Source organism: Streptomyces sp. NPDC042336, assembly GCF_055581985.1.
The window spans coordinates 173,015-216,216 of sequence record NZ_JBVJEA010000014.1 but is presented as its reverse complement, the minus strand read 5'-3'; the positions used below and the strand labels follow the sequence as shown (position 1 = coordinate 216,216).

The window sequence follows — 43,202 nt, the reverse complement described above, 5'->3', positions numbered from 1 at the left end:
ACGGCCGGTCTCGAAGGCATGGAGGTCCCGCTCCGCGTCGCCGTCATGGGCTGCGTGGTCAACGGCCCCGGCGAGGCCCGCGAGGCCGACCTCGGTGTGGCCTCCGGCAACGGAAAGGGGCAGATCTTCGTCAAGGGCGAGGTCATCAAGACCGTTCCCGAGTCGAAGATCGTGGAGACCCTGATCGAGGAGGCGATGAGGATCGCCGAGCAGATGGAGAAGGACGGCGCGTCGGGGGAGCCGGCCGTCACCGTGAGCTGAAACGCGGACCGAAGGGGGCCCGAGCGTGACGATTCTGGAGAACATCCGGGGACCACGCGACCTGAAGGCGCTGTCCGAGGCGGAACTCGGTGAACTGTCAGAAGAGATACGTGACTTCCTGGTGCACGCGGTCGCCCGCACCGGCGGTCACCTCGGACCCAACCTCGGCGTGGTGGAACTCACCGTCGCCCTGCACCGGGTCTTCGAGTCGCCGGACGACCGCATCCTGTGGGACACCGGCCACCAGAGCTACGTACACAAGCTGCTGACCGGCCGTCAGGACTTCTCCAAGCTGCGGAGCAAGGGCGGCCTGTCCGGCTACCCCTCGCGCGAGGAGTCCGAGCACGACGTCATCGAGAACAGCCATGCCTCCACCGTCCTCGGCTGGGCGGACGGCCTCGCCAAGGCCCGCCAGGTGCGCGGGGAGCGGAGCCACGTCGTCGCCGTGATCGGCGACGGCGCGCTCACCGGCGGCATGGCCTGGGAGGCGCTGAACAACATCGCGGCGGCCCGGGACCGGCCGCTGATCATCGTCGTCAACGACAACGAACGCTCGTACGCCCCGACCATCGGCGGCCTCGCCAACCACCTGGCCACCCTGCGCACCACCGACGGCTACGAGCGGGCCCTGGCCTGGGGCAAGGACGTGCTCCAGCGCACCCCCGTGGTCGGCAACACCGTCTACGAGGCCCTGCACGGCGCCAAGAAGGGCTTCAAGGACGCCTTCGCGCCGCAGGGCCTTTTCGAGGACCTCGGGCTGAAGTACCTCGGCCCGATCGACGGGCACGACATCGGCGCCGTGGAGTCGGCACTGCGCCGCGCCAAACGCTTCCACGGCCCGGTACTGGTGCACTGCCTCACCGAGAAGGGCCGCGGCTACGAACCCGCCCTGCGCGACGAGGAGGACCACTTCCACACCGTCGGCGTGATGGACCCGCTCACCTGCGAGCCGCTGAGCCCCTCGGGCGGGCCTTCCTGGACCTCGGTGTTCGGCGAGGAGATCGTGCGGATCGGCGAGGAACGCGAGGACGTGGTGGCGATCACCGCGGCCATGCTGCACCCGGTCGGCCTCGCGCCGTTCGCCGCGCGCTTCCCCGACCGGGTCTGGGACGTCGGCATCGCCGAGCAGCACGCCGCCGTGTCCGCCGCCGGTCTCGCGACCGGCGGACTGCACCCCGTCGTCGCCGTCTACGCCACCTTCCTCAACCGCGCCTTCGACCAGCTCCTGATGGACGTGGCGCTGCACCGCTGCGGCGTCACCTTCGTCCTGGACCGGGCGGGCGTCACCGGTGTCGACGGGGCTTCGCACAACGGCATGTGGGACATGTCCGTCCTCCAGGTCGTCCCCGGGCTGCGCATCGCCGCGCCGCGCGACGCCGGCCAGCTGCGCGCCCAGCTGCGCGAGGCGGTCGCCGTGGACGACGCGCCGACGCTGCTGCGCTTCCCGAAGGAGTCCGTCGGCCCCGCCGTACCCGCCGTGGACCGGATCGGCGGCCTGGACGTCCTGCACGCCGCGGACCGGCCCGAGGTGCTGCTCGTGTCCGTCGGCGTGATGGCGCCCGTCTGCCTCGGGGCCGCCGAGCTGCTGGAGGCCCGCGGCGTCGGCTGCACCGTGGTCGACCCCCGCTGGGTCAAGCCCGTCGACCCGGCCCTCGCGCCCCTCGCGGCCGGGCACCGGCTGGTGGCCGTGGTGGAGGACAACAGCCGTGCCGCGGGGGTCGGTTCCGCGGTGGCGCTGGCGCTCGGCGACGCCGAGGTCGACGTCCCGGTGCGCCGCTTCGGCATCCCCGAGCAGTTCCTCGGGCACGCCAAGCGCGCCGAGGTCCTCGCGGACATCGGCCTCACCCCGGTCGACGTCGCCGGCCGGATCGCCGCGAGCCTGGCCCTCGCCGGACCGGCCGGTGACCAGGCGGCGGACCGGACGGCGAAACCGGTGGTGGAACAGTCCGGCGACGGACGGATCGTCATGCCAGCGCAAGGAGAGAACTGAATGACCAAGGAGTTCGACCTCGCCGCGCTCTTGGCCGAGCGCGGGGCCGAGCGGTACGAGCTGCACGCCAAGCACCTCAACCACCAGCTGCCGCGCATGCTGCACACCATCGGCTTCGACAAGGTCTACGAGCGGGCCGAGGGCGCGCACTTCTGGGACGCGGACGGCAACGACTACCTGGACATGCTCGCCGGGTTCGCGGTCATGGGCCTGGGACGTCACCACCCCGTCGTCCGCAAGGCGCTGCACGACGTCCTCGATGCCTCGCTCGCCGACCTGACCCGCTTCGACTGCCCGCCGCTGCCCGGGCTGCTGGCCGAGAAGCTGCTCTCCTACAGCCCGCACCTGGACCGCGTCTTCTTCGGCAACAGCGGCACCGAGGCCGTCGAGACCGCCCTGAAGTTCGCCCGCTACGCGACCGGCAGACAGCGGATCCTGTACTGCACGCACGCCTTCCACGGACTGACCACCGGCTCGCTGTCCGTCAACGGCGAGGACGGCTTCCGCAAGGGGTTCGCACCCCTGCTGCCCGACACCGCCGTCCCGCTCGGCGACCTGGAGGCCCTGGCCCGCGAGCTGAAGAGGGGCGACGTCGCCGCCCTGATCGTGGAGCCGGTCCAGGGCAAGGGCGTGCACGAGGCCCCGCCCGGCTACCTCCTCGCCGCGCAGGAGCTGCTGCACCGGCACAAGGCGCTGCTGATCGCCGACGAGGTGCAGACGGGCCTCGGCCGGACCGGCAAGTTCTACGCCTACCAGCACGAGGACGGCGTGGAACCCGACCTGGTCTGCGTCGCCAAGGCGCTGTCCGGCGGGTACGTGCCGGTGGGAGCCACCCTGGGCAAGGACTGGATCTTCCAGAAGGTGTACTCCTCGATGGACCGCGTGCAGGTCCACTCGGCGAGCTTCGGGTCCAACGCGCAGGCCATGGCCGCCGGGCTCGCGGTGCTGTCGGTGATGGAGAACGAGGAGATCGTGGCGAACGCCGCCGCGGTGGGGGAGCGGCTGAAGTCCCGGCTGGCGGCGCTGGTGGACCGCTACGAACTGCTCGCCGACGTCCGGGGCCGCGGGCTGATGATCGGCATCGAGTTCGGCCGGCCAAGGTCCCTGAAGCTGCGCAGCCGCTGGACGATGCTGCAGGCCGCGCGCAAGGGGCTGTTCGCGCAGATGGTGGTCGTGCCGCTGCTGCAGCGGCACCGGATCCTGACCCAGGTGTCCGGCGACCACCTGGAGGTGATCAAGCTGATCCCGCCGCTGATCATCGACACCGCCGACGCCGACCGGTTCATCGACGCCTTCACCGAGGTGATGGAGGACGCGCACAACGGCGGCGGCCTGATGTGGGACTTCGGCAAGACCCTGGTCAAGCAGGCGGTGGCCAACCGCTGAGGATCTTTTGCCTCAGAGGCAAGTAATTTGCCTCAAGGGCAAAGCTCGGGCTGAATGGAGGCATGAGCTCCTCCGAGACCGGCCCCGCCGAGGGGCCGGTCGCCACCGTCGCACCCCAGCTGCGCGAGCTGCGGCGGCGGGCCGCCCTCACCCTGGAGGCCGCGGCCCGCGCCGCGGGACTGTCGCCCGCCCACCTGTCCCGCCTGGAGACCGGTCAGCGCCAGCCTTCACTCCCGATGCTGCTCTCCCTCGCCCGTGTCTACGGTACGACCGTCGCCGAGCTGCTGGGCGAGACCGCCGCCGACCGGGACGCCGTCGTGCGCGCCGCCGACATGGAACCCACGAGCGCGGGCGGCTGGACGTACTACCGGGCCGGAGCGCCGGGCCGCGCCATGCACGCCCTGCGCGTCCAGGTGCCGTACGGCTCCCAGGGCGACGTCGTGCGCGTGCACCCGGGCGAGGAGTGGCTCCACGTCCTGCGGGGCCGGTTGCGGCTGCGCCTCGGGGACACCGAGCACCGGCTCACCGCGGGGGACAGTGCCCACTTCGACTCGATGACCCCGCACCGGATCGCCGCGCAGGACCCCGACGGGGTCGAGCTGCTCTTCGTCCACACCCTGCTGCGGAGCCCGACAGCCGCGCTGTGCCTCGGCCCGGCGCCCGGCCCGAACCCTGGAGAGATGCCATGAGCACCATGGAGGACAAGTTCCCGCGCGCCCTGTGGGTGCGACTGCTCGTCTACATCGCCCTGGGGCACGTCTTCGGCGGCTTCCTCTACCTGCTGTTCGAGGTGGGCGCCAAGTAGCGCCGTCCGCGAGCGGGCGCCCCCGGGCTCAGTCCAGCATCCGCTCGCGCAGCCGCTCCCGCGTCCGCGGAGTGAGCCGCAGCCCCTTCTCCAGGTACGCGTCGACGCCGCCCCACGTCTCCTCGATGGTCTCGAAGGCCGCCGCCAGGTACTCGGCGCGCGCGTCGAACAGGGGGCTGAGCAGCTCCATGACCTCGGGGGAGTAGGCCGAGGCCGCGGTGGAGCTGCGGCGCACCTTGTAGCGGCGGTGCGCGGCGTTCGACTTCAGGTAGTCCTCGACGACGGCCTCGCGCTCCACGCCCAGGGCGAGCAGGGTGACGGCGACGGACAGCCCCGCACGGTCCTTTCCGGCCGCGCAGTGCATCAGTGCCGGGACGCTGTCCTCGGCGAGCGCGTGCAGGATCCGGGAGTGCTCCGCCGTGCGCTCCGTGACGATCGAGCGGTAGGAGCCGATCATCCGGTCGGCGCCCTTGCCGTCGGCGAGGATCTCGCGCAGCTGGTCGAGGTCTCCGTCGCGGACCATCTTCCAGAACTCGGCGCCGTCGGCCGGATCGCTCAGCGGCAGGTTCACATTGCGCACGCCCGGCAGCTCGACGTCCGGGCCCTCGAGCTTCTGGTCGGCCGCGTTGCGGAAGTCGAAGATCGTGTGCAGGCCCAGCGAGGCCAGGAACGCGGCGTCCTCCCCGGTGGCGTGCGCCAGGTGGCCGCTGCGGAACAGCACCCCCTGCCGCACCCGCCGCCCGTCCACGGTCGGCAGTCCGCCCACGTCCCGGAAGTTGCGCACACCGGTCAGCTCGGGTTCGGTCGACGGGACCTGCTGCGTCACGGGGGCTCCTCCCACTCCGCCCCGCCGCCGCTGCTCGCCGGCGGGCACCACTCGACGATACGGCATCCCCTGTGCGCGAAATCGTACTCCGAAGAGTATTGCAGGCTGATAAGGGTCTTCTGTCCGAATTGGCGCCTTGATGACAACTGGACCTGAAATGGCGGAGGGTGAATGCGTGGTGCGTGAGCAGCGTCATATCCGTGACCGTGCGTGGCCCGTCATGTTCACGTAATTCGATTGGTTTTCCGGGGTGTTCGGGAAAAGCGCCGGGATGGAAATCGACACAGGGTTACCGGTTATTCCCGTAAAGGATCAATCGGAACACCGGTCGCGGGAACCCCTCGCTTGTCCGTGTGCGTCCCGGTCCCTTACGTTCACCACCGATCCGGACGGACGCCTAATCCTGCCGCCGACCGGAGCCCGCACTCATCGACCACCCGTACACGGCAGGAGCGGGGGACCCACAGGTAGAACTGCCTGTTCCGGTTCCCGGAACGGCTTGGGGTAAAGCCGCGTTCCGACGCGGCCGGGCATCTCCAGCCCGCACCCGACAGCTCACCTCGCAGGCGCCGGAGAGGAATTCGCCATGCCCGCGAAGGGTAAGCACCGCCGTACCAGGGCCATGCGCCTGACCCGCACCATCGCCGTCGCCGGAACCGGTGGCGCCGCGCTCGCGCTCCCGCTGATGGGTGCCGCCGTCGCCAACGCCGCCCCCGCGCACTCCGTTTCCGAGCAGGCCGTGCAGTCCGTTCCCACGTCGGCCAAGAAGGCCGCCGCGAGCGGCGCCGAGAAGAACTCGGATTCCCGGACGTACACCGTGAAGAGCGGTGACTACCTTTCGAAGATCGCCGACGAGCAGCACGTCGACGGTGGCTGGAAGAAGCTCTACGCGGACAACCGCGAGGCCGTCGGTTCCGACCCGTCGCTGATCCACCCCGGTCTGAAGCTCTCGATCGGCGGCCAGGCCGCCAAGTCGTCGGCGCCGTCCTCCGCGCAGTCGCACAAGCCCGCGCAGAAGTCCGCCGAGAAGCCCGCCGCCGAGAAGCCGGCCCAGAAGTCGACGGTCGCCGAGAAGGCCTCCTCCTCGGACTCCTCGAACACCGGCACCCAGTCCGCGGGCACCACCAGCGGCTACACCTCCCCCGTCCAGGGCGGCACCGTCGGTACCCCGTACCACCAGTCCGGCAGCATGTGGTCCAGCGGCTACCACACCGGCACCGACTTCGTCGTCCCGACCGGCACCTCGCTGAAGGCCGTCGGCGCGGGCACCGTCGTCTCCGCCGGCTGGGGCGGCGCGTACGGCAACCAGGTCGTCATCCAGCTCGCCGACGGCCACTACGCCCAGTACGCCCACCTCTCCTCGCTCTCCGTCTCCGCCGGTCAGTCGGTGACGGCGGGCCAGCAGGTCGGCCTCTCGGGTGCCACCGGCAACGTGACCGGCCCGCACCTGCACTTCGAGATCCGCACCACGCCGGACTACGGCTCGGACATCGACCCGATCGCGTTCCTGCGCTCGCACGGCGTCTCCGTCTGACGACCGGTTCCGCGCGGCCGCCGCGCCCCGAAGGCCGGACCCCGATCCCCGGGTCCGGCCTTCGGTGTATCCGGCCCCCGATACTCGGATGTATTCCGGAATTGACGAACACTTTAGGCGTGGCCTTTCTCACCGACCGTCAACCCCTTCCTACGGTCGCGTAGGTCACATTCCAGGGTGAATCATGGGCCGATGTGGCAGACGATTCGAAGAGTGACAGCAGAGCAGTGATCGGGTCGTACGTGGCGGTGGGGGACAGCTTCACCGAGGGCGTGGGTGATCCCGGCCCCGACGGGGCGTTCGTCGGCTGGGCCGACCGACTCGCCGTACTGCTCGCGGACCGGCGCCCCGAGGGCGACTTCACGTACACGAACCTCGCCGTGCGCGGCAGGCTCCTCGACCAGATCGTGGCGGAACAGGTCCCGCGGGTCGTCGCACTCGCGCCGGACCTGGTCTCGTTCGCGGCCGGCGGCAACGACATCATCCGGCCCGGCACCGATCCCGACGAGGTCGCCGAGCGGTTCGAACTGGCGGTGGCCGCGCTGACCGCCGCGGCCGGCACCGTGCTGGTGACCACCGGGTTCGACACCCGCGGGGTGCCCGTCCTCAAGCACCTGCGGGGCAAGATCGCCACGTACAACGGGCACGTCCGCGCCATCGCCGACCGCTACGGCTGCCCGGTGCTCGACCTGTGGTCGCTCCGCAGCGTCCAGGACCGCAGGGCGTGGGACGCCGACCGGCTGCATCTGTCGCCGGAGGGCCACACCCGCGTGGCACTGCGCGCGGGGCAGGCCCTCGGCCTGCGCGTCCCGGCCGACCCGGACCAGCCGTGGCCGCCGCTGCCGCCCCGCGGCACGCTCGACGTCCGGCGCGACGACGTGCACTGGGCGCGCGAGTACCTGGTGCCGTGGATCGGGCGCCGGCTGCGCGGCGAGTCGTCGGGCGACCACGTGACCGCCAAGGGGACCCTGTCGCCGGACGACATCAAGACGCGGATCGCCGCGGTGGCCTGACGGCGTCGCCGGACGGGCGGGACGGAGCGAGGTGCGTGACACGACTCGCCGGGGCGGCGTGCCGGCGGTTCCTAGCGGCGGGCGGGGGTCAAGGCCGCCCGGTCCAGGCCCAGTTCCCGGGCCAGGGCCTCGTCCACCCACTCCTGCGCCCGGGCCCGTGACACGGTGCCCGTGTACGAGGTGAGCTGCACCGCCAGCCCGTCCAGCAGCGCCGTCAGCCGCAGGGCCGCGGCGTCCGGCTCGGGGCAGGAGAACTCACCGGCGGCCACGCCCTCGGCGATGACCCCGGCGATCGCCGCCTTCCACTGGCGGTCCAGCTCGCGGGTGACCTCCCGCAGCGCGGGCTCGCGCGGCGCCGCCGCCCAGCCCTCGATCCACAGCCGCCAGCCCTTGGCCGGACCGGTCGGCGCATACCACCGCACGGCCGCCCGCAGACGGCGCAGCGCCGACGTGCGACGGGCCAGCAGCCCCCGCAGATGGGCGAGATCGTCCTCGGCGGCGCGGGTGAACGCGGCGGCGACCAGCCGCTCCTTCGTGGCGAAGTGGTAGAGCACCAGGGCGTTGCTGACGCCGAGCGCCGCGGCCACGTCGGCGATCCGCAACGCCGCCACGCCCCGCGCCGATATCTGCTCGATGGCGGCGCCCAGCAACTCCTCGCGCCGCTCCGCCACGCTCAACCGGACTCTCCCCACGCACGTCACCCTATACAGGCGCCCGGACGTGCGGTGACGCCCTTCCCGGCCGCCGTGTGCCGGGGGAACACGGATGTGCCGTCCGTCGTTCGAGGTGACGTAGGACGAGAAGACCACAATGAGAGCCTGAACCACTCCACCTGGAGGTACCGTGGCCGCTTTCCGTTCCCCGAGTCCCGGGCTCAGCGTGCCGCGGCCCGCGGCCTTCGGCGTGGACCCGAGCGGTGAGCGCATGGCGCGCATCCGCAGATCGCCGCACTTCCGCGACGGCGTCTTCCAGAACCCCGGGGGCACCGCCCGGACCCGGCCCTCCGGATCGGCCGCCGAATTCGCCAAGATCTACTTCAACAAGGAGGCACGGCTGCGCCGGTCCCCGCAGGGACCGGTCCCGGTGCACGCCACCACCCTGGCCGACCTCGCCCGGCCGCCCGCCACCGGACTCCGGCTGACCTGGATGGGCCACTCCAGCGTGCTCGCCGAGATCGACGGCCAACGCGTGCTCTTCGACCCGGTGTGGGGCGAGCGCTGCTCCCCGTTCCCCTTCGCCGGCCCCAAGCGCCTGCACCCGGCGCCGCTGCCGCTCGCCGCCCTCGGCCCGGTCGACGTCGTGGTCATCTCCCACGACCACTACGACCACCTGGACATGCCGACGATCAAGGCGCTGGCCGGCACGGACACCGTCTTCGCCGTACCGCTCGGGGTCGGCGGCCACCTCGAACACTGGGGAGTCTCCCCCGACCGGCTGCGCGAGCTGGACTGGCACGAGTCGACGCGCGTCGGCGGCCTCACCCTCACCGCCACCCCGGCCCGGCACTTCTGCGGACGCGGGCTGCGCAACACCCAGCACACCCTCTGGGCGTCCTGGGTCGTCGCCGGTGACGAGCACCGCGTGTACCACAGCGGTGACACCGGTTACTTCGACGGTTTCCGCGACATCGGCGCCGCGCACGGCCCGTTCGACGCCACGATGATCCAGCTCGGGGCGTACGCGGAGTTCTGGCCGGACATCCACATGACCCCCGAGGAGGGCGTCCGCGCCCACCTGGACCTCCAGGGCGGCCGGCCGCACGGCGCGCTGCTGCCGATCCACTGGGGCACCTTCAACCTGGCGCCGCACGCGTGGGCGGAGCCGGGGGAGTGGACGCGGGACGCGGCCGAGGAGGCGGGGCAGGCGGTGGCGTTCCCGCGGCCGGGGGAGCCGTTCGAGCCGGCGGGGGAGCTGCCGGTCGAGGCGTGGTGGCGCGGGGTGTCGGCGCCGATCGCCCACCCGTGGCGCCGCCCGCGGGCCGCCGGGGCGGTGGCCGGGACCAGCAAGGGGGATCTCGACCTCGCGGGTGAGCGGTGACACCGCTCACGGACGCGGGGGACGAGGCTGCCTGAGGGGGCGGGCCGGGCGGCACCCGTCTGCCGCCCGGTTGCCCCGGGGCCTCAGTACAGCTTCTTCCCCTCCGCCAGCATGGCGACGAACTTCTCGATGCGGGCCGCCCTCGTCTCCGCCTTCTTGGCGTCCTCGACCCGGTGCAGGATCGCGAACCGGTTGCGGCTGTCCAGGGTGGCGAAGAAGTCGCGCGCCGCTGGCGCCGCGTCCAGGGCGGCCTGGAGGTCGTCGGGCACCGTCGCCTTGCTCTGCGACGCGTACGCCGCCTCCCAGCGGCCGTCCTTCTTGGCCCGGTCCACCTCGCGCTGCCCTGCGGGCCGCATCCGGCCGGCCTTGATCAGCTCGGTGGCCTTCTCCCGGTTCACCTTCGACCACTTGCTGGCGGACCGGCGAGGGGTGAAGCGCTGCAGCCAGTACTGCTCGTCCTGCTTCTTCTTCTGCCCGTCGATCCAGCCGTAGCACAGGGCGGACTCCAGCGCGTGGGCGTAGTCGACGCCGTCGACCCCGGAGCCGTTCTTCGGGATCCGGAACCACACCCCCGTGGTGTCCTCGTGGTGCTCCTCCAGCCACTTCTCCCACTCCTCCTGCGTGGCGAAGGACAGGACCGGATCAGGCGACTTCCGCGCTCCCTCAGACATGGACGCCATGAAATCCCACCCCCGGGGGCGGGTCAACAACCCCACCGGAACACCCGGCCACGGCCGATCCTCCCGCCGGGCCGTGCACAAAGTTGAGCAGCCGACCCGGAGCGCCCCGGCGTACCGTCCCCGCTGGTCGAGCGACACACCGAAAGGCGGACGCATGACGACGATGTACGAGCACGTCGGCGGGGAAGCGGCGCTGCGGCGGCTGGCGGAGCACTTCCACCACCTGGTGCTGGAGGACCCGCTGCTGGGCGACCTGTTCCGTGCCGGATCGCCGTACCACGCCGACCATCTCACCGCGTTCCTCGCCGAGATGCTCGGCGGCCCCGCCCGCTACACCGACGAACTCGGCGGCTTCATCGCGCTGTTGCGGGCCCACGCCGGCATGCGGATCACCCCCGAGCAGAGCGACCGGTTCGTCGCCCTGCTGCTCAGGGCCGCCGACGACGTCGGGCTGCCCGACGACGACCGCTTCCGCAAGGCGTTCACCGGCAACCTCGAGAAGGCCGCCGGCTTCACCACCAAGGCCTCGCAGGAGGACGACCACCCCATGCTCCAGCCGCCGTACCCGGTGCTGGGCCGCTGGCAGTGGTGAAGCGGCACCGCTGAGACCGACCGACGAGACGAGGGGGAACGTTGAAGTCCGCGGAGCCCGTCCCCGTGTCATCCGCCGAGGTGACCGCCGGCACCACCTGTGAGCGACTGCTCCGCATCCTGGAGCCCCTGGTCACGCGGACCGGGCCGCTCGACCCCGACACCGACCTGGCCGACGCCGGACTCACCTCGCTCGCCGCGGTCCGCCTGATGCTGGAGATCGAGACCGAGTTCGGCACCGAAGTGCCGCTCTCCCTCCTCCTGGAGTGCCGCACCCCGCGCGACCTCGCCCACCGGATCGACCGCGCCGAGCACGCCGACGCCGAGGACCGCTGGGACGGCGACGGCGCCACCGGTCGCGTGGACGTGGTGGCCGAGCCCGCGTCCCGCCACGAACCCGTCCCGGCGACCCCCATGCAGGAGGCGTACGTCGTCGGCAAGTATCCGGAACTCGACCCGGACGCCTTCGGCTGTCACCACTACCACGAGTTCGCCCTCGACGGGCTGGACACCGACCGGCTGGCCCGGGCCTGGCGGCGGCTCGTGGAACACTTCGACGCCCTCCGGCTCACCGGCGTCGGCCGCAACCAGCACGTCCGGGAGAGCGCCCGGGTGCCCGAACCCGTCGTCCACGAGACGGCGGACGCCGACGCCCTGGAGGCCGAGGCGAGCGCCGTACGCCGCAGGCTGTCCCACCACCGCTACCCGCCGGGCCACTGGCCGCCGTTCCAGGTCGAGATCTGCCGGGAGCCCGCCGGACGCGCCGTGATCCATCTCAGCCTCGACGGCACGGTCACCGACGCGCACGGCACCGACCTGCTGCTGCACCACTGGTGGCACGCCTACACGTCCGAGGAACACCCCCTGCCCGAGGCGCCGTTCAGCCTCCGCGACACCCTGGACGCGCTCGCCCGCCACCGGGGCTCCGCCGCCCACCGCGCCGCCCTGACCCGGGCCGCCGAACGGCACAAGGGCCTGCCCGGCGGTCCGTCCGTACTGCTCGCCGAACCCCCCGAGCCGCCGCCCGGCCTCAACGGCCACCCGCGCACCCCACGCCGCGGGCGACTGACCCCGGCCCAGTGGGCGGGCCTGCGCGCGCGGGCCGCCGGGCTGCGTGTCTCACCCACCTCGCTGGTGCTGACCGCCTTCGCCGAAGCCCTGACACCGGCCGGTTCGGACGAACCGTTCACCCTCGTCCTGACCACCACCGACCGGCCCCGGCTGCCGTCCGCCGCCGAGCAGCTCGTCGGCCCCTACACCTCCGGCTGCCTGCTCGTCGTCGACGGCCGGCCACCCGACCCGGACGAGGCCGCGCGCGCCCTCCACCAACGGGTGTGGGAGGCGCTGTCCCACGCGAACGTCGGCAGCGTCGAGGTGCTGCGCGAACTGCGCGCCCAGGGCACCCGGGCACCGGCACTGCCGGTGGTCTTCACCAGCCTGCTCGACCTGGGCCTCGACGGTGCCCGGCGGGGCAGCATGAGCGACCACGAGCGGTACGCCGTGGGCCAGACCTCCGGCATCGCCCTCGACCACCAGATGCGGGAGCGCGACGACGGCCTGGACTTCCGCTGGGACACCGCCGACGGCCTCTTCCCGCCGGGCGCGCCCGACGCCCTGTTCGGCCGCTTCTGCCGGCTGCTGCAAGGCCTGTGCGAACCGGCGCCCGACACCCCGCTGCCCGCCCGGGAACTCCAGCAGGCGTACCTGGTGGCGCGGCTCGACGGCCACACCGGCCGCGGCTGCCAGTACCACCAGAGCTTCCACGTCGACGACCTGGACCTCGCACGGCTGCGCGGCGCCTGGCAGGAACTCGTCACCGCACACGAGGCACTGCGCCTGCGCACCGGCGCCGACGGCACGCTCGGCGTGCTCTCCACGGCTCCGGCCGACGCGTGGATCCCGGTCCTGGACGTCCCCGAAGGCGCGGACGCCGACGCCGTCGACCGTGCCGTACGCGCCGACATGACCCACCGGCCGTTCGGGCTCGGCCGGGGAGCCCACACCGACCTCAGGGTCGTCCGTGCGCCCGGACGACCCGCCACCGTGCATCTGTCGGCCGACCTGCTCGTCGGGGACGCCCGCAGCATCGTGCTGCTCGCCCGCGACCTGCTGCGCCGGTACGCCGACCCCCTCGGTGCCCCGCCCGTCCCGACCAGGCTGCCCCGCGCGTCCCGGCCGGTGACCGAGGAGGCCCGCGCCCACTGGCGGGACCGGCTCGCCGGCCTGCCGGCCGGGCCGGAGCCGCGGGACACGCGGACCCCCTCGCGCCCCCGGCGACGCGAGCGCCTGCTCACCCACCGCACGGCCCTCGTGGCATGGGCGGACCGGCACTCGGTGAGCCTCGACGCCACGCTGCTGGCCGCCTACTGCACCGCACTCGCGGCCCTCCAGGACAAGCCGTTCGCGCTGCCCGTGGTCTGCTTCACCGGCTCCGACGCGCAGCGCCCCGCCGAGTTCACCGAACTGACCTGGGTCCGCTCCCCGGAGCCCGGCACCGACCCGGCGACCCTCGCCCGCGCCTACTGCCGGCAGCTGGCCCAGGACCTGGAACGGGGCGGCGGCGCCGGTCTCGCCGAGATGCGCTCCCTCGTCGTACGGCGCCGCAGGGACGCGGACTTCGCGCATCCCGTGGTCTTCACGACCGTCCTCGACGTCTCGGACCGCCCCCTGCCGGCCGGCGTGCGCCCCGGTCCCGCGGGCACGGCCACCACCGACGTCGCCCTCGACTGCGTGACGGTCGACGACGGAACGGCGCTGCACCTGGCGTGGGACGCGCTGGACGAGCGGTTCGAGGACGGCGTGCTGGACGAGGCGTTCGAGCGGTACGCCGACCTGCTCACCGCGCTGGCGACGGAGACCGGCGCTACCCCGGCCGACGCCGAGCGCCACCGCCTCCTGTACGGCTTCAACGACACCGCCCGCCCCTACCCGGCCGACGGCCCGGTCCACCTGCTCTTCGAACAGCAGGCCCGCAGCCGCCCCGACGCGGTCGCGCTGCGCTGGCGCGAGGGCACCATGACGTACGGCGAACTGAACCGCCGGGCCAACCTCCTCGCGCACCGGCTGCGGCGAGCGGGCGTCGGGGACGGCACCTCCGTGGGCATCTGTGTGCGGCGCGGCCCGGCGATGGCCGTGTCCGTGTTCGCCGTCCTGAAGGCGGGCGGCGCCTACGTCCCCGTGGACCCCTCACTGCCCCGCGACCGGGCGCACGGCATGCTCCAGGACACCGGCACCCGGCACCTGCTGGTCACGGCGGGCGGCCCCGGCTGGCAGGTGCCGGACGGCACGGACGTCCTCGACCTGGACGCGCCCGGGGCCACCGGGGCGGACCTGCCCGACCCGGGCGACCCCGCGCCCGTCACCGGCCCGGACTCGGTCGCCTACCGGCTGTTCACCTCCGGCAGCACCGGGCGCCCGAAGTGCGTGGTGGTGGCGCACCGCTCCCTGCACAACCTCCTCGACTGGTGCCGGCGCACCTTCGACTTCGGTCCGGGCGACACCGGGCTGTGTGTCACCTCCCTCGGCTTCGACCTGTCCGTCTTCGACATCCTCGGACTCCTCGCGTACGGCGGCGGCCTCTACATTGCCGACGAGGCCGAGCAGCGCGACCCCGAACTGCTCGTCGACGCCCTGCTGCGCGAGCCGGTCACCTTCTGGAACTCCGCGCCCACCACCCTGGCCCGGCTCGCCCCGCACCTGGCCGAACACCGCGGACGCCCCGGCACCGCCGACCTCCGCCTGGTCTTCCTCAGCGGCGACTGGATCCCGCTGTCCCTCCCCGACGACGTGCGCGAGGTGTTCACCGGGGCCCGGGTGATCGGTCTCGGCGGCGCCACCGAGGCCACCGTCTGGTCCAACTGGTACCCCGTCGCGGACGTCGACCCCGAGTGGCGCAGCATCCCGTACGGCAGGCCCATCGACAACGCCCGCTACTACGTACTCGACGGGCACATGGAGCCCTGCCCCGTCGGCGAGGAGGGTGACCTCTACATCGCGGGCGACTGCCTCAGCCTCGGCTACCACGGACAGCCCGAACTGACCCGGGAGCGGTTCGTCCCCGAGCCCTTCGGGAAGGATCCGGACTCCCGCATGTACGCCACCGGGGACCGGGCGGCCTACCGCGACGACGGCGTCCTGGTGTTCCTGGGACGACGCGACCACCAGGTGAAGATCCGCGGCTTCCGGGTCGAACTCGGCGAGATCGAGCACCGGTTGTGCGCCCACCCCGCCGTGCACGACGCGGTGGTGGTGGCCCGGCCCGACGGCAGCGGGGACCGGCGCGTGGTCGCGTACCTGATCGCCGAACCGGGCACCGCCCGGCCCTCCGTGTCCGAGCTGCGCGCTCACGCGGCCCGGACCCTGCCCGACTACATGGTCCCGAACTTCGTGGCGTTCCTGCCGTCCTTCCCCGCGACGGACAACGGCAAGCTGGACCGGGACGCCCTGCCGTGGCCGCTGCCCGACGGGCCGTCCGAGTCCGACGGGCCGTCCGTGTCCGGCGAGCCGGAGCCACCGGCTCCCGCACGGCGCCCCGCCACCGGAACCGGCACCCCGTTCCCGTCCGCCGGTGAACTGGCCGAGGAGATCGGCGCGTTGCTGGCCGACCTGATCGGCGTGCCCGAACTGGACGCCACGCTGGACCTGTGGGACCAGGGCGCCACCTCCTTCACCCTGGCCCAGCTGTCCTCGGCCCTGCGGTCCCGGTACGGCCGCCGTGTGCCCGTATCGGCCCTGCTGGCGGAGCCGACGGTCGCCGGGATGGCCCGCCACCTCGCGGGTGGCGATCCGGCGACGGCGCCCGCGGAGTCCGCGGAGTCCGCGGAGCCCGCGCGGGAGGAGCGGTCCGCGCAGGACCGTCCCCCGGCGCCGGACTCCGTGGAGTTCTTCTCGGCCGAGGACCGCGACCGCTTCAAGTCGGGCGCCTGGCACCTGCGGCAGCGCTCCGACGACGAACCCCTCCTCGTGCTCGACGGCCCGCTCCCGCCCGCCGACCGGTACCGCGAACGCGCCACCCACCGGGACTTCGCCGACGGCCCGCTGGCACACGACGCCTTCCTCCGCTTCCTGGCCGCCCTGCGCTCGCGGCCCGCCGGTGACGGCCCACGCCGCCTGTACGCCTCCGCGGGCGACACCTACGCCGTGCAGACCTATCTGCACGTCAAGCCGGGCGCCGTCGAGGGCGTCCCGGGCGGCGTCTACTACCACCGCCCCGACGACCACGTCCTGCAACGCGTCGGCACCGGCCCCGGCATCGACCGCACCGTCCACTTCGCCTACAACCGGCCCGTCTTCGACCGCGCGGCGTTCGAGGTGTACCTGGTCTCCGAACCGCGCGGCATCGAGCCGCTGTACGGCGAGGAGTCGCAGCTCTACCTGGCCGTCGAGGCCGGGTACATGGGGCAGTTGCTGATGAGCGGGCAGCGGGAGAGCGGCGTCGGCCTGTGCGCCGTCGGAAGCCTCGCCTTCGACCGCGTCCGTGACACCCTGCGGCTCCATCCCGGCCAGCGGCTGCTGCACGCCTTCCTCGCCGGACCGCTGCCCCGCGAGTCCAGTAAGGATGTCCGGCCGGTCCGCGAGCTGCGGGCGGCCGACGCGGGACCGGCCGCGCCGCCGGCCCCGGCGGACATGGCCGTGATCGGCACCGCCGGGCGCTACCCCGGAGCGGACGGCCTGGAGCAGTTCTGGGACAACCTGCGCTCCGGACGCCGCTGCCTCGGCCCGCTGCCCGCCGAACGGCTGGCCGCCTTCGCCGCCGCCACCGGCACCGCGCCGGACCCGGCCGCGACCTGGCCGCACGGCGGCTACCTGCGCGGCGACGACGGATTCGACGGCCGGCTGTTCCGTGTCTCACCCCAGGAGGCCGAGGGGCTGGACCCCCAACTGCGGCTGCTGCTACCCGTGGTGTGGCAGTGCCTGGAGGACGCCGGCCACACACCCGGCAGTCTCAGCCGCGACGGTGAGCGGGTCGGGGTGTTCACGGCGACGATGTGGCACGACCACCGGCAGACGGGCGAGACCCGGTGGCGGGAGGGCGCACCGGCCCGCCAGGCGGCCGCCGCCTCGGACCTCCCGGCGCGGATCGCGCACTGCCTCGGGTTCGAGGGCCCCGCCGTAGCGGTGGACACCGCCTGCTCCTCCTCGCTGACCGCGCTGCACCTGGCCGTGACCAGCCTGCGCCAGGGGGAGTGCGACGCGGCGCTGGTGACGGGCGTCAACGTCGTCGCCCACCCCTACCACCTGGCGCTGCTGCGCGACCTCGGCCTTGCGGCGGCCCGGCCGTCCGCCGGTGCCTTCGGAGCCGAGGACACCGGCTGGTCGCCCGGCGAGGGCGCGGGCGCCCTGCTGCTGCGTCCGCTGCGGGACGCCGTGGAGCGCCGGGACGTCCTGCACGCGGTCGTCGAGGCGACCGGCACCGGTGCGGCCGGACGGCCGGGCCCCTTCGGGATGCCCGCCGCCGAACCGCTCGCCCGCTCCCTCGCCCGCATGCTGCGCCGGCACGGCCTCGACGGCGCCGACATCGGGTACGCCGAGTGCGCCGCCTCCGGCGCCCTGCTGGCCGACGCGGCCGAATTGGATGCCCTGCTCAGCGCGTTGCGCCCGCCCGGCACGGACGGGAACCTGCTCGTCGGCACCGTGAAGCCGTCCATCGGACACCTGGAGGCGGCCTCCGGGCTGTCCCAGCTGACCAAGGTCCTCCTGCAACTGCGTGAGCGCACCCTCGCCCCGACCGTCCCGGCGCCCCGGCGCACCGAACTGCCCGACTGGGCCCGGCTCACCGTCGCCGACACCGCCCGGCCCTGGACGCCGGTCGCGCCGGGCGCGCCGCTGCGCGCGCTCGTCAACGCCGTCTCGGCGACCGGCGCGTACGGCCACGCCGTGCTCAGGTCCGCCGACGGCACCCACCGAGGACCGGGCGCGCCCGCCCCGGACCCGGCCGAACGAAAGGACAGCGGTGACCGGTACCTGGCTGAAGAACGGTAGCGCCGGAACGGACGCGCCGCTGCGCCTGTTCTGCTTCGCCCACGCCGGCGGGGGCGGCGGCTTCTTCCAGCCGTGGCGGGAGAAGCTGCTGCCGGAGATCGAGGTGTGCCCGGTGATCCTGCCCGGCCGCGAGACCCGCGTCGCCGAGCCCGCCTTCCGCAGCATGGAGGATCTCATCGGGCCGCTCTGCACCGGCCTCGCTCCCCACCTGGACCGGCCGTACGCGCTGTTCGGCCACAGCACCGGCGCGGCCATCGCCTACGAGGTCGCCCGCCGCTTCCAGGACGACCCGGTGCGTGCCCCGCGCCGGCTGCTGGTCTCGGGGCGGCGCGCCCCGCACCTGGCGGCACGCCGGCCGCCGTACGCGGGGCTCGCCGACGACGACTTCCTGCGGGTCGTCGCCGAGCTGGGGGGCACTCCGCGGGAGGTGATGCGCCAGCGCGACCTGATGCGGATGTTCCTGCCCGCGCTGCGCGCCGACTTCCACCTCAACGAGAGCTACCGGCCACTGCCCGGTCCCCGGCTGACCTGCCCGCTGTCCGGGTTCACCGGCGACCACGACCCGGAGGTCACGCCGCTGGAACTGCGCCTGTGGGAGACCACCAGCGACGGTCCGTTCCGCCTGCGCGTGTACGAGGGCGACCACTTCTACCTGGCCGGGCTGCCCGAGCCGCTCCACTCCGACCTGCGCCGGGACCTGAGCGAGACCGTGGGGCAGTCGGTGCCCTGACCCTGGTCACGGCGGGCCGAGGTGCCGCACCACCGTCACGTCCGGTCCGTGGCCCCGCCGTACGGCCACCGCGAGCAGATGCCGGTCGCCCCGGGACCACTGGGCGAACTGCCACCGCGGGCCGTCGTCGTCGGCCGCGGTCAGCCGGGGCCCGCCGGGGGCGTCCGGCGTGACGGCGTAGGAGTCCGGGGGCAGCAGGAAGCCCAGGCCGCGCGCCTTGCCGTACGCCTCCTTCAGCGTCCAGTGCCGCAGGAACACGCCGCCGCGCTCGCCGGGCGGGGCCGCGAGGACCCGGGCGGCCTCCCGGGGGTGGAACATCGCGCGGGCCACCCGCACGGGGTCCACCGGGCGGTCGGTGACCTCCACGTCGACGCCGCAGTCCAGCTCGGGACAGACCAGGCAGACCGCGAGTCCGGGGGCGTGGGCGACGCTGAAGCGCAACCGGGGCACGGTGGGTGGCCCGGCGAGCTCGGGACGGCCGTGCGGCCCCGTCGTCAAACGCCATTCGGCGGGCCGCACCTCGGGCACGCACCGGCTGAGCGCGGTCCGCAGCAGAGTGCGGGCCGCGACGTACAGGCGGCGGTCCGCGACCCGGCGGAAGGCCGCCGAACGCCGCCGCTCCTGCGCCGAGAGCAGGGCGCGGTCGCCGTGGGCGTCCGGTGCGACGGCCCAGACATGCGCGAGGGGAGCGCCGGTGACCGGGTGGTGCAGGGCGACGCGGGGCGGCGGCGTCTCCTCGGCCATGGCGCCTCCCCGCTTCCCGTGCACGGCCGTCGGGCCTTCCGCGGCGATTGTCGAGCCTGCGGCGCACGCAACCGGCCCCGCCGTGCAAAAGTGAGCAGATCCGCGAGGCCCGTGCCGGTTACAACCGGGAGAGCCGGGGCCCGGTGGCGGCCCCCGACCGCGGGAGCGACCATGGCCGTCGGCATCGAAGCGATCAACGCCTACGTGGCACGCGCCTGTTTCGATGTGGCGGAACTCTTCCGCGGCCGGGGCCTGGACATGAGCCGGTTCGACAACCTCATGATGCGGCAGAAGTCGGTCAACCTGCCCTGCGAGGACGCGGTCACCAACGCCGTCAACGCGGCGAAGCCCCTCCTGGACCGGCTCACCACCGAGGAACGCGACGCCGTCGAACTCCTCGTCGTCGGCACCGAATCGGGACTCGACCTGGGAAAACCCCTCTCCACGTACATCCACCACCACCTCGGCCTCAGCCCCCGCTGCCGCTCCTTCGAGGTCAAACACGCCTGCTACGGCGGCACGGCGGCCCTCCAGACAGCCGCCGGCATCATCGGCGCCTCACCCGTCGAGACCGCCAAGGCACTGGTGATCGCCGCCGACGCGCCGAGCGCGGCGGCCCGCGGCACCTACTGGGAACCCTCGGAGGGCGCCGGCGCGGTCGCCCTCCTCGTCGGCCGCGATCCGCGGGTCCTGGAACTGGACCCGGGCGCCAGCGGTCTGCACACCTTCGAGGTGATGGACACCCTGAGGCCCCGCCCGGACCTGGACTACGTCGACTCCGACGTGTCCCTGCTGTCGTACCTGACCTGCCTGGAGCGCAGCTTCGCCGCCTACCGAGAGCGGGTGGCCGGCGCCGACGTCGTCGACAGCTTCCAGCACCTGGTGCTGCACACCCCGTTCGCCGGCATGGTCAAGGGTGCTCACCGGAAACTGCTGCGCACCCACAAGGGCCTGGGACCCCGCGAGGCGGCCGAGGACTTCACGCTCCGGGTCGCCCCCACGCTCCACTACGGCTCCCGGGTCGGAAATCTCTTCTCCGCCTCGCTGTACCTCGCCCTGTGCTCCCTCCTGGACCACGGCGACCCGGAAACCCCCTGCCGCATCGGGCTGTTCTCCTACGGTTCCGGGTGCGGCTCGGAGTTCTTCAGCGGCGTCCTCGGGGAGGAGGCCGCGGACGTCGCCGGGCGGATGCGGATCGGCGCCGCGCTCGACGCCCGGCGGGCACTGACCATGGAGGAGTACGACGCCGTCACCGAACTCGGCGGCGACCGCGCGTTCGGCGTGCGGGACCTGGACGTCGACACCAAGCCCTACGCGGACCTGTACGGCGAACTCGCCGACGGAGCCGGGCTGCTGGTGCTCGACCGCATCGAGAACTTCCACCGCCTCTACTCCTGGAGCTGACCGACCGATGAGCCACGGCACCGTCCGGGTCAGGCACCAGGAATCCGCCGTCCTGCGCATCACCCTGAACCGGCCCGAGCGCGGCAACACCGTCGACTCCGCCCTGATCGCCGACCTGCACGAAGCCCTGGACGACGCCGAGAACGCCGACGACTGCCGGCTGGTCGTGCTCGACTCGCCGGGAGGCACGTTCTGCAACGGGATGGACATGGGCGAGGCGGCGGGGGACATCCGCACGGGAGCCGCCCACGGCAGGGACGCGGAACGGGGAGCAGACAGCGGTTCGGCGTTCTTCGGACTGCTGCGGCGGCTCACCGAAGTGCCGCGGATGACCCTCGCCTGCGTGGACGGACGGGTGGCGGGCGGCGGTGTGGGACTCGCCGCGGCCTGCGACCTCGTCCACACCACCGAACGCGGCGTGTTCAGCCTCCCCGAGGCCCTGTGGGGACTGCTGCCGTGCAGCGTGCTCCCGTTCCTGGCCCGCCGCACCGGCGCGCACACCGCGGGCACGATGACCCTCACCACCCTGCCGCTCACCGCCCAGGAAGCGGTGCACCGGGGACTCGCCGACGAACTCTCGCCGGACCCGGGCCCGTTGGTGCGCCGCTTGCTGTCCCGGCTGACCAAGATCGACGCCCGGATGATCGGAGAGGCCAAGGGATACCTGTCCGCGCTGCATCCCGTCACCGCGGAGACCGAGCGGCGGGCGGTCACCGAGTTCGCCCGGCTCGCCGCGGCGCCCGGCGTCCGCGAGGGCATGGCACGGTTCGCCGCCGAAGGGCGCTACCCGTGGGAGCGGTGAGCGCCGGGTCCGGGCCGTTCCGGAACGGAGCACCAGGAAGGCGGCCGACGGGCGTCGTATGGGCCTTTCCGGGCCAGGGCTCCCAGCGCAAGGACATGGGCGCCGGCCTCTTCGACCGCCACCCCGGCACGCTCGCCCGCGCGGACGCCGTACTCGGCCGCTCGGTCCGTGAACTGGCCGCCGATCAGGCCGCGTTGCGCGACACCCGCGTCCTGCAGCCCGTCCTGTACACCATCGGCGCGCTGACCTACCTCGACCGTGCCGCCCGGGAGCCGCAGCCCGACTGCATGATCGGACACAGCCTCGGCGAGTACACCGCCCTCTACGCCTCCGGCGCCCTCGACTTCGAGACCGGACTGCGGCTCGTCGTGGCCCGCGCCGAGATCATGGGGCGGGCGAGCGGGGGCGGCATGCTCGCCGTCGTGGGACTCGACGTCGAGCGGCTGCGGGAGGTCATGCGCCGTGAGGGCGTGGACGACATCGACGTCGCCAACCACAACTCGCCCGTGCAGACGGTCCTCTCCGGCCCCGAGGACTCCGTCCGCGCCCTCGCGCCCGTGCTCCGCCGTGAGGGCGCGGGCAAGTGCGTACTGCTGCACATCAGCGTCGCCGCCCACTCCCGCTACATGGCCGGGGCAGCCGACGAACTCGGCGCCGTCCTCGACACCGTCACCTTTCACGAGCCCCGCGTCCCCGTGGTCTCCAACGTGACGGCCCGCCCCCACCGGAGTGACCGGATCGCCCTCCGGCTGCGCGAGCACATGTGCCGGGAGGTGCGCTGGTGGGACAGCCTGGCCCACCTCGTCGAACAGGGGGTCACCGAGCTGGTCGAGCTGGGCCCCGGAAGCGTGCTGACCAAGCTGTGGGCGACGGCCCGGGCCGAGCTCGCGCCGCCGCGGAACGGGCCGCCCCCGGCAGCGCGGGACGGGCAGGACCGCGAGGCGCGAACAGTGCGGGGGCCGGGGCCGGGGCCGGGGGCAGGAGGTGACGGCGCGGCGGCACCGGGAACGCGCACGCGGCCGGCCGCGCCGGGACGCCGCCGCGCCCCGGTGACCCGGGAACGGCTCGGCTCGACGCGGTTCCGGGAGCGGTACGGGACCGAACTGGCCTGGGTCGTGTCCGGGACCGGCGACGGAGCCGTGGGCGACGAGGTCTGCCGGGCCGCCCGGGCCGCAGGGCTCGCGGCCTGCACCGACCCCGTCCCCGGCGCTCCGCCCCAGGAGTCGCCGGGCCGTGCGGGCCGGCACGGCTGGGGGATCGGACTGTGCCCCGGGGCGGACGCGGACGAACAGGTCACCGCACTGCTGGCGCACGAGGTGCGCTACGTCGAGGCCCGCCACCCGTACGGCCCCGACGCGGCACTCGTCCGCTTCCGCTTCACCGGCGCCCACCGCCGCCCGGGCGGCGGCCCCGTGGCCGTACGGCACGTCGTCGCCCGCGTCACCGGACCCGACCAGGCCGCCGCCTTCCTGCGCCCGCCCGCCCCGGCCCTGCTCGCCGAACTCGTCGGCACCGGAGCCCTGTCGGCTCGCGAGGCGGACGTCGCCCGTGAGCTGCCCGTCGCCTCCGACCTGGCCGTCCAGCACCCGGGGGGCTGGCACGACGGCGGCGCCGACGCCTACCACCTGCTGCCCGCCGTGGCCGCGCTCGCCACCCGGAGCCCCGGGCCCGAACCCGTGCACGTGGGTCTGTGCGGAGTCGTCGGCACACCGGAACAGGCCGCCACCGCCTTCGCCCTGGGCGCCGCCTTCCTCGTCTCCACCTCCCTCACCGCCTGCGCACCCGCGGCCCGGCTGGCCGACCCCCTCAAGGACACCCTGGCGAGGGCCGTCGATGACGACGTCACCTGGGCGCCCACCGAACGGCACGCCACCCTGGGGGTCCTCGCACGGGTCGTCCGCCGGGGCACCCTGTTCCCCGCCCGGGCCGGCCTGCTGTACCGGCTCCTGCGCGAACACCGCTATTTCGCCGACGTCCCCGAACCCCGGCGCCGGCACGTCGAGGAACACCTCCTGGGCGGCCCGGCCGCCGAGCCGCCTGCGGCCACCGGAGCCGACGGACGCCTGCGCACGGCCGACGTGTTCCGCGGATACGTGCGGGAGACCGCCCGCCGTACACCGGCCGGCGCCCCCCTGCGGCCCCTGGACCACCAGCTGCCGTGCGACCCGGACCTCACCCACTTCAACCGTGCGGCGGCAGGCACCCCGCTGGCCGCGTGGACCGCACGCACTCCGGCCGCGGTGGCCGGACACCTCCTGACAAACGCCGCGGAACTGCTCACCGAGCGAGCCCCGAAGCGGGCCGAAACGCGCCCATGAACCAGCGGACACACCAAGCAATCGCTACGGTCTGCGACGGACAGTGGGGCCCCGCCCACGGGACCCCACGGGCATGCGGCATGCCCGGACCAGCCCGGACCGAGCCCAGGCCGACACCCGTGGAGTGAGACGGCATGAACCCTTTGGAGCGCACCGACAGCGACATCCCGCCCGGCGGCGCCGGTACGGCCCCGGTCGACCCGTGCGTCGTGCTCGTCTCGGCCGGCGACCCCGACCGGCTCGCCCGCGCCGCCCGCGACCTGCGTGACCGGCTCGGCACGCTGCTGCGCCAGGACCGGGCGCCCGCCGCCGCCGACGTGGCCTGGACCACCCAGACCGGCAGGGTGCCCATGCGGCACCGGCTCGCCGTAGTACGCCCCGACCTGGACGGGGTCGTCGCCGCGCTCGAAGCCTTCCTCGCCGGCCGCCCGGACCCCGCCGTCCACACAGGACGGGCCGGGCAGGCACCGGCCGGTGCGCCCGGCACCGCCACCGACGCGGCCCGGCTGTGGGCCCAGGGCGCCGACCTGCCCTGGGAGACCTACTGGCACACCCCCCGGGCCCGTGTCGCCCTGCCGGTGTACCCGTTCACCGCCACCGACGCGCCCGCGCCGCCACCGACGGCGGAGCCCGCCGCCGGCGCCGCTCGGGACACGGGGGCGGACACCCGGGCGGCCGAGCTGGAGACGGCCCTCCTGGACCGGTACGCCGAGGTGTCCGGGATACCCCGGGACGAACTCGACGCCCACACGCCCTTCGTGGAGTACGGGCTCACCTCCCTCCAGGTGGGCGAACTCAACCGGCTGCTCGCGGACGACTGGGGGGTCGGCACCCGGACCCTGTTCTTCGAACACGGCGACATGGCCCACGTGGCCGAGGACGCCGTGCGCCGCTGCGGGGCCACCCCGCGCCGTGCGCCGGACGCCGGACGACCGCGGACCACGGCCGGGCCGGCCGCCGCAACGAGAGCCGCCGCGGAGCCCGGCCCGGCCGCGGAGCCCGGCCCCGCCGAGGAGGCCGACGGCGCGATCGCCGTCATCGGTGTCGCGGGCCGCTTCCCGCAGGCCGGGGACCTGGAGGCGTTCTGGGCCAACCTGGAGTCCGGGCACGACTGCGTCACCGGTCTGCCCGCCGACCGGCACCGCCCCGGCTGGCCCGTCGACGAGATGATCGGCGGCTTCCTCGACGGCGTCGACCGCTTCGACCCGCTGCTGTTCGGCATCACCCCCCGCGACGCCGCCCTGATGGACCCGCACGAGCGCCTCTTCCTCGAGACGGCATGGGCCGCCCTGGAGAACGCCGCCCACCCCCGGCAGCGGCTGCGCGAGCGGCACGGGTCACGCGTCGGCGTCTACGCGGGCGCCATGTACGCCGACTACTCCTTCTTCGGCGTGGAGGAGACCCTGCGAGGGCGCCCCGCCTACAGCGGCGGCGCGCTCGGCAACATCGCCAACCGGGTCTCGTACATCCTCGACCTGCACGGCCCCAGCCTCGCCGTGGACACCATGTGCTCCTCGTCGCTGGCCGCCCTCCACCTGGCCGTCCGCGCGCTGCGCGCCGGTGACTGCGAGGTCGCCCTCGCCGGGGCCGTCAACCTCTCCCTGCACCCGAACAAGTTCGTGCAGCAGCGGCTCATGTCCCTGACCTCGACCTCCCGGCGCTGCCGCAGCTTCGGCGCGGACGGAGACGGGTTCGTGCCGGCCGAGGCGGTGGGCGTACTGGTGCTGAAACCACTGGCCCGGGCCCTGGCCGACGGCGACCGGGTGCGCGCGGTGATCCGGGGCACCGCCATGGTGCACGCCGGACGCACCAACGGTTACATCGTGCCGTCCCCCGTCGCGCAGGGCCAGGTCGTCCGGGACGCCCTCGCCGACGCCGGGCTGCGGCCCTCAGACATCGACTACCTGGAGGCGCACGGCGCCGGCACCGCGCTCGGGGACCCCGTCGAGATCGACGGCCTCGCCCGGGTGTTCGGCGGCGACGACCGCCCCGCGGGGTCGCTGCCCATCGGCTCGGTGAAGTCCACCATCGGGCACGCCGAGGCCGCCGCCGGCATGGCCGCGCTCACCAAGTGCCTCCTCCAGATGGAACACGGCACCCTGGCCCCGACCCTGCACGTGGACCGCCTCAACCCGAACATCGACTGGGACGCCGTGCCCTTCCGCCCCCAGGACGGGGCCGCCCCCTGGCCCCGGCCGGCCGGACCGGACGGCGCCCCGCGCCCCCGCCGCGCGGGCATCAGCTCCTTCGGCGCCGGCGGGACCATCGCCCACGTGGTGCTGGAGGAGTTCCCCGCCGCCGCCCGCCAGGACCCGCCCCCCGTCCCGGCGCCCCGGCTGCTCGTGCTCTCCGCCCATGACGAGGCACGCCTCAGGGACACCGCCTCCCGCCTCGCCACCTGGCTGCGCCGCCCGGACGGGGCTCCGCTCGCCGACGTCGCCTGGACCCTGCAGACCGGCCGTGAACCCCTGCGCGAACGCCTCGCCCTGGTCGTCGGCGACGAGGCGGACGCCGCCGCCCGCCTGGCGGAGTTCGCCGCCGGCCGGGACCCGGACGCCGCGAGTGCGGCACGCGGTCGCGCACCCCACGGCGGCCGGCCCCAGGGACGCCTGCTGCCGGAGGGCCCGGACCCCGACCTCACCGCGCTCGCGCGGCACTGGGTGAGCGGCGGGCCCGTCGACTGGACCCGGCTGTACACCGGCTCCGCACCGCGCGTCACCACCCTGCCGTCCTACCCCTTCGCCGCGATGCGCTGCTGGATCCCCGAGCAGGACTCCGCCGGCGGACCCGCCGCCTTCCCGGACCCGCGTCCCGGCCGTGACACCCCGGCCTCGCCACAGGACGCCCGGGACATCGAGTTGCTGCGCCGCGAATGGCTGCCCACCGGAGAGGCGGCCGACGGGAGCGCCCCCGCCGAGGGCGCCGTGGTGTGCCTGTACGGCACCGCGACCCGAGCCGTGGCCGACGCGCTCGCCCGCACGGCACCGCCCGGCGCCCTCGTCCCGGTCCTCGTACACGACGGCCACTCTCCGTCCGGCGCGGCTGAGTTCGGCGACGACGCCCAGGCCGACGCCGTCACCAGTGAACTCCTCGCCCGCCATCCGCTGATCGCCGGCTGGATCGACCTCACCGACCTCGACCGGCCCGACCCCGCCGCCCCCGGCCCCTGGACCGCCCGCCTGCTGCTGATCCGCCGGCTCGTCGGAGCCCGGCCCGGCGCCCGGCTGCGCGGCCTCCAAGCGGTACGAGGACTCCAGGACCTCGACGGACCCGCCCCCTGTCCGTCCGGTGCCCGCATGGCCGGGTTCCTGCGCTGCCTCGGCGCCGAGTACCAGCGGCTGGACACCACCGTCCTCGACACCGACCTGCCCACCACCGACCCGGAACGGCTGGCCGCCGCGCTCTGGGGCGAGTGGCACCGGCCCGGCGGGCGCGCGGAGGTCTGCCACCGGAACGGACTGCGCTACGAACCCGTCCTGCGCCCCACCCTGGCCCGGCACACCCCGCTCGTACCGGACCCGGGCCGGGCCTACGTCGTCACCGGCGGCACCCGGGGCATCGGTGCCCGGGTCGCCGCCCATCTCGTCGAGCGCGGAGCACGGGCCGTCGCGGTGCTCGGCGGCAGGCCACTGCCGCCCCGCGAGCGGTGGGAGACCCCGGGAGCCCTCGGTGCCGCCGAAGCCGAGGCCGTCGCCGGCGTGCGGCGACTGGAACGGCTCGGCGCGCGCGTCCTGGCCCACGGCGGCCCGCTCACCGACCGCGCCGCCGTCGGTGCCTTCCTGGACCGGGTGCGGTCCGAACTGGGACCCCTGGCAGGCGTGGTGCACTGCGCCGGCGGTCCGGGCGGCGGCCGGCCGGCCTTCGTCGGCAAGGACACGGCCACCGTCCGCGCGACCTTCGCGCCCAAGACCGACGGCCTGGAGACGCTCGCCGACCTGTGCGAGGGCGACCGGCTCGACTTCTTCGTGGCGTTCTCCTCGGCCTGCGCCCTCGTCCCGCGCCTCGCCGTCGGCGTCACCGACTACGCGGCGGCCAACGCGGCGGCGGACCTGCTGCTCGGCCACCGGGTCCGTACCGGGGGCGCCCACCTGCGCTCCGTGGCCTGGCCGATGTGGACCGAGAGCGGCGCGGCACGAGGGAAGGACAACGTCTGCGCCCCCGTCGGCCTGGACACCGTCGACGACGCCACGGGGCTGCGCATCCTGGAGCAGGTGATCGCCATGCCCTGGGGCGGCACCGTCCTGCCGGCCCTGGCCCTGGACGCCTCCTTCGACGCGGAGACCCTGCTGGACACCCGGACGGACCGGAGCCCGGCCGCGCCACCGGAACCGGCACCGGCACCGGAGCCCGCGCGCACCGGCAGCGGCCCCGCCTGGCTGGTCCCGCTGGTGTGCGCGGTCCTCGGCACCCCGGAGACCGACCTCGACACCACGGCCGACTTCACCGACCTCGGCGTGGAGTCCGTGATGCTGGGGGAACTGCTGGAACGCGTCGAGGACGCCGTCGGCAAGCGCCTGCCGCCCTCGCTGCTGCTGGAGCACCCCTCGGTGCAGCAGCTCCACGACCACCTGACGTCCCTCGGCCTGGCTCCGCGGCCCGTCCCGGTGGCGGAGGCACCCGTCCCGGTGGCCGAGGCACCCGTCCCGCCCGCTGCCGCTGCCGCTGCCGTGCCGCCGCTCCCTGTCCCGGCGGCGGCCGCCGCGGCCCCCGCCGGCCGCCGTACCGACGGCCATGTGGCCGTCATCGGCATGGCGGGGCGGTTCCCCGGCGCACCGGACGTCGCCACCTTCTGGCGCAACCTGGTCGAGGGCCGCTGCGCCGTCACCGAGGTACCGGCCGACCGCTGGGACACCGCGGCCCACTACCGCCCGGAGTACGAACCGGGACGCAGCACCGGGAAGTGGGGCGGCTTCCTGGACGGTCTCGACCTGTTCGACCCCGGGCCGTTCCAGCTCGGCGACGACGAGGCCACCGTGCTGGACCCGGGGATCAGGCTGTTCCTGGAGGCCACCCGCGACTGCCTGGCCGACGCCGGCTACCGGGGCGAGGAACTGCGCGGCCGGGACGTGGGCGTCTTCGTCGGCGGGCGGATCTCCTCCTACCCGCTGCGCGCGCCGCTGCGCCCCGACGTCCTCCAGTCCGACCAGAACTTCCTGGCCGCCCAGGTGGCCCACCGCTTCGACTTCCGGGGCCCCGGCCTCGTGGTGGACAGCGCCTGTTCGTCCTCCCTGGTGAGTGTGCAGCTGGCGTGCCGCAGCGTGCTGTCCGGGGAGACGGAACTGGCCCTGGCCGGCGGGGTGGAGATCCTGCTGGACGAGCGGCCCTACCTGGAGTTCAGTGCGGCCCGCGTGCTGTCGCCCACCGGCCGCTGCCGTCCCTTCGACGAGCGGGCCGACGGCATCGTGCCGGGGGAGGGCTGCGGTGCCGTCCTGCTGAAACCGCTGGCGGCCGCCCTGCGCGACGGCGACCGCGTGCACGCGGTGATCGAGGCGGTCGCCGTGAACAACGACGGCCACACCATGGGCACGACCACGCCGAACCCGGTCGCGCAGACCGACGTCGTCCGCAGGGCCCTGGCCGCGGCCGGGCGCCGGGCGGAGGAGATAGGACTGGTGGAGGCGCACGGGACCGCCACCCGGATCGGCGACCCGATGGAACTCAAGGCGCTCACCGACGCCTTCGCGGGCGCCGAGGAGCCGTACGGCCGCTGCGGCATCGGCAGTCTGAAGGCCAACGTCGGTCATCTGCTGAACGCGGCCGGCGTGGCGGGTCTGATCAAGGTCGCGCTGAGCCTGGAGCACGGGGTGGTGCCGCCCACGCTGTTCTGCGACACGCCCAACCCGCGCTTCGACTTCGCCCGCTCGCCGTTCCGGCCCGTGACCGAGGCCGAGGCGTGGACGGCGCCGCCCGCGCGCCGGGTGGCGGGGGTCAGTTCCTTCGGTCTGGGCGGTACCAACGCCCACCTCGTCGCCTCAGCCCTCGACCCGGCCGAGCGTCCGGCGGGCGTACCGGTGCGCGAGCCGCTGCCCGCGCCCGCCTACGCCCGACGGCGGCTGTGGCTGGACCGGAAGGCGGACGGCGGCTCCGCCCCGGGCCCCGTGCCGTCGGCGGCCGAACGCCGTACGTCTCCCGTGCCGCGGACGGAACCCCGGCCGGCACCCGCCCGTGCCGCCATCCTCGATCTGCACTTCGTCACCCGCCGGGTGACGGACGGCGTTCCCGAATCAGGTCCGGCGGCGCGGGTGCCGTAGCACCCGGGCCGCCCTTCACCACCACGGAAGGAAGCACCCCCCATGGAGAACTCCGCAGAGGCGGCCCCCGGGCCCGCGGACGCGGCACCGGCCCTGCCCACTCCTCGTCAGGCCGCCCTGGCCATCGCCGGTGTGATGGCGGGGATGCTGCTGTCGGCCCTGGACCAGACCGTCGTCAGTGTCGCCCTGCCCAGCATCGTCAGTGAACTGGGTGGTCTCGAACGGCTGCCCTGGGTGGTCACGGTCTACCTGGTCACCTCCATGGCGGTCACCCCGCTGTGGGGCAAGGTGTCCGACCTCTACGGCCGCCGGACCGTGGTGCAGTGCGCCATCGGCGTCTTCGTCGTGGGGTCCGTGCTGTGCGGCGTGGCCCAGAGCATCGGGCAGCTCATCGTCTTCCGCGGCATCCAGGGCCTCGGCGCGGGCGGTCTGTTCGTGCTGGCGCTCGCCGTGATCGCCGACGTGGTGCCACCGGAGCGCCGAGGCCGCTACCAGGGCCTGTTCGGGGCCGTGTTCGGCCTGTCGAGCGTGGTCGGGCCGCTGGTCGGCGGCTGGTTCACGGACGGTCCGGGCTGGCGCTGGATCTTCCTGGTCAACGTGCCGGTCGGGGTGCTGGCCCTGGTGGCCACCGCCGTCGGCCTGCGCGTCCGCGGTCCCCAGCGCCGGCACACCATCGACTTCACCGGCGCCGCCCTGGTGGCCGGTGCCGTCGTGTGCGCCCTGCTGTACCTGAACTGGGCCGGCGAGGCCCACGGCTGGGCCGCGCCCGGCTCGCTGGCGCTGGCCGCCGGTGCCGTCGTGCTCGGTGCCCTGTTCGTGTGGGCGGAGAACCGGGCGGCCGAACCCGTCATCCCCATGCGCCTGTTCCGCAATCCGGTCTTCGGCGTCGGAGCCCTGTTCGGACTGCTCGCCGGGGCCGCCATGTTCGCCGGCATCGTGTACCTGCCGCTGTACTTCCAGACTGTCATGGGCATGTCGTCGACGCGCTCCGGACTCGCCATGCTGCCCGCGATGTTCGGACTGACCTTCACGTCCATCGCATCCGGTCAGCTGATCAGCAAGACCGGACGGTACAAGGTGTTCCCCGTCTCCGGTTCCGCACTCCTGGTCGTCACCATGCTGCTGCTCTCCCGGGTCGACGCGGGCACCCCCTACTGGCAGATCGGCCTGTACGCCTTCCTGTTCGGCGCCGGAGTCGGCCTGGTGATGCAGCCCGTCATCACCGCCGTACAGAACTCCGTGCCGCCGCAGGACATCGGCGCGGCCACCAGCTCCGCCAACTTCTTCCAGCGCATGGGGTCCGCGGTCGGGGTCGCCGTCCTCGGCACCGTCCTCACCAGCCGGGTCGCCGACCGGCTGGCGGACGTCGGCCAGGACGCGGCACGCGCCGCCGACCAGGGCGTCACGGCTCTGCACCGGCTGCCCGAACCGGCGCGCGGCGACGCCCTGGACGGCTACGCCCACGCCATGGGCGACATGTTCCTGGTGTGCGTCCTGCTGGTCGGACTCGCCCTCGTGGTGTCCCTGTTCCTCAAGGAGATGCCCCGCGAGAACGACCCGGCCGCCGAGGAGCCGGCGCAGGAGACGTCCACGGCAGGCTGACCTGCCCGGGCGGGCGGCACCGTCCCCGGCCTGCTCAAAGTTGTGCAGCCCCTGCGCGGCGGTCCGCCTAGCGTGGCTCGCGCCGGCCCCAGGCCCGGCACGAGCCACGCATCCTGCGCACTGGAAGGACGGCCATTCATGGACCAGCGGACAGCCCGGAGCGCGGCCGGTCCCAGCCCCGCGTCGGCCCAGAGCCCCGTGCCCACCGACAAACTGCTGCACTCGGGCAACTCGGGCTTCACCATCGCCCGCAGCGCCCAGCTGAAGTACGAGCACCGCGACGAGGGCCGCAAGCTCTTCGCCGACGTGATCGCCTACATGAACCAGTCCGACCTCAACGGTGCCTCCTTCTACTTCTACGAGGAGGCGTTCGGCAAGCAGGACCGGGTGCACTGGCTGATCCACTGGAAGACCCCGAACGACTACGCCATCAGCCTGCACATGGTCGATCACGACGAGAAGATGATCGACCTGCTGGAGAGCGACCGGGTGCCCGAGGACGCCGGCGCGGGTGTGTGGGGCCGGGCCGTCGTCGAGGGCTCCGTGCGCGAACGCATCCTCGTCCCGCAGCACGGGCTGGTGCACGAGGAGGAAGATCACGACAGCGGCGAACTCTGGGTGGACCCGGCCAGACTGCAGACCGACCAGTCCGACACCGAGCTGCTGCACTCCGCGAACTCCCTGCTCACCCTGCACCGCACCGGCCAGGCCTCGCACGAGTTCCGCAAGGAGGCCCGGCTGTACGCGTTCGCCTGGCAGAACGAGGTCAACCGCAAGCTGCCCGGTCGCGCCACCTCGTACCTCTACGAGGAGACCTTCGGCGTGATGGACCGGCTGCACTGGCTCATCCACCTCAAGGACTTCGACGCCTACCAGGAACTGCTCGAACTCGAGCGCACGGACGCCGACTTCCGGGCGCTGGGCGAGCGGCAGTTCATCGCCGAACGCAAGGGCGGCGGCACCTGGGGCCGTTCCTTCGTGCCCGGCACCATCGAGGACACCGTGCTGCTGCCGTACCAGCTCCGCCCGGGCGCGTGAGGGCCTGGCTCTTCGCCGGCCAGGGGGCACAGCGCGTCGGAATGGGGCAGGGTCTCTTCGACCGCTTCCCCGAGTACGTGGCGGCCGCCGACCGCGTCCTCGGCGAGTCCGTGCGCGACCTGTGCCTCGACGACCCCGACGGCCGGCTGAACCGGACCCGGTGGACCCAGCCCGCGCTGTACGTGGTCAACGCGCTCGCCTGTGCGCAGGCGCTGGCGGAGGGGCCCGCACCCGACGTCCTGGCGGGACACAGCCTCGGCGAGTACAACGCACTGCTCGCCGCGGGCTGTTTCGACTTCGAGACCGGCCTGCGGATCGTGTGCCGGCGCGGGGAGCTGATGGGTGAGGCGGACGGCGGCGCCATGCTGGCCGTGGTCGGCCTGTCGCCGGACGCCGTCCGAGCCCTGCTCGACCGCAGCGGCGCCACCGACGTCGACCTGGCCAACCTCAACACCGCCACCCAGGTGGTGGTGTCGGGGCCGGCCGAGAGCGTCAAGGCGCTCCGCGCCGCCGTGCGGGCGGCCCCGGGCGCCCGCTGCGTCCCGCTGGCCACCAGCGGTGCCTTCCACTCCCGGCACATGCGCCCCGCCCAGGAGCGCTTCGCCGCGTTCCTCGACTCCGTCGAATTCCGGCCACCGCGTATCCCGGTGATCGCCAACGTCACGGGCCGGCCCTATCCGGCCGACGGCGTGGCGGACCTGCTGGCCCGGCAGATCGCGGCTCCGGTGCGCTGGCACGAGACCCTGCGGGAACTGGTCCGGCTGGGGGTGACCGAGACCGACGAGTTCGCCCCGCGCCCGATGCTGCGGCAGATGTGGGAGTCGGTACGGGCCGAGCCGGACACCGTGCCGCAGCCGCAGCCGCAGCCGCAGCAGCCCGTACCCGTGCCGGTGGGGGTGCGCCGGGAGGCCCCTCTTGTCGCCCCCGGGCCGGAAACCGCCCGGGACCCCGCCGCCGCCCGGCTCGGCAGCGCGGAGTTCCGCCAGGACCACGGCGTGCGCTACGCCTACCTCGCCGGCAGCATGTTCCGCGGGGTGTCCTCGGTGGAACTGGTCGCCCGGCTCGGAAGGGCGGGCCTACGCGGCTACTTCGGCGCCGGCGGACTGGACCTCGGCGCCGTCGACAAGGCCCTCGCCGAACTCGCCCGCACTCCGGGCCTCGACGGCCGCTACGGCGTCAACGTGCTGCACGACCTGACCCGTCCAGGCGCCGAGGACGCCCTGACCGACCTGCTGCTGCGGCACGACGTCCGGCACGTGGAGGCCGCCGCCTTCACCACCGTCACCCCGGCCCTCGTCCGCTTCCGGTTCACCGGCGCCCACCGCACCGCGGACGGCGCCCCCGTCGCCGTACGCACCTTGGTCGCCAAGTGCTCGCGTCCCGAGGTGGCCGCCCACTTCATGGCGCCGCCCGCCGAGGAACTGCTGCGGCGCCTGGTCGCCGGGGGCGCGCTGACCGGGGCCGAGGCCGACGCGGCGCGCGGGCTGCCGGTGGCGCAGGACATCTGCGTGGAGGGCGACTCGGCCGGCCACACCGACGGCGGGGTCAGCCTGGCCCTGGTGCCGACCACGGCCGCGCTCGCCGCGCGACTGACCGCACAGCACGGCTACGCCCGCCGTCTGCGGGTGGGGGCCTGCGGAGGGCTGGGCACCCCCGAGGCGGTCGCGGCGGCCTTCGTGCTCGGCGCCGACTTCGTGGTCACCGGCTCGGTCAACCAGTGCTCGCCCGAGGCCGGCACCTCGGACGCCGTGAAGGACCTGCTGGCCGCCCTGGACGTCCAGGACACCGCGTACGCGCCCGCGGGCGACCTGTTCGAACTCGGCTCCCGCGTCCAGGTGGTCCGCAAGGGCACCCTCTTCGCGGCCCGGGCCAACAAGCTGTACCAGCTCTACCGCGGCCACAGCGGCCTGGACGACCTGGACGAGGCCACCCTCACCTGGCTGGAACGCGACTGTCTGCGCGCCTCGCTGGACCAGGTGTGGAAGCAGACGTGCGCCCATTACCGGGACACCGGACGCGACCACGAGATCGAACGGGCCGAGCGGGACCCCCGGCACCGGATGGCGCTCCTGTTCAAGTCCTACTTCGCCCGCACCAACCGGGCCGCCCAGGACGGGGACCCCGCCGAGCGGGCCAACTACCAGGTGCACTGCGGACCCGCGGCCGGCGCGTTCAACCGCTGTGTCGCCGGCACCGCCCTGGAGCCCTGGCGCGAGCGGCACGTCGAACGCATCGCCGAGCTGCTGATGACCGGGGCGGCACGGGTCCTGGACGAGCGCCTGGCCGCCTACGCCCAGCCCGGTCCCCACCCCTCGACCCACCCATGACACACACGAGGAGAGCGACATGACCCTGGACAGCGGCACGCCCGGTGTTCCGCCCGCCCGGCACCAGACCACGCAGCCCACCGACCGGATCCTGCACTCGGCGAACGCCGGGGTCGTCGTGGAGCGGGTCGCGCAGATAGCCGCCGGCCAGGGCGACAGCGCGCGCCGGCTGGCCCGTGAGGCAGCGGAGTTCGTCAACACCAAGCATCCCGGCCTCGCGACCGTGTTCGTCTACGAGGAGACCTTCGGTGTCAAGGACCGTCTGCACTGGCTGATCCACTTCCGGTCCCTGGAGGACTACGAGCGCCTGCTGCACATGGGCGGTCCCCGCGACTTCCGGGACGGGGTGCTCGGCGGCCATGTCTCGCAGCACCAGGCCGACGCGTGGCAGGCCGCGTTCGTGCCCGGCAGCGTGCGGGAGACGATGATGCTGCCGCACCGCTGGGGGATGTTCGGCACCGCCACCCAGACCATGGCCCAGGACCCGTCGATGAGTCCGCTGGCCGCCGACCGGGACGAGCCCTGGTTCGAGGTGCAGCCGGCGCACCATCAGACCGCCGTCCCCGCCGACCGGCTCCTCAACACGGCCACCGCCGGGGTGATCATGCACCGCGTGGTCGACTTCAGCTACAAGTACCGGGCCGAGGCCCGCCTGTTCGCCCGCACGGTCGCCGAGAACACCAACCTGAACGCCGACGGGGACGCCACCGCGCTGGTCTTCGAGGAACTGTTCGGGACCATGGAGCGGATGCACTTCCTCATCCACATGAAATCGCTGGGCACGATGTACAAGCTGATGGGCATCGACGCCCGCACCGACCCCGCGGCGCCGCGTGCCACGTACATGCAGGACTGGGTGCCCAAGGAGCAGGGCGGTGGGCGCTGGGACAGCCTGATGCTGGAGGGCAGCGGGAACGACGGCTGCCTGACGCCGCAGTACTGGGCGGACTGAGGGCGCACGAGGAGGCCGCGGCACTCGGGTGAGTGCCGCGGCCTCCTCGCGTTGTCCGGCGGGGCCGGCGTCAGGCCATGGTGGTGACGCAGAACGGGTGACCGGCCGGGTCGATCAGGACGACCCACTTCTCGCCGCCCGGCTGGTGGTCCGGCTTGGTGGCCCCCAGGGAGGTCAGCCGCTCCACCGACTCGTCCAGGTCGCTGACGCTGAAGTCGAGGTGCATCTGCTTGTCGTCACCGGGCCAGGAGGGCTGCTTCAGGCTCTGGACCCGCTGGAACCCGATGCGGCTCGAACCGTCGGCGGTACCGATGTAGGCGAAGTCCTCGCTCGCGAAGAGCGTCTGATAGCCGGTGACGGCGCTGTAGAACTCGGCCAGAGCCTTCGGGTCCGGCGCGTCGAGGGTGACCGCTGCCAGCTGCCCAATGGGGGACATGAAAGGTTTCCTTCCTCAGGACGATGATCGTCTCGGCGTGCAACCTCCGCGTGCACCTCCGGCGTTCGCGAGCCTAGGCCCTCACCGGTGCGGGCGCACGCGGATCGCCGGGACTACTCGAAGGAGTGGTCCAACGCGATCGCCGCGTGACCGTCCGGACCCGGGTTGTCGCAGAAGTAGGTGCCGGTCCCGCGCAAACCGGCCAACCCGCCCGTTCCGGAACCCTCCAGCACCTCCAGGGTGGCCTTGGCCGTGCCCCCGCCGGTGGTACCGGTGACCTGGAGGACGAAGCTGCCGCTGCGGTCGCCGATCCGGCCCGTCACCCGTTCCAGCGCCGTGAACACACTCGCCCCGTCGGGCGACAGGGCGATGAGGACCTGCTGGACGCCCTCGCCCTCGATCTGCCCCCGGTAGTGGTTGGCCACCTGGCCGTGCAGCAGCAGCGGAGCACCCTCCGTCTGCTGGTAGGGCGCGGGCTGCCAGGGATCCCAGGTCATGGTGCTGGTCGACTGCATGTGCTGTCCTCTCGCTCGCGGTACCTCGGCGAACCGGTGGCCGGACTGCCGACGGGGATCAGCCGGATTCTCGCGCCTGATTACCGCTGGATCTGCTCACTTTTGAGCGATGCAGAGAAAGGCAATTCCGGGGTACCGGGACAGGAAAGCGCGCTGTTATCTTCGAGGCATGACCGATGAATTCCAGGAAATGCCCGAGGACTGGACCCGCGCCCTCGCCGTGGTGGCGCATCCCGACGACATGGAATTCGGCGCGGCGGGCGCCGTGGCGCGCTGGACCGCGGCCGGGAAGTCGGTCGCCTACCTGGTGGCCAGCCGGGGTGAGGCCGGCATCGACTCGATGGCGCCCGAGAAGGCCGCCGAGGTCCGCGAGGCGGAGCAGCGGGCCAGTGCGGCCGTGGTGGGAGCGGCCGGAGTGGAGTTCCTCGACCACCCCGACGGCCGGATCGAGTACTCCGCCGAGCTGCGCCGCGAGTTCGCCGCCGCGATCCGCCGGCACCGTCCCGAGCTGGTCCTCGGCTTCTGCCACCACGACCACACGTCGACGGGACGCTGGAACTCGCCGGACCACCGCAACACCGGCCGCGCCCTGCTCGACGCGGTGGGCGACGCGGCCAACCGCTGGATCTTCCCCGAGGACGGCCCCGGCCCCTGGCAGGGCGTCCGCTACGTGGCGGTCTCCAACTCGCCCAAGCCGACCCACGCCGTGGACGTCACCGACCACATCGACCGGGCGGTGGCCTCGCTGGAGGCCCACGCCAGCTACCTGGCGGCCATGCAGCCGCCCGTCACCGACGTCCGCGGTCCGCTGCTGGGCCTGGCCCAGGCGATGGGGGCGCGCTTCGGCGGCCGTCCGGCGATCGCCTTCGAACTCATACCGCGCTGACCCGCCGGGCCGAACGCCCCCGGTCCGGACACCGCCGGGCCGGGGACGCGGCGGCTCAGCTCCTGACGTACACGCTGCGGTGCACGCGCCACTGCTGCACCCGGGGACGGTCCTGGTCGGGCAGGGCCCGCAGGGCGGCCAGCGCGGGCTCGACGACCCGTGCCCAGGTGTCGTCGTCGACGTCCCACAGGTACGGCGGCAGCCGGCGCTCCAGGCTCTCCAGGAGCTGCCGGGGGGTCGTGGCCCGCTCGTAGTCGGCGGCGAACTCGTGCCGCAGCCGCTCCAGCCCCACCTCCCGCGCCGCCGCGTCGAGGCCCTCGGGCGTGTCGGGGCGCCGCGGCTGCAGCACCGCCAGCCGGTCCAGTACGGCGACCAGCTCGTCCGGATCGGCGGCGGGATCGCCGTGCACCGCGAGCAGCCGCCCCCCGGGGCGCAGCACCCGCGCCGTCTCGCGCAACGCCCGGGGCATGTCCCCGACGAGGTGCAGGACGTGGGTGAACACCACGTTGTCGAAGCTGGCGTCGGCGAACGGCAGCGCCCTCGCGTCCCCCACGCAGACCCGCCCCGGGAGCCGTTCGGCCGCCCGTGCCAGCATCGGCGGCGACACGTCGACGCCGCGCACGTCGTGGCCCAGTTCGGCAAGTCCCGCCGCCACGATTCCCGTGCCGACGCCCACCTCGAGCACCGGGCCCGGAGCCAGGTCCCCGGCCAGCTGTGCCGCGGCCTGTCTGCCGCGTTCCATTCCGCCCCGCATCCGGTCGTAGTCGTCCGCGACCCGGTCGAAGGCCTTGGCCTCGGTCACCGCGCAGTTCCTTCCGTGTCGATGTGCCAGGTGATCTCCGCGTACCGCACGAGATCGGCGACCTCCCGCGGCGCGCGGACGAACTCCGTGATCAGCTCCGCCACCAGGACGGGGCGGTCGTGCGGCGCGTAGTGACCGGCGACGGCCAGTTCCGCGTACCGGGCGTGCGGGAAACAGCGCGCGGCCTCGCGGGCCCGGGCGGGAGAGGAGATGCCGTCGAACTCCGAGCAGACGAACAGCGTCGGCACGGCCACCCGGGGCGCCTGCGCCGCGGAGTCGAGCCGCCACAGATCCATGAGCTGACGGGCGTACCGCACGAGCACCTCGGCGTCCCGGAAGGGCCGCCGCACCTCGTCGGCGAGTGCCCGGCTCAGCACCCCGAGCACCCCCGCGTCCCGGGCGCCGGGGCTGCCCGAGCCGCCCGCGGCGCCCGGGGCCAGCAGGTCCAGCATCCACGCGGCCTTCTGCGGCCTGCGGTCCAGCGCGCGGCACACCGCCGCCAGATCGGACTCGTACTTGGTGTCCATGCCGTCCCAGCGGTCGTTCTGCCGGAACGTGGCGTTCAGGAACACCAGGGAGGCGACGGCCTCCGGACGGTGCTGCTGGAAGGCGGTGGCGATCTTGGCGCCGGTGCACCAGCCGAGGAGATGGGCGCGCTCGGCGCCGACGGCCTCCAGCACCGCGTCGATGTCGTCGAGCTGGTGCCGGGTCCCCCAGGCGGGATCCTCCCGCTCGGTGCCGCGCACCTGCCAGGTGACGACGCGGTGGTGCGGGGCCAGGTGGGCGCACAGCCGGGTCAGGAAGCCCGGTCCCTGCCCGAGCGCGTTCAGCACCAGGAGGGGCGGACCCTCGCCGGTCCCGCCCTCGAACAGCACCAGCGGCCGCCCCGCCACGTCCACGACGCGCCGCCGCAGACCACCATCCGTGCCCGGCGCCGCGTCCGGCGACGCCCGAGCGGCCCGGACCGCGCCGAACAGCTCCCACTGCCCGGCGGGGGAGAGGGAGGGGGCGCCCTTCGAGGGGGCGGTCCCGTCGGCGGGAGGCGGCAGCGGAGCCTCCGCGGTCGCGGTCGCGGTGGTGTCCGTGTCCGAGTCCGTGTCCTCGTCCGTCCCGCACAGGCGTACCGCCTGACGGCGTACGTCGGTCAGGCGGAGGTCCAGGAGCCGGTCGACGGCGTTGAACGCCGCGCGGTCCGGCACCGGGCGGACGTCGATGCCGTGCACCGCGCCGGCCCGGGCGAGCACGTCGGTCAGCGGGACCGGGGCGGGCCGGGGCACCGAGGAGAAGCCGTCGGGCAGGTCCCCGGGCGCGCCGGCCCGCCAGAGTTCCCCGGCAGCCCGTTCCGCGGTCAGCAGGGGCAGGCCGAGACCCGCCACACCGGCCACCCGCAGCGGTTGCCGCTCGAACCAGTCGGGCACCCGGTCCGCCACCTCCGCGCGCACCGAGTCCAGCGCCCACAGCAACCGGTGGGCGCCCGGCGGGCACTCACCCAGCGCCGGGGCCCGCGCGTCCACCACCGGCGCCGTGCGCAGCATCCGCCAGGACACCCCGGCGTCCAGGCACGCCTCCACGGCCATCCGTTCCAGGTCCCGGCAGGACCGCTGCGCCCGGCCGTCGTCCGGCGCCGGGTCCTGGCCCACCTGCACATAGCGGCGGGCCCCGAGGCCGGGCAGCGCGGCGAGCAGCGAGCCGGCCAGCGCGGCGTCCGCGCGTGCCCCACGGGCCTGCGACCGGTCCCAGCCCGGCACCACGCACCACACCTGCTCCGCCGGCCAGGTCTTCAGCTCGGCGTCCACGCCGTCCGGCTCTGCACACACCACGGTCAGCCGCCGCGCGTCGAGCCCGTCCGGCCCTTCGGCCCCGCTGCCGCTTTCCGCCACGAGCCCGGCCAGCTCCTCCCGTCCCGGAGCGGGCGCCCCGGGACGGGACCGGACGACGGAAAGCAGGACCACCTCGGTGCCGGCGGCACCATCCGCGGCCGCCAGGCAACGGGCGGCGAGCCGGCCGGCGAGGAGCGGCGACGTACCGGCGATCAGCACCCGTTGCGGCATGCGTGACGTCCTCCTGTGGCGAGGGGCGCCGCCGAGCTTCCGATTCCCGGGGCCTGGAAACAAAAAGAAGAACCCAGATGGTCCGCTCTTTACGGGCCGGAATTCTGCTCAATAGTGCGCACGCCGAAAAACTACCCGGACGCCCTTGCGGCGACGGAAATTCCGTCGTTAGCATCCCCGCGCAGCATTTCTCTCGAACGGGCCCGCACGCCCATTCCGCGCCGTTCCCGGAACCGGCCGCGCGCGTGCACGGCGATACGGACCACCCGGCACACCGGCACCACCCTGGCGACGACAAGAAGGACGAGGCGCACCGTGGCGACGAACTGGGACGAGACCTTCGAGAAGCTGGTCAGGGCCGCACTCACCGACTACCCCCCGACCGCTGAGCTGCGCGCCGACGTCCCGCTGCCCGCACACGGCCTGGACTCCCTCGGCATGGTCGGACTGTCCGCCCGGCTGGAGGACGCCTACGGCATCGAGTTCCCCGACGGAGCCCTGGCCCCGGCCAGCTTCGCCACCCCGGCCGACCTGTGGCGTGTGGTCAGCGGCTGTCTGGCGGACCGGTGACGCCCGGCGCGCCGGGCACCCGGCCGGGTGCCGCCAGGATGCTCCAGGACTGGTTCGCCGACGGCCTCGCCCGCAACCCCGACGGCCCCGCCCTGCGCATCCTCGACCGCCACTGGACCTACACCGAGGTCGACGCGCTCGCCCGCACCTGGGCCGCCGCGGTCGTCGCGGCCGCCGAGCCGGGCGCACCGGTGGCCGTGCTCGCCGCCAAGACCCCCGAGGCGTACATCGGCCTGCTCGCCGCTCTCCACGCCGGCGCCCCCGCCGTACCGCTGAACCCGGAGAACCCGGTGGCCCGCAACGCCGCCGTACTGCGGGCCGCGGGCTGCGGTGCCGTGATCGCCGCCCCGGACGCGGCGGCGCAGACGGCCCGCCTCGTGGAGTCCGCACCCGTCCACGTCGCCCTGGCCCCGGGTACGCACCGCACCGCCCTGCCCGCGAAGCTGCCCAGTGCCGTCGGCGGTGCCCGCGTCCTGACGGCGGAGGAACTGTCCGAGCCCGGCGCCGGGCCCGGCCGGCGGCCACCCGCGGGGACGCCCGACGACCTCGCCTACATCCTCTTCACCTCCGGCTCCACCGGCACCCCGAAGGGCGTGCCCGTCAGCCACGGGAACGTCTCGGCGTTCCTCGCCGCCTCGCTCTCCCGCTACGGCGTGCGGCCCGAGGACCGGTTCAGCCAGGTCCACGAGACCACCTTCGACCTGGCCATGTGCGACATCTTCCCGGCCTGGGCCGGTGGGGCGTGCGTGTGCGTCCTGTCCCGGCTCCAGGCCCTGGACCCGGCCCGCTGGGTGCGCCGGTACGGACTGACCGTCTGGCACAGCACCCCCAGCCTCGCCCGCGGCCTGCAGCGTGCCGACCGGCTCGCCCCCGGGAGCCTCGCCGGCCTGCGCCAGTCCGTGTTCGCCGGTGAGCCCCTGCACGTGGACACCGCACGCTACTGGCAGCGCGCCGCGCCCGACGGCGTCCTCGACAACATCTACGGCCCCACCGAACTGACCATCGCCTGCACCGCGTTCCGCTGGCATCCCGGCCAGGACCTGTCCGACCCGGGGTACGGCGCCACTGTACCGATCGGCGTCGCGAACACCGGGATGGAGGCGATGCTCCTCGGCCCGGACGGCTCGCCCGCCGACGGCACCGGCGAACTCGTCATGACCGGACCCCAGATGTTCCGCGGCTACCTCGAACCCGCCCAGAACGCGGGCCGGTTCCTGGAGCACGGCGGCCGGCGCTGGTACCGCACCGGGGACCAGGTGCGCGCCACCCCGCACGGCTTCGTCCACCTCGGCCGCACGGACGCCCAGGTGAAGGTCAACGGCTACCGGGTGGAGGTCGGCGAGGTGGAGGCGGCCCTGCGCGACGCGTCCGGCACCGACGCCGTCGTGTTCGCGCTCTCTGCGCCCGGCGGCACCCGGCTCGTCGGCTACCTGCTCGGCGACGCCGAACCCGACACCACGCACCTGGCCGAACGGCTCGCCGACCGGCTGCCGCCCTACATGCTGCCCCGACACCTGTGGTGGCTGCCCGAGGCACCACTGAACGCCCATGGGAAGACGGACCGGACCCGGCTGCGCGAGGACGCCGTCCGCCGGCTCGGACACGAGGGGGAAGCCACGCCGTGAACGACCCGATCGAGTGTCACCTCTCACTGCCTCACGACGACTTCA

General features: G+C 73.9%; 30 protein-coding genes, 1 pseudogene and 1 riboswitch (1 of these 32 cut by a window edge). Of the genes and pseudogenes, 23 read left to right on the top strand and 8 right to left on the bottom strand.

Translation table 11 applies throughout. The annotated features are described in order from the left end of the window. The 5 genes and pseudogenes from ACZ6IM_RS27860 to ACZ6IM_RS27840 all read left to right on the top strand — a co-directional run. Positions 1 to 261, top strand: a pseudogene (locus ACZ6IM_RS27860) (flavodoxin-dependent (E)-4-hydroxy-3-methylbut-2-enyl-diphosphate synthase); the annotation flags it as partial. A gap of 25 nt (positions 262 to 286) precedes the next feature. After that, complete coding sequence (gene dxs / locus ACZ6IM_RS27855) at positions 287 to 2,251, top strand: 1-deoxy-D-xylulose-5-phosphate synthase (RefSeq protein WP_469560027.1); 1,965 nt, start codon at positions 287 to 289, stop codon at positions 2,249 to 2,251. Continuing rightward, positions 2,252 to 3,637 carry an aspartate aminotransferase family protein gene (locus ACZ6IM_RS27850; protein WP_052842013.1) on the top strand — a complete coding sequence of 462 codons (1,386 nt, stop codon included), beginning with the start codon at positions 2,252 to 2,254 and terminating at the stop codon, positions 3,635 to 3,637. Positions 3,638 to 3,699: 62 nt separating this feature from the next. Next, complete coding sequence (locus tag ACZ6IM_RS27845; RefSeq protein ID WP_469560024.1) at positions 3,700 to 4,326, top strand: helix-turn-helix domain-containing protein; 627 nt, start codon at positions 3,700 to 3,702, stop codon at positions 4,324 to 4,326. Beyond that, positions 4,323 to 4,442, top strand: coding sequence for a DUF6126 family protein (locus ACZ6IM_RS27840; protein WP_052842011.1), 120 nt, complete (start codon positions 4,323 to 4,325; stop codon positions 4,440 to 4,442). Before ACZ6IM_RS27845 ends, ACZ6IM_RS27840 begins: the two co-directional genes overlap by 4 nt. 28 nt (positions 4,443 to 4,470) lie before the next feature. Here ACZ6IM_RS27840 and ACZ6IM_RS27835 read toward each other — a convergent pair whose 3' ends face one another. Next, positions 4,471 to 5,268: a tyrosine-protein phosphatase gene (locus ACZ6IM_RS27835; RefSeq protein WP_052842010.1), complete on the bottom strand. Its 798-nt coding sequence runs from the start codon at positions 5,266 to 5,268 to the stop codon at positions 4,471 to 4,473. A gap of 424 nt (positions 5,269 to 5,692) precedes the next feature. Continuing rightward, positions 5,693 to 5,852: riboswitch (cyclic di-AMP (ydaO/yuaA leader) on the top strand. Positions 5,853 to 5,854: 2 nt separating this feature from the next. Here ACZ6IM_RS27835 and ACZ6IM_RS27830 point away from each other — a divergent pair. Next, entirely contained in the window at positions 5,855 to 6,802 is a 948-nt protein-coding gene (locus ACZ6IM_RS27830; RefSeq protein WP_469560019.1) for a M23 family metallopeptidase, read from the top strand. A 227-nt stretch (positions 6,803 to 7,029) separates the two neighbouring features. Then, complete coding sequence (locus ACZ6IM_RS27825) at positions 7,030 to 7,815, top strand: SGNH/GDSL hydrolase family protein (RefSeq protein ID WP_052842008.1); 786 nt, start codon at positions 7,030 to 7,032, stop codon at positions 7,813 to 7,815. Positions 7,816 to 7,886: 71 nt separating this feature from the next. On the opposite strand, the gene ACZ6IM_RS27820 is transcribed toward ACZ6IM_RS27825, so the two are convergent. After that, a complete protein-coding gene (locus ACZ6IM_RS27820; protein ID WP_052842007.1) occupies positions 7,887 to 8,507 on the bottom strand; it encodes a TetR/AcrR family transcriptional regulator in 621 nt (206 codons plus the stop codon). A gap of 151 nt (positions 8,508 to 8,658) precedes the next feature. On the opposite strand from ACZ6IM_RS27820, the gene ACZ6IM_RS27815 reads away from it, so the two are divergent. Then, complete coding sequence (locus tag ACZ6IM_RS27815) at positions 8,659 to 9,852, top strand: MBL fold metallo-hydrolase (RefSeq protein ID WP_052842006.1); 1,194 nt, start codon at positions 8,659 to 8,661, stop codon at positions 9,850 to 9,852. 83 nt (positions 9,853 to 9,935) lie between these two features. Here the strand turns inward: ACZ6IM_RS27815 and ACZ6IM_RS27810 are convergent, their stop codons facing one another. Continuing rightward, on the bottom strand, positions 9,936 to 10,532 hold the full coding sequence (locus ACZ6IM_RS27810) for a YdeI/OmpD-associated family protein (RefSeq protein ID WP_469560014.1): 597 nt from the start codon (positions 10,530 to 10,532) through the stop codon (positions 9,936 to 9,938). 154 nt (positions 10,533 to 10,686) lie between these two features. On the opposite strand from ACZ6IM_RS27810, the gene ACZ6IM_RS27805 reads away from it, so the two are divergent. From ACZ6IM_RS27805 to ACZ6IM_RS27795, 3 genes are all read left to right on the top strand, one after another. Next, positions 10,687 to 11,124: a group II truncated hemoglobin gene (locus ACZ6IM_RS27805; RefSeq protein ID WP_052842005.1), complete on the top strand. Its 438-nt coding sequence runs from the start codon at positions 10,687 to 10,689 to the stop codon at positions 11,122 to 11,124. 65 nt (positions 11,125 to 11,189) lie between these two features. Continuing rightward, positions 11,190 to 18,104 (top strand): amino acid adenylation domain-containing protein, encoded by a 6,915-nt coding sequence (locus ACZ6IM_RS27800; RefSeq protein WP_469560010.1) that lies wholly within the window; start codon positions 11,190 to 11,192, stop codon positions 18,102 to 18,104. After that, positions 18,076 to 18,834, top strand: coding sequence for a thioesterase II family protein (locus tag ACZ6IM_RS27795; protein ID WP_469560008.1), 759 nt, complete (start codon positions 18,076 to 18,078; stop codon positions 18,832 to 18,834). The genes ACZ6IM_RS27800 and ACZ6IM_RS27795 overlap by 29 nt, the downstream gene beginning before the upstream one ends. A 6-nt stretch (positions 18,835 to 18,840) precedes the next feature. Here the strand turns inward: ACZ6IM_RS27795 and ACZ6IM_RS27790 are convergent, their stop codons facing one another. Beyond that, positions 18,841 to 19,578: a 4'-phosphopantetheinyl transferase family protein gene (locus ACZ6IM_RS27790; RefSeq protein ID WP_469560005.1), complete on the bottom strand. Its 738-nt coding sequence runs from the start codon at positions 19,576 to 19,578 to the stop codon at positions 18,841 to 18,843. 171 nt (positions 19,579 to 19,749) lie between these two features. Here ACZ6IM_RS27790 and ACZ6IM_RS27785 point away from each other — a divergent pair, with 171 nt between their 5' ends. The 8 genes from ACZ6IM_RS27785 to ACZ6IM_RS27750 all read left to right on the top strand — a co-directional run bounded on the left by ACZ6IM_RS27785 (position 19,750) and on the right by ACZ6IM_RS27750 (position 36,272). Beyond that, positions 19,750 to 20,982, top strand: coding sequence for a hydroxymethylglutaryl-CoA synthase family protein (locus ACZ6IM_RS27785; RefSeq protein WP_052842002.1), 1,233 nt, complete (start codon positions 19,750 to 19,752; stop codon positions 20,980 to 20,982). A 7-nt stretch (positions 20,983 to 20,989) separates the two neighbouring features. Continuing rightward, a complete protein-coding gene (locus tag ACZ6IM_RS27780; protein ID WP_469560002.1) occupies positions 20,990 to 21,784 on the top strand; it encodes an enoyl-CoA hydratase-related protein in 795 nt (264 codons plus the stop codon). Next, entirely contained in the window at positions 21,772 to 24,102 is a 2,331-nt protein-coding gene (gene fabD / locus ACZ6IM_RS27775; protein WP_469560000.1) for an ACP S-malonyltransferase, read from the top strand. Before ACZ6IM_RS27780 ends, fabD (ACZ6IM_RS27775) begins: the two co-directional genes overlap by 13 nt. 134 nt (positions 24,103 to 24,236) lie before the next feature. Then, a complete protein-coding gene (locus ACZ6IM_RS27770) occupies positions 24,237 to 30,353 on the top strand; it encodes a beta-ketoacyl synthase N-terminal-like domain-containing protein (protein WP_469559997.1) in 6,117 nt (2,038 codons plus the stop codon). Between the two features lie 42 nt (positions 30,354 to 30,395). Beyond that, positions 30,396 to 31,955: an MDR family MFS transporter gene (locus tag ACZ6IM_RS27765; RefSeq protein WP_469559994.1), complete on the top strand. Its 1,560-nt coding sequence runs from the start codon at positions 30,396 to 30,398 to the stop codon at positions 31,953 to 31,955. Positions 31,956 to 32,093: 138 nt separating this feature from the next. Beyond that, entirely contained in the window at positions 32,094 to 32,993 is a 900-nt protein-coding gene (locus tag ACZ6IM_RS27760; RefSeq protein ID WP_469559991.1) for a DUF6039 family protein, read from the top strand. After that, on the top strand, positions 32,990 to 35,320 hold the full coding sequence (gene fabD, locus ACZ6IM_RS27755) for an ACP S-malonyltransferase (RefSeq protein ID WP_469559988.1): 2,331 nt from the start codon (positions 32,990 to 32,992) through the stop codon (positions 35,318 to 35,320). Before ACZ6IM_RS27760 ends, fabD (ACZ6IM_RS27755) begins: the two co-directional genes overlap by 4 nt. Positions 35,321 to 35,339: 19 nt before the next feature. Next, positions 35,340 to 36,272 carry a DUF6039 family protein gene (locus ACZ6IM_RS27750; RefSeq protein WP_052841998.1) on the top strand — a complete coding sequence of 311 codons (933 nt, stop codon included), beginning with the start codon at positions 35,340 to 35,342 and terminating at the stop codon, positions 36,270 to 36,272. A 70-nt stretch (positions 36,273 to 36,342) separates the two neighbouring features. On the opposite strand, the gene ACZ6IM_RS27745 is transcribed toward ACZ6IM_RS27750, so the two are convergent. Continuing rightward, positions 36,343 to 36,708, bottom strand: coding sequence for a VOC family protein (locus ACZ6IM_RS27745; protein WP_052841997.1), 366 nt, complete (start codon positions 36,706 to 36,708; stop codon positions 36,343 to 36,345). A 113-nt stretch (positions 36,709 to 36,821) separates the two neighbouring features. Further along, complete coding sequence (locus ACZ6IM_RS27740; protein ID WP_052841996.1) at positions 36,822 to 37,223, bottom strand: DUF3224 domain-containing protein; 402 nt, start codon at positions 37,221 to 37,223, stop codon at positions 36,822 to 36,824. Between the two features lie 169 nt (positions 37,224 to 37,392). Here ACZ6IM_RS27740 and ACZ6IM_RS27735 point away from each other — a divergent pair, with 169 nt between their 5' ends. Continuing rightward, positions 37,393 to 38,109 carry a PIG-L deacetylase family protein gene (locus ACZ6IM_RS27735; RefSeq protein ID WP_052841995.1) on the top strand — a complete coding sequence of 239 codons (717 nt, stop codon included), beginning with the start codon at positions 37,393 to 37,395 and terminating at the stop codon, positions 38,107 to 38,109. Between the two features lie 55 nt (positions 38,110 to 38,164). Here the strand turns inward: ACZ6IM_RS27735 and ACZ6IM_RS27730 are convergent, their stop codons facing one another. Together ACZ6IM_RS27730 and ACZ6IM_RS27725 are read right to left on the bottom strand one after the other, a co-directional pair. Then, entirely contained in the window at positions 38,165 to 38,911 is a 747-nt protein-coding gene (locus ACZ6IM_RS27730; protein WP_469559982.1) for a class I SAM-dependent methyltransferase, read from the bottom strand. Beyond that, positions 38,908 to 40,962 carry an alpha/beta fold hydrolase gene (locus tag ACZ6IM_RS27725; protein ID WP_052841993.1) on the bottom strand — a complete coding sequence of 685 codons (2,055 nt, stop codon included), beginning with the start codon at positions 40,960 to 40,962 and terminating at the stop codon, positions 38,908 to 38,910. The genes ACZ6IM_RS27730 and ACZ6IM_RS27725 overlap by 4 nt, the downstream gene beginning before the upstream one ends. Before the next feature lie 315 nt (positions 40,963 to 41,277). On the opposite strand from ACZ6IM_RS27725, the gene ACZ6IM_RS27720 reads away from it, so the two are divergent. The 3 genes in view from ACZ6IM_RS27720 to ACZ6IM_RS27710 are tightly spaced (at most 38 nt apart) and all read left to right on the top strand, a layout consistent with a single transcriptional unit that may run on beyond the window. Continuing rightward, positions 41,278 to 41,532, top strand: coding sequence for an acyl carrier protein (locus tag ACZ6IM_RS27720; protein ID WP_052841992.1), 255 nt, complete (start codon positions 41,278 to 41,280; stop codon positions 41,530 to 41,532). Positions 41,533 to 41,570: 38 nt separating this feature from the next. Beyond that, positions 41,571 to 43,157: an amino acid adenylation domain-containing protein gene (locus ACZ6IM_RS27715; protein WP_469559978.1), complete on the top strand. Its 1,587-nt coding sequence runs from the start codon at positions 41,571 to 41,573 to the stop codon at positions 43,155 to 43,157. Then, on the top strand, positions 43,154 to 43,202 hold the 5' portion of the coding sequence (locus ACZ6IM_RS27710) for an SDR family NAD(P)-dependent oxidoreductase (RefSeq protein WP_469559975.1). The gene runs 21,014 nt beyond the window's last position; only the first 49 of its 21,063 coding nucleotides appear in the window; the start codon lies at positions 43,154 to 43,156; the stop codon falls past the right edge of the window. The genes ACZ6IM_RS27715 and ACZ6IM_RS27710 overlap by 4 nt, the downstream gene beginning before the upstream one ends.

Excerpts from the sequence above, each read along its gene's own strand:
- ACZ6IM_RS27715 (WP_469559978.1), top strand. The coding sequence starts at position 41,571 with ATGCTCCAGGACTGGTTCGCCGACGGCCTCGCCCGCAACCCCGACGGC.
- ACZ6IM_RS27770 (WP_469559997.1), top strand. The coding sequence starts at position 24,237 with ATGAACCCTTTGGAGCGCACCGACAGCGACATCCCGCCCGGCGGCGCC.
- ACZ6IM_RS27745 (WP_052841997.1), bottom strand. The coding sequence starts at position 36,708 with ATGTCCCCCATTGGGCAGCTGGCAGCGGTCACCCTCGACGCGCCGGAC.
- ACZ6IM_RS27805 (WP_052842005.1), top strand. The coding sequence starts at position 10,687 with ATGACGACGATGTACGAGCACGTCGGCGGGGAAGCGGCGCTGCGGCGG.
- ACZ6IM_RS27810 (WP_469560014.1), bottom strand. The coding sequence starts at position 10,532 with ATGGCGTCCATGTCTGAGGGAGCGCGGAAGTCGCCTGATCCGGTCCTG.
- ACZ6IM_RS27840 (WP_052842011.1), top strand. The coding sequence starts at position 4,323 with ATGAGCACCATGGAGGACAAGTTCCCGCGCGCCCTGTGGGTGCGACTG.
- ACZ6IM_RS27760 (WP_469559991.1), top strand. The coding sequence starts at position 32,094 with ATGGACCAGCGGACAGCCCGGAGCGCGGCCGGTCCCAGCCCCGCGTCG.
- ACZ6IM_RS27780 (WP_469560002.1), top strand. The coding sequence starts at position 20,990 with ATGAGCCACGGCACCGTCCGGGTCAGGCACCAGGAATCCGCCGTCCTG.
- ACZ6IM_RS27785 (WP_052842002.1), top strand. The coding sequence starts at position 19,750 with ATGGCCGTCGGCATCGAAGCGATCAACGCCTACGTGGCACGCGCCTGT.
- ACZ6IM_RS27735 (WP_052841995.1), top strand. The coding sequence starts at position 37,393 with ATGACCGATGAATTCCAGGAAATGCCCGAGGACTGGACCCGCGCCCTC.
- ACZ6IM_RS27850 (WP_052842013.1), top strand. The coding sequence starts at position 2,252 with ATGACCAAGGAGTTCGACCTCGCCGCGCTCTTGGCCGAGCGCGGGGCC.
- ACZ6IM_RS27845 (WP_469560024.1), top strand. The coding sequence starts at position 3,700 with ATGAGCTCCTCCGAGACCGGCCCCGCCGAGGGGCCGGTCGCCACCGTC.
- ACZ6IM_RS27790 (WP_469560005.1), bottom strand. The coding sequence starts at position 19,578 with ATGGCCGAGGAGACGCCGCCGCCCCGCGTCGCCCTGCACCACCCGGTC.
- ACZ6IM_RS27725 (WP_052841993.1), bottom strand. The coding sequence starts at position 40,962 with ATGCCGCAACGGGTGCTGATCGCCGGTACGTCGCCGCTCCTCGCCGGC.
- ACZ6IM_RS27830 (WP_469560019.1), top strand. The coding sequence starts at position 5,855 with ATGCCCGCGAAGGGTAAGCACCGCCGTACCAGGGCCATGCGCCTGACC.
- ACZ6IM_RS27765 (WP_469559994.1), top strand. The coding sequence starts at position 30,396 with ATGGAGAACTCCGCAGAGGCGGCCCCCGGGCCCGCGGACGCGGCACCG.
- ACZ6IM_RS27750 (WP_052841998.1), top strand. The coding sequence starts at position 35,340 with ATGACCCTGGACAGCGGCACGCCCGGTGTTCCGCCCGCCCGGCACCAG.
- ACZ6IM_RS27740 (WP_052841996.1), bottom strand. The coding sequence starts at position 37,223 with ATGCAGTCGACCAGCACCATGACCTGGGATCCCTGGCAGCCCGCGCCC.